50 protein-coding genes and 1 riboswitch (2 of these 51 cut by a window edge) are annotated in these 56895 nt (G+C 68.7%); of the genes, 28 read left to right on the forward strand and 22 right to left on the reverse strand.

Annotated elements, in window-relative coordinates:
- From ACFY6S_RS22155 to hisC, 3 genes are all read right to left on the reverse strand, one after another.
- Positions 1-304: the start of a cytochrome ubiquinol oxidase subunit I gene (locus ACFY6S_RS22155; RefSeq protein ID WP_388824155.1), read on the reverse strand. It extends 1205 nt beyond the left edge of the window; only the first 304 of its 1509 coding nucleotides appear in the window; the start codon lies at positions 302-304; its stop codon lies beyond the left edge, outside the window.
- A 216-nt stretch (positions 305-520) separates the two neighbouring features.
- Positions 521-1738, reverse strand: coding sequence for an IS110 family transposase (locus tag ACFY6S_RS22160; RefSeq protein ID WP_389462588.1), 1218 nt, complete (start codon positions 1736-1738; stop codon positions 521-523).
- 386 nt (positions 1739-2124) lie between these two features.
- Positions 2125-3204, reverse strand: a complete 1080-nt coding sequence (hisC, locus tag ACFY6S_RS22165; protein WP_388824159.1) for a histidinol-phosphate transaminase — start codon at positions 3202-3204, stop codon at positions 2125-2127.
- Positions 3205-3617: 413 nt separating this feature from the next.
- On the opposite strand from hisC, the gene ACFY6S_RS22170 reads away from it, so the two are divergent.
- From ACFY6S_RS22170 to ACFY6S_RS22180, 3 genes are all read left to right on the forward strand, one after another.
- A complete protein-coding gene (locus tag ACFY6S_RS22170; RefSeq protein WP_388824161.1) occupies positions 3618-4730 on the forward strand; it encodes a LacI family DNA-binding transcriptional regulator in 1113 nt (370 codons plus the stop codon).
- Positions 4731-5087: 357 nt separating this feature from the next.
- The gene (locus tag ACFY6S_RS22175) at positions 5088-6218 is read left to right on the forward strand and encodes a metallophosphoesterase (RefSeq protein WP_388824163.1); all 1131 of its coding nucleotides are present in this window, start codon (positions 5088-5090) and stop codon (positions 6216-6218) included.
- A gap of 146 nt (positions 6219-6364) precedes the next feature.
- Positions 6365-7198, forward strand: coding sequence for a hypothetical protein (locus ACFY6S_RS22180; RefSeq protein ID WP_388824165.1), 834 nt, complete (start codon positions 6365-6367; stop codon positions 7196-7198).
- A 42-nt stretch (positions 7199-7240) separates the two neighbouring features.
- Here ACFY6S_RS22180 and thiC read toward each other — a convergent pair whose 3' ends face one another.
- Positions 7241-9052 (reverse strand): phosphomethylpyrimidine synthase ThiC, encoded by a 1812-nt coding sequence (thiC, locus tag ACFY6S_RS22185; RefSeq protein WP_388824167.1) that lies wholly within the window; start codon positions 9050-9052, stop codon positions 7241-7243.
- Positions 9045-9189, reverse strand: a riboswitch (TPP riboswitch). Its footprint overlaps the gene before it by 8 nt.
- A 70-nt stretch (positions 9190-9259) precedes the next feature.
- Here thiC and ACFY6S_RS22190 point away from each other — a divergent pair.
- Positions 9260-10735, forward strand: coding sequence for a YibE/F family protein (locus tag ACFY6S_RS22190; RefSeq protein ID WP_388824169.1), 1476 nt, complete (start codon positions 9260-9262; stop codon positions 10733-10735).
- Between the two features lie 54 nt (positions 10736-10789).
- Here ACFY6S_RS22190 and ACFY6S_RS22195 read toward each other — a convergent pair whose 3' ends face one another.
- From ACFY6S_RS22195 to ACFY6S_RS22210, 4 genes are all read right to left on the reverse strand, one after another.
- Entirely contained in the window at positions 10790-11224 is a 435-nt protein-coding gene (locus ACFY6S_RS22195; RefSeq protein ID WP_388824171.1) for an SsgA family sporulation/cell division regulator, read from the reverse strand.
- A 102-nt stretch (positions 11225-11326) separates the two neighbouring features.
- Positions 11327-12097: an IclR family transcriptional regulator gene (locus ACFY6S_RS22200; RefSeq protein ID WP_388824173.1), complete on the reverse strand. Its 771-nt coding sequence runs from the start codon at positions 12095-12097 to the stop codon at positions 11327-11329.
- Between the two features lie 302 nt (positions 12098-12399).
- A complete protein-coding gene (locus ACFY6S_RS22205) occupies positions 12400-12621 on the reverse strand; it encodes a DUF5326 family protein (RefSeq protein WP_388824175.1) in 222 nt (73 codons plus the stop codon).
- Positions 12622-12762: 141 nt separating this feature from the next.
- A complete protein-coding gene (locus tag ACFY6S_RS22210; protein WP_388824177.1) occupies positions 12763-13080 on the reverse strand; it encodes a cupin domain-containing protein in 318 nt (105 codons plus the stop codon).
- 15 nt (positions 13081-13095) lie between these two features.
- Here ACFY6S_RS22210 and ACFY6S_RS22215 point away from each other — a divergent pair, with 15 nt between their 5' ends.
- From ACFY6S_RS22215 to ACFY6S_RS22235, 5 genes are all read left to right on the forward strand, one after another.
- On the forward strand, positions 13096-13476 hold the full coding sequence (locus ACFY6S_RS22215; RefSeq protein WP_388824179.1) for a phage holin family protein: 381 nt from the start codon (positions 13096-13098) through the stop codon (positions 13474-13476).
- Complete coding sequence (locus ACFY6S_RS22220; RefSeq protein WP_388824181.1) at positions 13469-14059, forward strand: low molecular weight protein-tyrosine-phosphatase; 591 nt, start codon at positions 13469-13471, stop codon at positions 14057-14059. Before ACFY6S_RS22215 ends, ACFY6S_RS22220 begins: the two co-directional genes overlap by 8 nt.
- Positions 14056-15189 carry a cystathionine gamma-lyase gene (locus ACFY6S_RS22225; RefSeq protein ID WP_388824183.1) on the forward strand — a complete coding sequence of 378 codons (1134 nt, stop codon included), beginning with the start codon at positions 14056-14058 and terminating at the stop codon, positions 15187-15189. The genes ACFY6S_RS22220 and ACFY6S_RS22225 overlap by 4 nt, the downstream gene beginning before the upstream one ends.
- A 240-nt stretch (positions 15190-15429) precedes the next feature.
- A complete protein-coding gene (locus ACFY6S_RS22230) occupies positions 15430-16323 on the forward strand; it encodes a LysR family transcriptional regulator (protein WP_388824185.1) in 894 nt (297 codons plus the stop codon).
- 51 nt (positions 16324-16374) lie between these two features.
- Positions 16375-16854 (forward strand): NUDIX domain-containing protein, encoded by a 480-nt coding sequence (locus tag ACFY6S_RS22235; RefSeq protein WP_388824187.1) that lies wholly within the window; start codon positions 16375-16377, stop codon positions 16852-16854.
- A gap of 101 nt (positions 16855-16955) precedes the next feature.
- Here the strand turns inward: ACFY6S_RS22235 and ACFY6S_RS22240 are convergent, their stop codons facing one another.
- Together ACFY6S_RS22240 and ACFY6S_RS22245 are read right to left on the reverse strand one after the other, a co-directional pair.
- The gene (locus ACFY6S_RS22240; protein ID WP_388824189.1) at positions 16956-18791 is read right to left on the reverse strand and encodes a globin domain-containing protein; all 1836 of its coding nucleotides are present in this window, start codon (positions 18789-18791) and stop codon (positions 16956-16958) included.
- A gap of 320 nt (positions 18792-19111) precedes the next feature.
- Positions 19112-19753, reverse strand: a complete 642-nt coding sequence (locus ACFY6S_RS22245; RefSeq protein WP_388824191.1) for an HAD family hydrolase — start codon at positions 19751-19753, stop codon at positions 19112-19114.
- A gap of 204 nt (positions 19754-19957) precedes the next feature.
- Here ACFY6S_RS22245 and ACFY6S_RS22250 point away from each other — a divergent pair, with 204 nt between their 5' ends.
- Positions 19958-20818 carry a GNAT family N-acetyltransferase gene (locus tag ACFY6S_RS22250; protein WP_388824193.1) on the forward strand — a complete coding sequence of 287 codons (861 nt, stop codon included), beginning with the start codon at positions 19958-19960 and terminating at the stop codon, positions 20816-20818.
- Between the two features lie 94 nt (positions 20819-20912).
- Positions 20913-21365 (forward strand): GNAT family N-acetyltransferase, encoded by a 453-nt coding sequence (locus tag ACFY6S_RS22255; protein WP_388824195.1) that lies wholly within the window; start codon positions 20913-20915, stop codon positions 21363-21365.
- 37 nt (positions 21366-21402) lie between these two features.
- Here ACFY6S_RS22255 and ACFY6S_RS22260 read toward each other — a convergent pair whose 3' ends face one another.
- Positions 21403-22785: a serine hydrolase domain-containing protein gene (locus ACFY6S_RS22260; protein WP_388824197.1), complete on the reverse strand. Its 1383-nt coding sequence runs from the start codon at positions 22783-22785 to the stop codon at positions 21403-21405.
- Between the two features lie 115 nt (positions 22786-22900).
- Positions 22901-23815 carry a helix-turn-helix transcriptional regulator gene (locus ACFY6S_RS22265; RefSeq protein ID WP_388824199.1) on the reverse strand — a complete coding sequence of 305 codons (915 nt, stop codon included), beginning with the start codon at positions 23813-23815 and terminating at the stop codon, positions 22901-22903.
- 138 nt (positions 23816-23953) lie between these two features.
- Between ACFY6S_RS22265 and ACFY6S_RS22270 the strand changes: the two genes are divergently transcribed.
- From ACFY6S_RS22270 to ACFY6S_RS22280, 3 genes are all read left to right on the forward strand, one after another.
- Positions 23954-24871, forward strand: coding sequence for an MBL fold metallo-hydrolase (locus ACFY6S_RS22270; protein WP_388824201.1), 918 nt, complete (start codon positions 23954-23956; stop codon positions 24869-24871).
- Between the two features lie 29 nt (positions 24872-24900).
- Entirely contained in the window at positions 24901-26343 is a 1443-nt protein-coding gene (locus ACFY6S_RS22275; protein WP_388824203.1) for a carboxylesterase/lipase family protein, read from the forward strand.
- A gap of 552 nt (positions 26344-26895) precedes the next feature.
- Positions 26896-27141 carry a hypothetical protein gene (locus ACFY6S_RS22280; RefSeq protein WP_388824205.1) on the forward strand — a complete coding sequence of 82 codons (246 nt, stop codon included), beginning with the start codon at positions 26896-26898 and terminating at the stop codon, positions 27139-27141.
- Positions 27142-27480: 339 nt separating this feature from the next.
- Here ACFY6S_RS22280 and dnaB read toward each other — a convergent pair whose 3' ends face one another.
- Entirely contained in the window at positions 27481-28941 is a 1461-nt protein-coding gene (gene dnaB / locus ACFY6S_RS22285) for a replicative DNA helicase (RefSeq protein ID WP_388824853.1), read from the reverse strand.
- A 440-nt stretch (positions 28942-29381) separates the two neighbouring features.
- Here dnaB and ACFY6S_RS22290 point away from each other — a divergent pair, with 440 nt between their 5' ends.
- On the forward strand, positions 29382-30719 hold the full coding sequence (locus ACFY6S_RS22290) for an MATE family efflux transporter (protein WP_388824207.1): 1338 nt from the start codon (positions 29382-29384) through the stop codon (positions 30717-30719).
- 165 nt (positions 30720-30884) lie between these two features.
- Here ACFY6S_RS22290 and rplI read toward each other — a convergent pair whose 3' ends face one another.
- From rplI to rpsF, 4 genes are all read right to left on the reverse strand, one after another.
- A complete protein-coding gene (gene rplI / locus ACFY6S_RS22295) occupies positions 30885-31331 on the reverse strand; it encodes a 50S ribosomal protein L9 (protein WP_384913386.1) in 447 nt (148 codons plus the stop codon).
- An 18-nt stretch (positions 31332-31349) separates the two neighbouring features.
- Positions 31350-31586 carry a 30S ribosomal protein S18 gene (gene rpsR, locus ACFY6S_RS22300; RefSeq protein WP_003967857.1) on the reverse strand — a complete coding sequence of 79 codons (237 nt, stop codon included), beginning with the start codon at positions 31584-31586 and terminating at the stop codon, positions 31350-31352.
- 45 nt (positions 31587-31631) lie between these two features.
- Entirely contained in the window at positions 31632-32225 is a 594-nt protein-coding gene (locus ACFY6S_RS22305; RefSeq protein WP_388824209.1) for a single-stranded DNA-binding protein, read from the reverse strand.
- Between the two features lie 74 nt (positions 32226-32299).
- Entirely contained in the window at positions 32300-32590 is a 291-nt protein-coding gene (gene rpsF / locus ACFY6S_RS22310) for a 30S ribosomal protein S6 (protein ID WP_006604399.1), read from the reverse strand.
- A gap of 278 nt (positions 32591-32868) precedes the next feature.
- On the opposite strand from rpsF, the gene ACFY6S_RS22315 reads away from it, so the two are divergent.
- The 3 genes from ACFY6S_RS22315 to ACFY6S_RS22325 all read left to right on the forward strand — a co-directional run bounded on the left by ACFY6S_RS22315 (position 32869) and on the right by ACFY6S_RS22325 (position 35732).
- Complete coding sequence (locus tag ACFY6S_RS22315) at positions 32869-33183, forward strand: hypothetical protein (RefSeq protein WP_388824211.1); 315 nt, start codon at positions 32869-32871, stop codon at positions 33181-33183.
- Positions 33184-33493: 310 nt separating this feature from the next.
- The gene (locus ACFY6S_RS22320) at positions 33494-34612 is read left to right on the forward strand and encodes a lipid II:glycine glycyltransferase FemX (protein ID WP_388824213.1); all 1119 of its coding nucleotides are present in this window, start codon (positions 33494-33496) and stop codon (positions 34610-34612) included.
- Positions 34613-34700: 88 nt separating this feature from the next.
- Positions 34701-35732 carry an alanine racemase gene (locus ACFY6S_RS22325; RefSeq protein WP_329066213.1) on the forward strand — a complete coding sequence of 344 codons (1032 nt, stop codon included), beginning with the start codon at positions 34701-34703 and terminating at the stop codon, positions 35730-35732.
- Between the two features lie 148 nt (positions 35733-35880).
- Here the strand turns inward: ACFY6S_RS22325 and ACFY6S_RS22330 are convergent, their stop codons facing one another.
- On the reverse strand, positions 35881-37371 hold the full coding sequence (locus ACFY6S_RS22330; RefSeq protein ID WP_388824215.1) for a glycosyltransferase family 87 protein: 1491 nt from the start codon (positions 37369-37371) through the stop codon (positions 35881-35883).
- A gap of 144 nt (positions 37372-37515) precedes the next feature.
- Entirely contained in the window at positions 37516-40146 is a 2631-nt protein-coding gene (locus tag ACFY6S_RS22335; protein WP_388824217.1) for a transglycosylase domain-containing protein, read from the reverse strand.
- A 368-nt stretch (positions 40147-40514) separates the two neighbouring features.
- On the opposite strand from ACFY6S_RS22335, the gene ACFY6S_RS22340 reads away from it, so the two are divergent.
- The 3 genes from ACFY6S_RS22340 (at position 40515) to ACFY6S_RS22350 (ending at position 43770) form a co-directional block, all read left to right on the forward strand.
- On the forward strand, positions 40515-41231 hold the full coding sequence (locus tag ACFY6S_RS22340; RefSeq protein WP_388824219.1) for a helix-turn-helix transcriptional regulator: 717 nt from the start codon (positions 40515-40517) through the stop codon (positions 41229-41231).
- A gap of 60 nt (positions 41232-41291) precedes the next feature.
- Positions 41292-42374 (forward strand): inositol-3-phosphate synthase, encoded by a 1083-nt coding sequence (locus ACFY6S_RS22345; RefSeq protein ID WP_388824221.1) that lies wholly within the window; start codon positions 41292-41294, stop codon positions 42372-42374.
- Between the two features lie 118 nt (positions 42375-42492).
- Positions 42493-43770 (forward strand): MFS transporter, encoded by a 1278-nt coding sequence (locus tag ACFY6S_RS22350; protein WP_388824223.1) that lies wholly within the window; start codon positions 42493-42495, stop codon positions 43768-43770.
- 63 nt (positions 43771-43833) lie between these two features.
- Here ACFY6S_RS22350 and ACFY6S_RS22355 read toward each other — a convergent pair whose 3' ends face one another.
- A complete protein-coding gene (locus ACFY6S_RS22355; RefSeq protein WP_388824225.1) occupies positions 43834-45300 on the reverse strand; it encodes a CCA tRNA nucleotidyltransferase in 1467 nt (488 codons plus the stop codon).
- Between the two features lie 211 nt (positions 45301-45511).
- Between ACFY6S_RS22355 and ACFY6S_RS22360 the strand changes: the two genes are divergently transcribed.
- The 7 genes from ACFY6S_RS22360 (at position 45512) to trxA (ending at position 55057) form a co-directional block, all read left to right on the forward strand.
- Positions 45512-47899, forward strand: a complete 2388-nt coding sequence (locus ACFY6S_RS22360) for a DUF6049 family protein (RefSeq protein ID WP_388824227.1) — start codon at positions 45512-45514, stop codon at positions 47897-47899.
- A 45-nt stretch (positions 47900-47944) separates the two neighbouring features.
- Positions 47945-50086: a murein biosynthesis integral membrane protein MurJ gene (gene murJ, locus ACFY6S_RS22365; protein ID WP_388824229.1), complete on the forward strand. Its 2142-nt coding sequence runs from the start codon at positions 47945-47947 to the stop codon at positions 50084-50086.
- A gap of 119 nt (positions 50087-50205) precedes the next feature.
- Entirely contained in the window at positions 50206-51915 is a 1710-nt protein-coding gene (locus ACFY6S_RS22370) for a protein kinase family protein (RefSeq protein WP_388824231.1), read from the forward strand.
- 24 nt (positions 51916-51939) lie between these two features.
- A complete protein-coding gene (gene sigM / locus ACFY6S_RS22375) occupies positions 51940-52644 on the forward strand; it encodes an RNA polymerase sigma factor SigM (protein ID WP_388824233.1) in 705 nt (234 codons plus the stop codon).
- The gene (locus tag ACFY6S_RS22380; protein WP_388824235.1) at positions 52641-53582 is read left to right on the forward strand and encodes a hypothetical protein; all 942 of its coding nucleotides are present in this window, start codon (positions 52641-52643) and stop codon (positions 53580-53582) included. The genes sigM and ACFY6S_RS22380 overlap by 4 nt, the downstream gene beginning before the upstream one ends.
- 120 nt (positions 53583-53702) lie before the next feature.
- The gene (trxB, locus tag ACFY6S_RS22385; protein ID WP_388824237.1) at positions 53703-54677 is read left to right on the forward strand and encodes a thioredoxin-disulfide reductase; all 975 of its coding nucleotides are present in this window, start codon (positions 53703-53705) and stop codon (positions 54675-54677) included.
- Between the two features lie 23 nt (positions 54678-54700).
- The gene (trxA, locus tag ACFY6S_RS22390) at positions 54701-55057 is read left to right on the forward strand and encodes a thioredoxin (RefSeq protein ID WP_388824856.1); all 357 of its coding nucleotides are present in this window, start codon (positions 54701-54703) and stop codon (positions 55055-55057) included.
- An 84-nt stretch (positions 55058-55141) separates the two neighbouring features.
- On the opposite strand, the gene ACFY6S_RS22395 is transcribed toward trxA, so the two are convergent.
- Together ACFY6S_RS22395 and ACFY6S_RS22400 are read right to left on the reverse strand one after the other, a co-directional pair.
- Positions 55142-55759, reverse strand: coding sequence for a GNAT family N-acetyltransferase (locus ACFY6S_RS22395; RefSeq protein WP_388824239.1), 618 nt, complete (start codon positions 55757-55759; stop codon positions 55142-55144).
- Between the two features lie 302 nt (positions 55760-56061).
- On the reverse strand, positions 56062-56895 hold the 3' portion of the coding sequence (locus tag ACFY6S_RS22400) for a ParB/RepB/Spo0J family partition protein (RefSeq protein WP_388824241.1). Its footprint extends 276 nt past the window's final position; the window shows 834 of its 1110 coding nt (coding positions 277-1110); its start codon lies off the right edge, out of view; the stop codon is at positions 56062-56064.

Below are 56895 nucleotides of genomic sequence, written 5' to 3' on the forward strand. Positions count from 1 at the left end.
CGAAGGCGAGCGGGGCACCGAAGATGTCACCGACGAACCGCGAGTAGTCGGACCAGTTCATCCCGAACTGGAACTCCTGGACGATGCCGGTGACGACACCCATCGCGATATTGATCAGAAAGAGCTTGCCCCAGAACTTGGTGGCCTTGAGGTACTTGGGGTTCTCCGTGCGCACCCAGGCGGTCTGCAGTCCCGCGGTGAGCGCGGCGAGGGAGATCGTCAGTGGAACGAAGAGGAAGTGGTAGACGGTGGTGATGCCGAACTGCCACCGCGCCAGGGTCTCCGGCGCCAGAGCGAGGTCCACGTCTTCTCTCCTTACATCACTTCGCCGTGGCCGGAGCGACGGCTTGCCCCTTTCGCCCTGGACGTAACGCCAGGAACGGGACACGCTTGTGAACGCGTTCACATTCACAAGCATTATGGCGCACACGCTTTCCGGATCTTCGCGTGGGGGGGGGTGCCTCTATGTCTTTCGTCAAGGCGCCCGAGTTCGGTGTGGGGTGGTTCGGGGTTGCTGGGGTTATGCGGCGAGTTCGACGTCCTTCGGTGTTCGGGGTTCGTAGAAGGTGCCGTCGCGGAGCATGGCGAACAGGACGCTGATGCGTTGGCGGGCGAGGCGGAGGAGGGCTTGGGTGTGGGTCTTGCCGCGGGCTCGCTGGCGGTCGTAGTAGGTGCGGGAGGCGGGGTCGGCGTTCATGCAGGCGAAGGCGGACAGGAACATTGCCCGTTTGAGCTGCCGGTTTCCGCCTCGGGGTGCGTGTTCGCCGTGGATCGAGGTCCCGGACGATCTCGTGGTGGGGGCGAGGCCGGCGTAGGAGGCGAGGTGGGCGGCGGTGGGGAAGCTGGTGCCGTCGCCGACGGTGACCAGCAGGACGGCGGCGGTCCTGATGCCGACGCCGGGCATCGACGTCAGGACCGGGGAAAGAGGGTGGGCCTCCAGCAGGGTGTTGATCTGGGTTTCCAGGGCCCGGCGCTGGGTGTGGACGTCAGCCAGGGAGGCGGCCAGAGAAGGGATGACGATGTCGAGGGTGCCGGTGCCCGGGACGACGACAGTCTGTTCGTCCAGTGCGTCGAAGACGTCGTCGATGAGCCGGGTGGCCATGCGTGGGGCTTTCGGGCGGATCAGTTCGACGAGTCTGCGGCGGCCGGCTTTGCGCAGGGCGGCCGGGGAGCCGTGGCGTTCCAGGAGCCAGGTGACGGCCTGGTGGTCCAGGCGCGGTCCGAGGACGCGTTCGAGGCTGGGGTGGAACTGGGTGAGCAGTCCGCGTATCCGGTTGCTGGTGCGGGTGGCCTCGGCGGCGAGGTCTTGGTCGAAGCCGACGAGCACGGTGAGCTCGGCGGTGATCTCGTCGGTCAGTTCCAGGGATCGCAGGGTGTGCGGCATGGTGCGGGCCGCGTCCGCGATCACGGCCGCGTCCTTCGCGTCGGTCTTGGCCTCGCCCGGGTAGTGGTCGGCGATCCGGCGCATCGCGAGTCCGGGCAGGTAGGCGACCTTGCAGGCCGCATCGCGGGCGACGGTCAGGGGCAGGGCGCCGATGGAGGCAGGCTGGTCCACGATCACCAGGACGGTGCCGAACTTCGCGGCCAGTTTGTCGAACACGGCCCGCAGCTTCGGCTCGCTGTTGGGCAGCTGCTTGTCGAAGACCTTCTTTCCGGCCAGGGTGAGCCCGTGGCCGTGATGGGTGCTCTTGCCGACGTCCAGGCCGAGGAACACGCCCACGTCTTCGGTGTCGAACATGCCGCCCTTCCAGGGGTGTTGACGGTGCCGGCCTCGGCGTCGGTGTCGTACTCGCGCATCCACGTTATGCAGACCTGCCATCCGCGAGCTGTCCGGCGTTGCGCCGGACCGGGTGGCGGCCGGACCTCTGATCAGCGTCTCCGACGGCACCTCCCGGACCCGGTGACACCACCCCCCAGGTCATCCGTTCGACAGGGGGACACAGTCATGCCGGGCCCGGAGGCCAGCGGCCCCATTGCAGGACCGCGAAAAACATAACGGGGTCCTCCTCCGGACATCAGCGACCTCTCGCCCCTCCCTCCGGCCGTCCAGGGGTACGGCCCGGAAAAGGTCCGGGGCAGCCCCCCGCAGGAGACCGCCCCGGACACCGCGCGCCGCCGCGCCCGCTACATCTCCTTGCGGAACGCCTCGGCCGCCCGGAGGAAGAGGTCATTGGCCTCGGTCTCGCCGATCGTCACCCGCACCCCCTCGCCCGCGAAGGGCCGTACGACCACACCCGCCGCCTCACAGGCGGCGGCGAAGTCGAGGGTGCGCTCGCCGAGCCGCAGCCACACGAAGTTGGCCTGCGTCTCGGGCACGGTCCAGCCCTGGCCGACGAGGCCCTCGTACACCCGCGCCCGCTCGCCCACCAGCGAGCCGACGCGTCCCAGCAGCTCGTCCTCGGCGCGCAGCGAGGCGATCGCCGCCTCCTGCGCGATCTGGCTCACCCCGAAGGGAACCGCGGTCTTGCGCAGCGCCGCCGCGACCGGCTCATGAGCGATCGCGAAGCCGATCCGCAGCCCGGCGAGACCGTACGCCTTGGAGAAGGTGCGCAGCACGGCCACATTCGGGCGGTCGCGGTAGATCTCGACACCGTCCGGCACCGCCGCGTCCCGGATGAACTCGCGGTACGCCTCGTCCAGCACCACCAGCACATCGCTCGGCACCCGGTCGAGGAATCGTTCCAGCTCAGCTCGGCGCACCACCGTGCCGGTCGGATTGTTGGGGTTGCAGACGAAGATCAGCCGGGTCCGCTCGGTGATCGCCCCGGCCATCGCGTCCAGGTCGTGCGTCTCGCGCTCCGTCAGCGGCACCTTGACCGAGGTGGCGCCCGAGATCTGCGTGATGATCGGGTACGCCTCGAAGGAGCGCCAGGGGTAGACGACCTCGTCGCCGGGGCCTGCCGTGGCCTGCAACAGCTGCTGGGCGACACCGACCGAGCCCGTCCCGGTGGCCAGGTGCGAGGCGGGCACCCCGAAGCGGTCGGCCAGCTCGTTGATCAGACCGGTACACGCCATGTCCGGGTAGCGGTTGAAGACCCCGGCGGCCGATACGGCCTGCTCCATCACCCCCGGCAACGGCGGATACGGGTTCTCGTTGGAGGACAGCTTGTACGCGAGGGGCCCGCCGGACGCGGCCGGCCTGCCCGGCTTGTACGTGGGAATGCCGTCCAGCTCGGCGCGCAGCTTGGGGCTCGTCTCGCTCACCGCAGGTCCTCCTCGGCCGTTCACGGATCCGTACACCTTCAATACTGCTCACCTTATGAGGATTCCCGGCCGCGGCGTATGGCCGGAGCGGAACGGGCCGGCCGAGGAGGAGGGGCCGGCAGGGACGATGCCGACGGAGAGGTCTTGCGGGAGGGGCGCGTTCGCCACCTCTGCGCACGCCCATGGCTCGCGCCGTGGCGCGCATCGCCCGTAGAGGTGAGTTGAGACCTCTTCGAAACATGGACCGTTCGATAGGTCCGGACCGCTCCTTACATAGGAGATCATGGAAGAACTCTTCAACCCCCTTCTCTTCCCAGCCAGTTCGAACCGTTAGACCTTGCAGAAACGTGACTGCTGCCGGGTGCATATGCGACCGGCCCTACCGCCCGCCCGAGCCCTACTATCGGCTCGCTATGACAGCAGCAGGGAAACACCAGGTGAGCCGGACGGACACGACGCGTCGGGGAAACCGGCAAAGCCGGGCGGGCATCAGGGACGTGGCCGCCGCAGCCGGTGTCTCCATCACGACTGTCTCGGACGCGCTCAACGGCAAGGGCCGCTTACCCGACGCCACGAGACGCCACGTCCGGGAGGTCGCCGAACGCCTCGGCTACCGGCCTTCCGCCGCGGCCCGAACCCTCCGTACCGGCAAGTCGGGCCTCATCGGCCTGACCGTGACCACGTACGGGGATGAACCTTTCACCTTCACCGAGTTCGCCTACTTCGCCGAGATGGCCAGGGCCGCGACCTCGGCCGCGCTCGCCCGCGGCTACGCCCTCGTCATCCTCCCCGCCACCTCCCGCCACGACGTCTGGGCCAACGTCGCCCTGGACGGCACCGTCGTCATCGACCCCTCCGACCACGATCCGGTGGTCGCCGAACTCGTCCGTCAAGGACTCCCCGTCGTCTCCGACGGCCGGCCCGCCGGCACCGTGCCCGTCACCGCCTGGGTCGACAACGACCACGAGGCGGCCGTCCTCGATCTGCTCGACCACCTCGCCGACGCGGGCGCCCGCCGGATCGGGCTGCTCACCGGCACCACCACGGACACCTACACCCGGCTCTCCACCACCGCCTATCTGCGCTGGTGCGAGCGCGTCGGCCAGGATCCGGTGTACGAGTCCTACCCGGCCCACGACCCCTGCGCGGGGGCGGTCGCCGCGGACCGGCTGCTGGCCCGTCCCGACCGCCCCGACGCCGTCTACGGGCTGTTCGACCCCAACGGCACCGATCTGCTCGCCGCCGCCCGGCGGTACGGCCTGCGCGTGCCCGAGGATCTGCTGCTGGTCTGCTGCAGCGAGTCCACCGTGTACGCCGCGACCGAGCCGCCCATCACCACGCTCTCGCTCAAACCGCGCCGTATCGGCACCGCGGTCGTCCAGCTCCTCATCGACGCCATCGAGGGCATCGACACCGGTCGGCCGGTCGAGCAGGTCATACCGACCGAACTGATCGTCCGGACCTCCTCGCAGCGGCGTCCGCCGCGCACCACCGTCAGCCCCCCGCGCTCCCCCGCGGGCGACTGACCGCGTACGGCCGGCGGCCCGGGGAACCCAGGGCCGCCGAGGAGCGCCGGGATGGCGCCGGGCCTCCGGTTACGACGTTCCGGTGTCCCGGCAACGGTCCCGGGCCCGACGGCCGTAGACTCCCGGGGTCGGCCGGAGGACCAGACCTTTCGCATTTGGGGCGATCGGCGCGAAAATCGTTGCCGATCCGGAGGTCCGACCGGATTCACCACCCCTGGTGCGTCCCACAGGACCAGCGGCATTCCTATGATGGGCGCACGACACCACGGACTTTCCCCTATCGTCGATGGGCTCATCCCCATCCCGACCGGGCGGGCCCTAGGGGTGTACGGCGGCGCGACGGTGGTGGAGGGGTCGATGACACAGGGGGCCGGCCAGGGACCCGTGGTGCGGACGGCGACGTTGCGCGACTTCCGCGTTCCGCCGTACGCGCAGATGCCCGTTCAGTCCGGAGAGCCGGCGCGGCCCGAACCGGCGCCGGGGCAGGCACCGTTCGACGCGGTGGTGACGGACGGCCCGTCCGGGCACCCCGGCAACGCGATCCCGGCCGACGAACTGCCGGAGGGCTACACGCCCACCGAACGCGACCTCCCGGTGATCAACCGGACGGACACCGTCCAGGTCCATGTGGACCCCGTCGACATCCCCGCGACCGACGCCCTCGGCCCGCTCTACGCCGTCGGTGACGTCCACGGCTACCTCGACGAACTGATCGCCGCCCTCGCCGGGCAGGGCCTCATCGACGCGGAGGGCCGCTGGGCGGCGGGCAATGCCCGCCTCTGGTTCCTCGGCGACTTCACCGACCGGGGCCCCGACGGCATCGGCGTCATCGACCTCGTCATGCGCCTCTCCGCCGAAGCCGCCGCCTCCGGTGGCTACTGCAAGGCCCTGATGGGCAATCACGAACTGCTCCTCATCGGCGCGAAGCGATTCGGCGACACTCCCGTCAACTCCGGCGCCGGCACCGCGACCTTCCAGGCCGCCTGGCTGCTCAACGGCGGCCAGCGGACCGACATGGAGCGTCTTCAGGACGTTCATCTGCAATGGATGTCACGGCTCGACGCGATCGTCGAACAGGACGGGCATCTGCTGATGCACTCCGACACGACGGCCTATCTCGACTACGGCTCCACGATCGACGACGTCAACGACACCGTGCACCAGATCCTGACCCGCAATGACGCGGACGAATGCTGGGATTTGTTCCGCAAGCTCACCAAACGCTTCGCGTTCCGTGACGAAGGCGGCGCCGAGGCCGTGCGCGAACTGCTCTCCCAGTACGGCGGACAGCGAATCGTCCACGGCCACAGCCCCATTCCCTATTTGCTCGGGGAAGTCGGCACCGAGGACGACACGGACGGCGAAGAGGACTCCGGCCCCGGAGTGGAAGGGCCGCACGTATATGCCGACGGACTCGCCATCGCCATGGACGGCGGCGTCACCATGGCCGGGAAACTGCTGGTGGAACAGCTTCCGCTGACCGGCTGAGGAAATGCCGGACCGGTGATTTCCGGAAACCCCCTGTCACCCCGCGCCAGAACAGCTCTACCATCGGCTTATCCGTAGCAGGCTCTCCTCCGTTCCGCCGGCTCTCCGTCCCGCACGGACGACCCGGCCCTACGGAGTATCGGGGGATGCACATGAACAGCGCTCCACACCTGCTGAGCGAGGATCGCGCGGATTTCGAGCGGATCCTCGGCGACGCACTGCGCACCGCGCACGAACGGCCCGATCTCGCCGAGATCGGCCGCCGGCTCAATGCAGAACAGCTGCGCACGATGGCACTGAAAGCCACGGCGCTGATCACCGCGTCCGCCGCGGCGGAGTACGAGCATTACGCGAAGGTCCGCGAGGACGCCCGCTCGCCGGCCCTCACCGCCTCCTCGATCCAGGATTCCGTCCTCGACGCGGGGGACGACGACGCACCGGGCTCGGGTGCCGGACTCGCGGCCGTCATCACCGTGCTGGTCCCGATTCTGGGCGGCACAGCCGCGTTGATCTTCCTGCTCGTCGGCTATCTGCTCAAGGCCCTCGACCCCGCACCCGCGTTCGCGACCAGCATGCTGGCCGTCGGCTGGTTCTTCGCGGCCGTCACCGTGCTCGGTGTGCTGGCCGCGGCGGTGGCGCTGCTGGTCACCGCCCTGCGCAACAGCGCGACCCAGCTCCCGGCCGAGGAGTCGCCGAGCGGAGAGCCGCCGGACGAGGTGGCCCGTGCCCGGGAAGCCTGGCGCCACGCCCTACTGGAGCGGGGCATCCTGCCCTTCCTGCGGACCGCGCTGGCGGACCCCAGCGCCGATCCGGCCGCACCGGGGCCGCCGCGCCGGATCAAGCACCTGCCCAAGATCGGCTACAGCCGTCCGGACTTCTCCAGCCCCGACGAGGGCGCGGCGGACGGCCGGCGTCCGACCTTCAGCAGTCCGGACTTCACGAGCCCGGACTTCGGCGGTCCTGACCACCGGCCGGAGTAGCTCCGACCGGCGCTCAGGACGCCCGTGCCGTCGTACGAACGCTCAGTCGGCCAGCGGCAGATAGACCCGGTTCCCGGACGCCGCGAACTCCCTGGACTTCTCGGCCATGCCCGCCTCGGCCTCGTCCGCGTCCATGGCCTCACCGTGCCGGCGCCTGATGTCCTGCGAGATCTTCATCGAGCAGAACTTCGGACCGCACATCGAGCAGAAGTGCGCCGTCTTCGCGGGTTCCGCCGGCAGGGTCTCGTCATGGAACTCCCGCGCCGTGTCCGGGTCGAGCGCCAGATTGAACTGGTCCTCCCAGCGGAATTCGAACCGGGCGTCGGAGAGAGCGTCGTCCCACTCCTGCGCCCCGGGATGCCCCTTGGCGAGATCCGCCGCGTGTGCCGCGATCTTGTACGTGATGACACCCGTCTTGACGTCATCGCGGTCCGGCAGGCCGAGGTGCTCCTTGGGGGTGACGTAGCAGAGCATCGCCGTGCCCCACCAGGCGATCATCGCCGCGCCGATCCCGGAGGTGATGTGGTCGTACGCCGGAGCCACATCGGTGGTCAGCGGGCCGAGCGTGTAGAACGGCGCCTCCTCGCAGATCTCCTGCTGGAGGTCGATGTTCTCCTTGATCTTGTGCATCGGGACATGGCCCGGCCCCTCGATCATCGTCTGAACGCCCAGCCGCTTGGCCGTCGTGTTCAGCTCCCCCAGCGTGCGCAACTCGGCGAACTGCGCCTCGTCGTTGGCGTCGGCGATGGAGCCCGGCCGCAGGCCGTCACCCAGGGAGTACGTCACGTCGTACGCGGCGAGGATCTCGCACAGCTCCTCGAAGTTCTCGTACAGGAACGACTCCTTGTGGTGCGCGAGGCACCACGCGGCCATGATGGAGCCGCCGCGCGAGACGATGCCGGTCTTGCGACGGGCCGTCAGCGGCACGTACCGCAGCAGTACCCCCGCGTGGACGGTCATGTAGTCGACGCCCTGCTCGGCCTGTTCGATCACCGTGTCCCGGTAGATGTCCCAGGTCAGCTCCTCGGCCTTGCCGTCGACCTTTTCGAGGGCCTGGTAGAGCGGGACGGTGCCGATGGGCACGGGGGAGTTGCGCAGCACCCACTCGCGGGTGGTGTGGATGTTGCGGCCGGTGGAGAGATCCATGACGGTGTCGGCTCCCCAGCGGGTCGCCCAGGTCATCTTCTCCACCTCCTCCTCGATGGAGGAGGTGACCGCGGAGTTGCCGATATTGGCGTTGACCTTCACCAGGAACCGCTTGCCGATGATCATCGGCTCGATCTCCGGGTGGTTGACGTTGGCGGGCAGTACGGCCCGGCCCGCGGCGATCTCCTCGCGTACGACCTCCGGGGAGACGTTCTCGCGGATCGCGACGTATTCCATCTCCGGGGTGACCTCCCCGGCACGGGCATACGCGAGTTGGGTGACCGCCCGGCCGGGGTGGCCGCGGCGCGGGCGGCGTGGCCGTCCGGGGAAGACCGCGTCGAGACCCCGTAGATCGGTCACTGCGCTCCGGAGCACTCCCCCGCGCGGCGAGGTGTGCTTGAGGCCGTCGTCCTCGGGGCGGACCGGCCGCCCGTCGTACTCCTCGGTGTCGCCGCGCGCGACGATCCAGTTCTCCCGCAGGGGCGCGAGGCCACGGCGTACGTCGGTTTCCACCGCGGGGTCGGTGTACGGCCCCGACGTGTCGTACAGCGTCACATCCTTGCCGTTGGTGAGGTGCACCTGCCGGACCGGCACCCGGAGATCGGGGCGTGAGCCCTCCACATATCCCTTGTGCCAGCCGATGGACTTCCCGGCCTCGTTCGGATTTCCCGAATCGGAGGCAGGCGTGCGTGCGTCCTGAACGGTCATGAGACCTACTCCCTACGCCGGCATTACCCGGTAACAGGTTCAGCGGTCGACGCAGCTCAGGCGGGTGGGGAAGAGTCCCGCACCACCTCGTTCAGCGCCCTCTCAGCCCGGTGCTCCGAGCTCCCGCGTGTGCAAAGGTGTCTCCACGCTAGCGCCATTTCGGGCGTGCTGAACAGAGGGCCCCCTCCTTCTTGCGATGATCTGGCGGTGACCTCACCCCAGCAGACTCACGAGCCGCACGGCCACTCGCACAGCCATGGGCCCGCCGCGCCGGTCTCGCTCCATCTCCGTAAGGTGATCGCGGCGGTCCTGATCCCCTTCGCGGCCGCGGTCGTCGTCGGGCTCGCCGTTCTCTGGCCGGGCGGCGCCCCCGCCCACGAGCGCACCGGTGTGGGCTTCGACCGGCAGACCGAGCAGGGACGCGTCGTACAGCTCGAACGGGTCGACTGCAAGGACGTGAACGCCTCGCAGGTCCCGGCGACCGGTGACACGTCCACGCCGCAGGGGCGCGAAGCGGTGCAGGAGGAGACCGGCACCTGCAAGAAGGCCACGATCGAAGTCACCAGCGGCAAGGAGAAGGGACACACGTTCGTCGAGATCGTCCAGCCGGACGCACCGCGGCAGTTTCACGTGAAACAGGGCGTGGTGGTGGCGTACGCGCCTGACGCTCCCCGCGATCTCCAGTACTCCGTGACCGATGTGGACCGCCAGTTCCCCATGGCCCTGCTCGCCGGCATCTTCGCCCTGGCGGTGGTCGTGGTGGGACGCATGCGCGGAGTCATGGCGCTGGTAGCGCTCGCCATCTCCTTCGCCATCCTGACGCTGTTCATCCTGCCCGCGATTCTCCAGGGCTCGAACCCGCTGATCGTGGCGGTCGTGGGGGCGAGCGCGATCATGCTGATCGCGCTCTACGCCTGCCACGGTCTGACGGCCCGTACCTCCGTCGCGGTACTCGGCACGTTGATCTCACTGCTGCTGATCGGGCTGCTGGGGTCGCTCTTCATCGGCTGGGCGAGCCTGACCGGCAACACGGACGACAACACCGGTCTGATCCACGGTCTCTACCCCGAGATCGACATGAGCGGTCTGCTGCTCGCGGGGGTCATCATCGGATCGCTGGGTGTGCTGGACGATGTGACGGTGACCCAGACTTCGGCGGTCTGGGAACTGCGTCAGGCGGACCCGACCATGGGACCGCGCGCCCTGTACCGCGCGGGCATCCGGATCGGCCGGGACCACATCGCCTCGGTGGTCAACACCCTCGTACTCGCCTACGCGGGCGCGGCGCTGCCGCTGCTGCTGCTCTTCTCGATCGCGCAGTCGAGCGTCGGCTCGGTCGCCAACAGCGAGTTGGTGGCGGAGGAGATCGTACGGACCCTGGTGGGCTCGATCGGGCTGGTCGCTTCCGTCCCGGTGACCACGGCGCTGGCGGCGCTGGTGGTGTCCGCCGACCGGCACACCCCGGGACAGGCGGACCCCGGCCCGGCCGGACCGGCAGCGGCGGGGCCGACAGGCCCCGGCGCGGGTGCGGAGGGCGCCGGCCCGACCGGGCCGGGTACGGGTCCCGCATCCGGTCTGCCGGGCCCCGCATCCGGAGGGCCCGGGGAGGCCCCGTCCGGGCCGCCTCCGGGTGCTCCGGCTCGCGGTCTGGGTGGCGGCCGGGGCCGCCGCCGCAAGAAGTAGCGCGGGCGGCGGAAATCACCCGGACGGCCCTGTTCGACCGGCACCTGCCCGGGCTCAGCCGGCGTTCTCCTCAGCGAGGATGCGCCCCAGGGCATCCTCCAAATTGCCCTCGAAGTCACTCAGAGTGCGCTCCTGACCGAGCGGGACCAGTCGGTCCGTACGGTCCAGGAAGGCCACCAGCGGGGCCGCGCTGACCCGGAAGAGCGCGTGATCCTCGCCCACCTGGAGCCGCATGTGCACATCGGAGAGATCGTCTGGTGTGGTCGGCGCGATGTGCACATCGCCGTCCCCACTGGGGGTGTTGATGCCGTCGAGCAGCAGTTCGCGACCGAACGTCCAGGTGACAGGGGCGTCGCCAGGCAGATGAAAGGTCATCCGCACCGCGTAGGGGTCCCTCACTTCGTAGTGAAGTTCCACCGGGATACGGAACGAGAGCTCCTCGGAGACGAGGAAGCTCATCAGGACCTCGGCCTGGACCGACTCGCGCATCGTGTACTCCGGAGTAGATGAAGCAGTGGCTGGGAATGATCCCCTTGGACCCTCTTGACGCCATGGTGCTGTAAGCGCTAGCAGATCACAAGGAGTAATTTTTCAGATACTGATAGAGAAGGCTAGCGAGGTCAGCAGCGCGCCGATCTCTCTGTGTAATCGTTCGATCGCCGGAAGCAGTCGCTCCTGCTCTTCAAACGGTATGGAAATGGCCACTGCGGCGGCGGTGCAACCCACAGTGACGGGCACGGCCGCGCAGACCGTGCCCAACGCGTACTCCTGCCGCTCCAGGACCGGTTCCATCCGCCCCAGCGAGCTCAGACGCTCCAGCAGTGCGCCGCTGTCCGGTACGGAGTGCGGCGTGAGCGGGCGGACGGGATGGCGGCAGAGATGATCGCGGCGCTCCGCGGGGGTGAGCTGGCTCAGCAGGCACTGCCCGATGGCGTGGGCGTGAGCCGTCTCGCGGAAATCCGCCCATTCGTCGATGGCGGGGGACGCGGCGCTGTCGGCGACGGCGACCAGATCGATCTCGCCCTCGTGGTAGATCGCGAAGTACACCGGGGCGCCGACTATGTCGCGCCAGTGACCGAGGGAATCGGCGATCCTGCTGCGCCGGTTCTGCAGCGCCTCGCTGCGCCCCAGCCGCTCCACCGCCTCGCCGAGAACGAAGACGCCCCGCTCGCGGCGGAGGTAGCCCTCGTAGGTCAGCGTGCGCAGCAGGTGATAGGCAGTGGGCAGCGGGAGTCCGGCCTCACGTGCCAGCTGTTTGGCGGTGGCTCCGTCCGGATGGGAGCCCGCTGATTCCAGTAGTCGTAACGCTCGCCGCACCGAGCCGATCAAAGTAGGGGTTGCGGTGGTAGTAGCTGTGGCCAAAGGTCACCCCCAGGCTGCTGACGAGCCAATGCCCGCCCGCGGGGGCCGCCCCCGCGCGCCCGCCGCACCCGGCAAGGAAACCGAGGGGCCAGGGACCACCGAAGGCGCCTGAAATCAGGCGGACCCGGGAATCCCTGAAACCCCGCCCGGAAAGATCGCACAAACCCATGTTCGGAGCGGTCGTCGTAGGGATTTCCCAGGGTGCGGCAGAGAATGGCCACTCTAGGGGCACGCCGGGGCCCAGGTTGGTTTCCCGTTCACCTTTCCCTCGCGCGGGCTAACCGTCATACGGGACGACAGCCCTACCAGTCGCCTCGCGTGGACGACGAGGACGACATGAACTTCCGTACGACGTAGATCAGTCCACCGACCAGCGCCACGAAGACCAGCACCTTGAAGAGCACCGAGATCACGAACGTGAGCAGGCTGACGATCAGCCCGCCGAACACGACGAGGGCGATCACCGGCACCGCGACCCACTTCACCCACCACGGCAACCCTGTGAATATCTCCCGAACCGCCATCGCCCCTACCTCGCTTCACCGAGTCGCACGAGAATCCGCTGTCATCGTCGATGCTAGAGCGCCCGAAGCGCCCACGGTGGCCCACGATCCCCCGCTCTCCCCTGATCCGACCCTGAGACATGCGTCAGGGTCGAAGCGCGGTCAGCCCTCGGGAGGGGAGAACACCACCATCACCCGCAGATCCTCCGAGATGTGATGGAACTTGTGCGCCGTCCCCGCCGGCACGTAGACCACGCTGCCCCGCGCCACCTGCGTCGTCTCCATCCCGACCGTGATCGCGGCCCGGCCGCTCACCACGAGGTACACCTCGTCCTGCGCGTGCGGCTGCTGCGGGTCGCTCGCCCCGGCGTCCAGCGCGTACAGCCCCACGGACATGTTGCGCTCGCGCACGAACTGCAGATACGCGCCGTCGTTGGCGGCACGCTCCGCCTCCAGCTCATCAAGTCGGAATGCCTTCATGCCACGATCAGACACATGAAGAATTTCCTCGTCAAGACACTCGCCAACGCCGCGGCCCTGGCCGTGGCGATCTGGCTCCTCCAGAACATCACCCTCTCCGGTGGCAGCACCGGCACGAAGGTCCTCACGCTGGTCCTCGTCGCCCTGCTCTTCGGCGTCGTCAACTTCGTCGTCAAGCCGGCGGTGAAGCTCCTCACGCTGCCCCTGTTCGTTCTCACCCTCGGGCTGTTCACCCTCGTGGTCAACGCCCTGATGCTGCTGCTGACCTCGTGGCTCGCGGACAAGCTGAGCCTGAGTTTCCATGTCGAGGGCTTCTGGACGGCGGTACTGGGCGGCTTGATCATCTCGATCGTCTCGTGGGCGTTGAACATCGTGCTCCCCGACGACAATGACTGACCGTCCCGCCGGCCACACCGGGAGCCGGGCCACCACGAGCCGCACCGCGTCCCGCCCGTACCGCGTCTGCTTTGTCTGCACCGGCAACATCTGCCGTTCCCCGATCGCCGAATCCGTGTTCCGCGCGCGCCTGACCGAAGCCGGGTTCGACAGCGCCGTGACGGTGGACAGCGCGGGCGTCGACGGCTGGCACGAAGGCGACGGGGCCGACCCGCGCGCCGTCGCCGTACTCGACGCCCACGGCTATCCCGTCGACCACACGGCCCGGAGGTTCCGCGCCGCGTGGTTCCCGCTGCTCGACCTCGTCATAGCCCTCGACGAGGGGCATCTGCGGGAGCTGCGCCGACTGGCGCCCACGCCCGCCGACGCCGCGAAAGTGCGGCTGCTGCGCTCGTACGATCCCACCGCGGGCCCGCCCGGCATCTCGTCGGACGATCCGGCAGCGGGAGCGGACGGCGCGCTCGACGTGCCCGATCCCTACTACGGCGACAGCGCCGGCTTCGAGGAATGCCTGCGGATGGTGGAAGAGGCGAGCGAGGGGCTGCTCACCGCCGTACGAGAAGCGATACAGGAGACGGAATGAACGACGAAAGAACCGTCGGGGACGGCACCCGCGCGGTACGGGCCGGGCTTCCCGACCCCGTGAAATACGAGCCGACCCTGCCGGGCCCGGTCTTCGCCGCCCACTTCCACCTGCCGGGCGAACCGACCGGACCGTACACCTACGGCAGGGACGAGAACCCGACCTGGACCCACCTGGAACGCGCCATCAGCGAATTGGAGGCACCGGGGGAGTCCGTCGAGACCGTCACCTTCGCCTCCGGGATGGCCGCGATCTCCGCAGTGCTCTTCTCGCAGCTCAAGGCCGGCGAAGCGGTCGTCCTGCCCGACGACGGCTACCAGGCGCTCCCCCTGCTGCGGGAACGTCTTGAGGCGTACGGCGTCGAGGTCCGGACCGCGCCGACCGGCGGCGACGCCCAGCTGGAGGCGCTGGCCGGGGCCCGGCTGCTGTGGATCGAGACACCCTCCAACCCCGGACTCGACGTCTGCGACGTACGGCGCCTGGTGCGCGAGGCGCATGCGGCGGGCGCCCTGGTGGCTGTCGACAACACCCTGGCGACCCCCCTCGGCCAGCGGCCGCTGGAGCTGGGCGCCGACTTCTCGGTGGCCAGCGACACCAAGGGCATGACGGGCCACGGGGACATCCTCCTCGGCCATGTGACCAGCGGCGATCCGCGACTCGCGGCGGACGTACGGCGCTGGCGGAAGGTCGTGGGAGCCATTCCGGGGCCGATGGAGGCATGGCTCGCGCACCGTTCGCTGGCCACCCTCCAGCTGCGCGTCGACCGGCAGTGCGCCACCGCCCTGGAGCTGGCGAAGGCGCTGGAAGGGCGGGACGAGGTGAGCGGGCTGCGCCACCCCGGGCTGCCCGGCGACCCGTCTCACCCGATCGCCTCGCGGCAGATGCGACGCTTCGGCTCCGTCGTGTCGTTCGTCCTGCCCGACCGGGCCCGCGCCGAGCGCTTCCTCGACGAACTGCGGCTGGTGGACGACGCGACGAGCTTCGGCGGCGTACGGTCCACCGCCGAACGGCGCGGCCGGTGGGGCGGCGACGCCGTACCGGAAGGCTTCATCCGCTTCTCCGTGGGAGCCGAGGATCCCGAGGACCTGATCGCGGATGTCCTGCGCGCCCTGGACGTGTCGGCCCGCTGAACCGGCCGCCGGCCACGATCACGCGTCAGCCGCGTCCGGCGTCCCGGAAGGCGGACGGTCCGAGCCTCCCCCCTCGTGGCTCGGACCGTCCCGGGTTCCACGCGCGGAGAACCACGTGCCCAAGGCTAGTTGACTCTGCGTCAGTGTCCAATCACAGTAGCGACAGGGAGCTATCGACTTATTTATAGTTGACGGTCCGAAGTGGCTGCGAGTGCGAGGTTCGAGACGGGAGAACGGAACTTGGACCTGGCACTGCTGCGCACCTTCGTCACCGTGCACCGCGCGGGATCCTTCACCCGGGCCGCCGCGCTGCTCGGCCTCTCCCAGCCCGCCGTGACCGGTCAGATCCGCACCCTGGAAAGGCAGCTGGGCCGCCCGCTCTTCCTGCGCCAGGCCCGGGGCGTGACCCCCACCACGATCGGCGACGAACTCGCCCACCGCGCCGCGCCTCATCTCGACGCGCTGGTCGAGATCGCCGAGACCGGGCTCGAAGAGGAATCCGGCGTACGGACCCTCCACCTGGCCGGACCACCGGAATTCACCTCCCTGCGCGTACTCCCCGCCCTCACCCCCCTCACCACCCAGGGCCTCGCCCTGCGCACGTCGTTCTTCGGCAACGCCGAGGAAACCCTCGAAGGGCTGGCCGCCGGGCATCATGATCTGGCCATTGCCACCGCCCGCCCCCGAGGCGGACTGCTCACCGCGACTCCGCTCTGCGACGAGGAACACGTTCTGATCGCGGCGCCCCGCTGGGCGGCCCGGCTGGGCCACACCGTGCTGCGCGAGGGACAGGTGGTCCTGGAGCAACTACCGGTGGTGGAGGTGCACGAATCCCTGCCCCTCGTCTCCCGGTACTGGGTCTCCGTCTTCGACTCCCGCCCGGCCGCCGCCGGCACGGTCATCGTCCCCGACCTGCGCGCCGTCCTCGAATGCGCGGCAGCCGGTGCCGGTCTCGCCGTACTGCCCCGCTACCTCTGCGAGGGAGCCCTGGAACGCGGGGAGGTGGTCGCGCTGCTCGACCCGCCGGTGCCCCCGCTGCGCACCTATTTCCTGGTCGTACGCACCGGCACCCTCGCCCTGCCACCGATCGCACGGGCGCACGAGTGGCTGCTGCGCGCGGCCGTCGACTGGTGACAGCGGGGCCGGAGGAGTTTCAGACACGGTGCCGCGGGCGAACCTTTTCCCATGACCGAACGGCCCGTGGTCAAGCGCACCGCACGCGCCATCCTGCTGGACGGCGCTGACCTGATCCTCATCAAACGCACCAAACCGGGCGTCGATCCTTACTGGATCACCCCCGGCGGCGGGGTCGAGAAGAGCGATGCCACCGTCGTCGACGCGCTCCACCGCGAAGTGGACGAGGAACTCGGCGCCAAGATCGTCGACGTGGTGCCCTGCTTCGTGGACACCGTCGAACACATCGCCGGTGGCGGGGTGACCGGCGTGAAGGTCCAGCACTTCTTCGTCTGCCGGCTGGAGTCCATGGACACCTCCCTGCGGCACGGCCCCGAGATCGACGAACCGAGCGGGCGGTACGAGATCGTCAGAGTTCCGTTCAGCCGGGTCGGCATCGCCGCGGTCCACCTCGTACCGCTGTCGCTGCGGCACTACCTGGACGGCAATATCGAGGGCGTGCGCGCGATGCACGCCCCCGACCTGGGCTGACGCCCGCACCGAACCGCCCGGACCCGCGGCGCGGCCGGCGCAGCGGAGGCACCCGGGCGGTCCCCGTCACCTGCTCGCCGCCGGGCTCGGTGCGGCGGGGCTCAGTTCGCTGCCGCCAGCAGTTCCTCCAGGGAGTCGTGCCGGATTCGCTCCGACGGGATCCCGGCCCCCCTGAGCGCGTCGAGGCCGCTGCGGATCAGCCCGGGAGGACCGGACAGGTAACCGTCGTACTCGTGCCAGGGGCCGTAATCGCGCACGGCCTCCGGGAGCCGCCCCGTGAGGCCCTGGCTCGGGCCTTCGGCCACCACGGGGCGCACGGCCAGCCACGGGTGCTCGCTCTGGAGACGCAGCATCGTCTCGATGTCGTACAGATCCTGACCGCTGCGCGCACCGTAGAAGACCTCGACCCTGCGCCGGTGCCCATGCTCGGCGACATCCTCGATGAGCGCCTTGATCGGTGCGATTCCGGTGCCTCCGCCCAGGCAGAGCAGACCGTTGTCGGTGCTGTGATCGACGGTCATGGAACCGACAGGGGCTCCCAGCCGCAGGACATCACCGGGTGCGGCCCGGTGGACCAGGGCGTTGGAGACCCAGCCGGCCGGCACCGCCTTGATGTGGAAGGACAACAGACCGTCGGGCCGGGGCGCCGAGGCGAAGGAGTAGTGCCGCCACACCCGGGGCCACCACGGCGTCTCCATGCTGGTGTACTGACCGGCACGGAACGGATAGGGCTGGTCGGGCCGGACCGTGACGACAGCGATGTCCGCGGTGCGACGCTCGTGCGAGACCACCTCGGCCTGCCACCAGGCCGGCGCGTGCTGCTCGTTCTCGGCGGCCGCGTCGATCATGATCTGCGAGATCGTGGTGTACGTCCTGACCCAGGCGTCCTCGGTCTCGTCGTCCCAGGTGCTGGCGGCGTAGCGGGACAGCGCGCCCATCAGCGCCTCGCCGACGGCCGGATAGTGCGTCGACCGGGTGCCGTACTTGCGGTGTCCTCGGCCCAGTTGGCGGAGATAGCCCGTCAGAACAGCCGGCGAGTCCATGTGCTCGGCGGCCGTGAGCAGCGCCTTGAGCAGCCGGTCGCGCTGGGCGTCCATGGCCACGGGGAACAGGGCCCGCAGGTCCGGGTGGCGGACGAACAGCAACGAGTAGAAGTAGGACGTCACCTGGTCGGAGACCGGGGCGATCTCGGCGAGCGTACGGCGCACGAGCACGGCGTCGGGCGAGGCGTACGGGTCGACCGCCGCGGCGGACTGCTGCCCGCCCGGCTCCTGCGCGGCCGGTTCCTGTGCTGCCGATTCCTCCGCGGCCCGCACTTCGGGGGGCAGCGCTGCCGGCACCGGTACCTCGGGCGGCAGGGATCCCGAGCCGCTGCCGCTCTCCGGCGCATCCGCGCCCCGCTCGGGCATGGCTGCGGGGGGCGGTGTGGGCTCCGGCTGTACAGGGTGGGGGCGTACGGCGTCGGGCTCCTGCTCCGGCAGCGCCGCGGGAGTGGGGTCGCCGGCCTGCGGGGCCGGTGTCTGTGCCTGTTCGGCGCCACCGTCCGCCGCTACGGCGGCCTCTTCGGGGATCTGGGGATGGGAAGCGGGTCCGTCCCCGTTCTGGCGCCCCTTGGGCCGCGGCTGGAAGGCATCCGGGACGTCGGTGGTCGGCGCGGGCGAGGGGGCGCCGTCCGTCCGGCCCTCGTGCCCCTCGGCGCCGTCACGCGGGGGCGGCGCGGAACGGGTGCCGCCGGAACCCACCGGGCGTATGGAGGCAAGTGAGCGGCTCGGGACGGGTATTCGTTCCCGTCCCGCCGCCTCAGCACCGCCTGCCGTCCCGGCATCCGGTCGGCCACCGCTGCCGGGGGCCTTGCGGGGAGCGAACCAGCCGGCTCCCGAGGTACCACCGTCTCCGGAAGTACCGCTGTCGGCCGACGTGGTAGTCGGAGCGTCCATGGTGTGTGCCTCGCCTCGAACATCTTTCAGTCGGTCTGCGCGCTCCCGCTGGACCGGAATACGCTGGTGTTTCCCCCGCTCTGACTAGGACTGCCGTCAGCTCATGTCAACCCCCGCCGTAGCCCATGTGCGGACACGGGCCGCCGCAATACGGCATTGCCCGCAGCGCCTGCCGTCGCAGCATGTCAGGCCGGACTGTCGCGAGGGACAAAAAGCGCGAAGTCCGGCCATGCGTACCGGATTTACCGTTAGGCTGCATTGCTCCCGTGTTCATCCGCCGGGCTCCGACCGCGTTTGCACAGCTCTGTGGGGCCAGGGTATTACTGCCCGAGGCATGCCAGCTCGTACGCCTCACGCAGATCGCCCCCCGAGTACGTGTATGTGGCGAGTCCCGCCAGATGGTGATCCGCATTCACCGCTACCGACCTGGGCACCACCGTGAAAATCTCCGCGTCCGACATCGAATCACCATAGGCAACACAGTCGTCCATGCTCACCCCGAACTCCGCACACAGCTGGTTCGCGATCTTCACCTTGGCGGCCGGGTTGAGAATGCCCGCCCGATCGATGGGTTCGGCAAAGGGCAGCACCGGCCAGCGCGAGCCGTGAGCGGCGTGTACGCCCCAGCCCAGCAGCCGCGAAACAAAGAAATCGGGCGAGAGGGAGATAACGGCACAGTAATCACCGCGTTCCCGAATCTCCGCCCACACCTCCCGGATGCCGGCCAGCCAGGGAGCCTCCTCGAAGGCCACCGCCACGTGTGCCGCGGTGAGTTCCGCCCACAGTTCCCGCACTCTGACCGCGAATTCGTCCGGCGCGAGTCCTCGCGTCAGAAACTCGCGCTCCAACTGGGCGATTTCCGTACTCAGCCCCAACTGACGGGAAATTTCCACAGCGGCAGCCGACCCTCGGATGAGCGTTCCATCGAGGTCGAAGAGATGAAGCTTGCGCGCGCTCGCCATGTGCACCGAGGTTAGTACCTGCGCCTGCCGCCGTCGCCCCACGTCCAACGACCGGGCAGCAGGCGCCGTGTTTCACGTGAAACATCCCGCTCGTCAGGCGGCGACGTGACCGGATATCAACTCCGTGACCCACCGGGAGCCCGTCCTGTCCACTTCCCGTAAAGCGGTGGACGAACGATCTCCCGTTCCGACAGCCTGGCCTCCATGCCGACATCGCTCTCCGCACTGCCCATTCGAGCCCTGACCATGGGCGACCTCATGTCCTGCGCGGACTTGGCCGAAGACCGCGGCTGGGCGCGCGAGGAACACAAATGGAGCCTTCTCCTGACCGCGGGCACGGGCTACGGCATCACCGATCCCGAAGATCCCGAGGGCAAGCGGCTGGCGGCCGCGGTCGTCACCACTCCCTACGGTTCCCAACTGACCGCTATCGGCCTGATGCTCGTCGCGCAGCGGCACGCCAGGAAGGGCCTCGGACGTCGGCTGATGAGCCACGTACTGCGCGAGGCGGCTCCGGCGCCTCTGGCGCTCTGGGCGACACCATACGGCCAGCCCCTCTATCAGCAGCTCGGTTTCATCGGCGTCGGCACGGTGGAGAAGCTGAGTGGGCACCTCTGCCCGCCCGTATCCGTCGCGAGCGTCACCACCCGCCCGGCGACCGCCGAAGACCTCCCGGCCATCATCCGGCTGGACACCGAGGCATCCGGAGTCGACCGCACCCCGCTGCTGACGCGACTCCCCGCCTTCGCGGACCGGCTCAGAGTCTCGGAAGAGGGGGCCATCCTTACCGGATACGCCGCGGCCTGGCCCACCCCCGAGGCGGATGTCATCGGCCCGCTGGTCGCGCAGGACACGGAGGTCGCGAAGGCGCTGGTCGCCTCACTGGCACGGCCGGACAGGCCGATACGCCTGCACCTCGACTCGCGCCACCAGGGACTGCTCGACTGGGGCAGGGAGCACGGCCTCGTCTCCGGCGCCCTGACCACCACCATGGTCCACGGACTTCCGGACCTGCCAGGTGACTGGAAGCGACGTTTCGCGCAACTGAGCCTGGCAACGGGCTGACCGCCCGACGAACCCGCGCCGAAGAGTCATGCCCGGTGGCGAACCCGCGAGCCGAACGGACGCTGCCCTCACGGCTCGACGTAGTCTGCGGTTCATGAGCGATCTGACGATACGACCAGCCGACCGTGACGACCTTCCCGCCATCGTGGCCATGCTCGCGGACGACCCCCTCGGCGCCCAACGCGAGTCACCGGACGACCTCACCCCGTACACCGCGGCATTCCAACGCATGTCCGACGACCCCAACCAACACCTCATGGTTGCCGTACGCGACGACCGGGTGGTCGGGACACTCCAACTCACGATCGTCCCGGGGCTGTCCCGGCGCGGCGCCACGCGCTCCATCATCGAAGCTGTCCGCGTTCATGCCGACGAGCGCGGCGGCGGGCTCGGCACCCGATTCATCGAGTGGGCGATCGATGAATCACGGCGCCAGGGGTGCCAACTGGTGCAGCTCACTTCCGACAGTGCCCGTACCGATGCCCATCGCTTCTACGAGCGGCTGGGATTCACCGCCTCCCACATCGGCTTCAAGATGAGTGTCTGACACCGGACCATGTTTCACGTGAAACGTCGACGCCGGCTCACTCCTCGGCACCCCGCCAACCGCCGTCGTCGACGCCGCCAGGAATCGCGTCACCCGGCTCGTACGGCTCACGGGTGAAGACGAACGAGCCGAGGTCGAGATGGCTCACCGACCCGTCCGACCGTCGCACCACACGCAGGGTCTCCCCCGCGTAGTAGGCGTCGAGCCCCGTCCAGGTTCCATCGGGCTGCGCGGCGAAGCGGGAACCGCGACCACCACCACGCTGGGGATACAGCTCCAGTCCTCGATCGGTCACCAGCTTCAGCCCGAAGACGCTCGTGCCCCAGTACCACAGCCCTGTCAGGGCCAGCAGTTCCTGGTCCACCTCGGACATCGGCGTCCATGGCCCGGGCATCCGAGGTTCCGCATCGGCCACAATGCCGACGAGGTCCGCGGCCACGGCACCGATCTGCGGCCCGGATGTCACATTGGCGAGCGCCACCGCCGCCACCCGGTCCTCCACACTCGCCCACAGACAGGCGACGAAGCCCGGCAGCGACCCCGTATGCCCGATCAGTGTCCGCCCGCCCCGATGGGCCAGTTGCACCCCGAGTCCGTAGGTGCCGTCCCATTCCCCGGCCCCGGCGGGCACGGACGGGGTACGCATCTCCTCCACAGAGGCAGCGCTCAGTACGCTGGGAGCCCCTTCGATGAGAAACATGGCGAGGCGGCAGAGATCAGCGGCGGTGGACCAGAGCTGACCCGCCGGGGCCATCAGCCCCAGGTCCTCCACCGGCTCAGGGAGCACGACATCGGCCCAGGGATGCACGGCCCACCCGCGCGCGTACGGAGCGACCGGCTGAGCGCCCGTACGGTCCATGGCCAACGGCCCCAGGACCTCGTGCCGCAAGGTCTCCTCCCAGGACGCTCCGCGAACCGCCTCCACCAAAGAGCCGAGCAACGTGTAACCCGTATTGGAATAGTGGTGACGCCGCCCCGCGGGGTGCAACATCGGCCGTTCGCCGAGAACATCCGCCAGCCCCGGACGGAGCACACCGGGTGTCCGCTCCCACCAGGGTGCCGGAGACTCGGCGCTCAGCCCCGCGCTGTGGCCGAGAAGCTGAGCGGCCGTGACCTCGCCGACGCCTGTGCCCGGAAGGTGCCTCTCCAGAGGGTCGTTGAGGTCGAGCAGCCCTTCGTCGCGCAGCCGGAACACCAGAACAGCGGTGAAGATCTTGGTGATCGAACCGATGCGGTACTGCGTCCCGGAATCCGGAGAACGCCCGTCCACCCCGCCCCGCGCCCCCGCCCACGCCATCTTCCCCTCACGCGCCACCGCCCCGACGAACGAGGGGGCCCGCCCCTCGGCCTGCGCACGCGCGATGCGGTGTGTCAGCGCCCGCTGAGTACCGGGCAGAAGGTCGTCCCAAGATGAGGTCATGCCTCACATCTACCGGTGAGGGACTCGTCAAGTCGACTCCATAACGACGCGTGCTGCGGGCAACCGGCCGCGGAGCGTGGGGGCCGGCTCACGCCGGGCGGCTTCACCGGGCTTCCTACAGCCGTCGGGGTGGCTTCTCGGGAACGGGAACGGAGACGCTGTTCGTGTGCGGCGACCGGCTGCCGCTCGCCTGTCGGAGGAGGGCGAGGGCCTCCTCGGAAGAGGAACCGAGGGAGGTTGTGCACACGATGAGCGCCTGTTCCGGTGAACGGGCGATCGACAGTGTCTGCTGTGTCACCGTCACCGTGCCGACGACGGGATGGCGCAGCTCGTAGGACGCCGCATCGCACGGCGCCACGCGATGGTCACCCCACAGCGCGACGAACTCCGGGCTTTTCATCGTCAGCTCGCCGATCAGTTCCGCGAGCAGCGGGTCCTCCGGGTGCCGGCCGACGGCGACGCGGAGGTTGCCGACCACCGCGCGCGCCTTGCGCTTCCAGTCCGCGTACAGCTCCTGGCAGTGCAGGTCCAGGAACAGCAGCCGGCTCATATTCGGACGCCGCGTCGGGTCATCCGGGCCGAAGAAGTCCAGATGGCCGGCGAGCAGGGCGTGCCCCAGGGTGTTCCAGGCCAGCACGTCCGTGCGGCGGCCGAGCACGATCGCCGGGACCCCGTCGACAGCGCGGAGGAGGTCGCGTGTTTCGTCGGCGAGTTCCTCGGGCCGCGGGCGGCGCACCCGCGGCGCGTGGCGGGCCGCGCCGGCGAGCCGGTCGAGGTGCTCGCGTTCGTGCTCGTCGAGCAGGAGAGCGCGGGCGATCGCGTCGAGCACCTCGGCCGAGGCCCCGCGGGACAGGCCCTGTTCCAGCCGTGCGTAGTACGAGACCCCGACGCCGGCCAACTGGGCCAGCTCCTCACGCCGGAGCCCGGCCACCCTTCTGCGGGGCCCGAGTTCACGCAGGCCGACATCCTCGGGTCGCAGCCGCGCTCGTCGGGCTCGGAGGAAGGCCCCGAGTGGGCCGGGTCCGTTCATCACGCCAGTATTCGGTGCGCGGCCCGGTCCCAGCCACACCCTGCGAGGGGTAGGACAAACCGGGAGTGGTTCGCGCTCGTCCGCGTGTCCAAGCTCGGTCTCATTCGGCCACGTACCCCAGACCCGAGGACGGACCACATGGAACAGAGCCCGGAGCAGATCGCCCTTGGCGATGTCACCGTCACCCGCATCAAAGAGTTCTACGGCTCGGTCCAGATGCCCCCGGACCACTTCTTCCCGGACAGCCCCCACGGCTCGTGGGACGAGCACCGCGACTGGCTGGCACCCGACTTCTGGAACCCGGCGACGGACGAGTGTCATACGGCGATCCAGTCCTGGCTGCTGCGCAGCGAGGGGCGCACGATCCTCGTCGACACCGGCGTGGGCAACCACAAGGACCGGCCCTACGCGCCGGTGTGGAGCCGACTGGACACGAACTACCTCGACCACCTCGCCGCCGCCGGAGTGCGGCCCGAGGACATCGACATCGTGGTCAACACCCATCTGCACATCGATCACGTCGGCTGGAACACCCGCCTCGACGGACGCACCTGGGTACCGACCTTCCCGAATGCCACGTACCTGATGACCCAGCGGGACTTCGACTTCTGGAACCCGGCCAACGGGAACAGGACCGTGCTCGGCCGGGGGAACCAGAACGTCTTCGAGGACAGCGTCACGCCGGTCCACCAGGCAGGACTCGCTCATCTGTGGGAGGGGACGTACCGGATCGACAGGAACCTGCGTCTCGATCTCGCTCCGGGGCACACTCCTGGCTCGTCCGTGCTCACCCTGGAATCCGGCGGCGAACAGGCCCTGTTCGTCGGGGACCTGGTGCACACCGCGCTACAGATCGCGGAGCCGGAGACCAATTCCTGCTTCTGCGAGGACCCGGCGGAGTCCCGCGCCACCCGGCACAAGCTGCTCGGCCGCGCCGCCGACAACAACGCGCTCGTCTTCCCGGCGCACTTCGGCGGCCAAGGCGCCGCGGAGGTCGCGCGCAGCGGCTCGAAGTTCGCGATCAAGGAGTGGGCGGGCTTCTCCCGCATCTCCTGACGTCCTCCTCCAGAAAGGAAACCTGTCCCGTGTTCCGACAGGCAGACCCGGTCGTCGTCGAAACCCCGGCGGGTGCCGTGCGCGGCCTCCGTGACGGATCCGGCGAGCGCTTCCGCGCCCTCCCCTACGCGGCGGCCCCGACCGGCGCCGGCCGTTTCGCCCCGCCCGCGCCGCATCCGGGCTGGTCCGGTGTCCGCGACGGCACGCGGCCCTCGCCCACGGCTCCCCAGCCTGCCCGTGACTTCGGCCGGCTCGACATGGCGCCCTACTTCGGGCCGGGCTGGGCGCCAGGGGAGGAGTACCTGACCGTCGATGTCCACACGCCTGCCGTCGACGGTGGCAGGCGTCCCGTCATGGTCTTCGTGCACGGCGGCGGGTTCGTCACCGGCTCGAACCGCGCCGCGCTCTACGACGGCGGCGCGTTCGCCCGCGACGGCGTCGTCCTCGTGACGGTGAACTACCGCCTCGGCATCCCCGGGTTCCTCGATCTGGCAGGTGCTCCGGCCAACCGCGGGCTGCTGGACGTACTCGCCGCGCTCGGCTGGGTGCGGGACACGATTGCGACGTTCGGCGGTGACCCCGAGAACGTCACGGTCTTCGGCCAGTCCGCGGGCGCCACGCTCGTCGGCGCGTTGCTCGCGACACCGGAGGCGGCTGGTCTGTTCCGGCGAGCGATCGTCCAGAGCGGCAGTGGCACCGGCGCGTTCACGCCGGAGCAAGCGCGCCGCGTCACCGCAGCGGCAGCCGCCGCCCTGGGCGTCGAGCCGACCGCCGAGGCGTTCGCCCCGGTCCCGGACGAGCGCTTCCTGGCGATCCTGCCCGCGCTTGCGGGCCTCGACCTCCGCACCAGGACCGCCATGGATCCGCTGGCCGGGCTCAGTCCGTTCAGCCTGGTCCTGCCGGTCCAGCCCGCCGACGGTCTCGCCGACGGCCCGGCCCGCGATGTCGACCTGCTCATCGGTACCAACACCCAGGAGGGACACCTCTACCTCGTACCGCAAGGCGCCCTGGAGTCCACCACGGAAGCTGACGTACTCGACCTCGCCGGCCGGGTGCACGCGGATCCGGAGACCGCCCTCGCCGCGCGCCGCGCGGCACGGCCGGACGAAACACCGGGCGAACTGCGCTCCGCCGTGCTCGGGCAGGCCCTGTTCGAGGCCGGTACGGTGCGCATGGCGCAGGCCCACGCTCGCATCTCGGGCGGCCGCACATACGTCTATTCGTTCGGGTACGGCTCGACGGCCCTGGAGGGGCGACTCGGCGCTGCCCACACCGTCGAACTGCCCTTCGTGTTCGACATCGCCGACAAACCCTGGCTCCACGGCGACAACCGCCTACTCGGCCCCGCCCCCGCCCCAGCAGGACTCGCGCCCCGGGTACACGGCGCCTGGGTCGCGTTCGCCGGCACGGGAAACCCTGGCTGGGCTCCGTACACCCCGCAACGTCTTGCGGTGGAGATCCTCGGCGCATGAGTGAACAGGCCGACCAGCGGCGCTACGACAGGGGCCGCTGGTCGGCCTCGTCGTCCGGCTAGTGGAGCGAGGACGCCTTCACGGCACGCACGTCGCTCTCGGCACAGGGTGGGCGGCTGACGCCGAGCCCGGCGACGACCTGCCTGCTCGCCCCCTCGCTCGCAGGTTCTCTGCTCGCTGTCAGGTGGCAGCCCCGTGAACTGCGGTTCTTCCGAGTGTCTCAGGTCGTGTCGCTGAGGTGCCGTCTCAGGAACGTGTCAGTTCGTCAGGAGGGTCGGGGCCGGGCCCGTGGGAGGGGTCGGACAATGCAAGAGCTCCAGCCGACTTGTGATGATCCCGTAACCGACGATCTTGAGCCCTTGAAGCACCATTCGGACGTGTGGTGGGGTGCAGGTGCCCGAAAAGCTCTTGGAGCGCGGCGCTTCGCTGCGGCCGGACACCACTCCCGTCGACCGCGGGGGGCCGCGCCAGCCGCGCTCCGCGAGCAGCGGACCCGTGCGCCGCAGCGGCGCACACACACCAAGGGACGTACGCACGTAAAGGAGAGAAGACATGCGCAAGTTCCAGCGCGCAGCAGTCGCCGCCACCGGCATCCTGGCCTTCTCCGGCCTGGCTGTCGGAGCCGCCCAGGCCGCCGACCTCCCCTATGTCGAAACGCCGGGCGACGCCGCGACGGACTGCTTCACCCAGGAGACCCAGCGGGAGATGGACCAGGGAGCGGGCCACCACGTCACGATCGTCCACTGCGAACGCGATCCCCAGAGCCCGGGCACCATGCTGGTCTTCTACCGAAGCTGAGTCACGAGGCGGGTCACGTCCGGCCCTCTCCACCGAGGCCCACGGTCTCCTTGGCAGCGCGCACCTCGGAGGAACCGGACGCCGCACCCGCATCGGACGCTCCGTCGATGTGACGGACGAAGGCGGCTCCTCCATCCCCGGCGGGGGCGGAGGGGCCGCTTTGGTGTTGCTCGGTGACGGCGATGATCGGATGGTGCGCGACAGCCACGGCACATACGTGGAGAGCCTGGACAGCGCGCTCCCCGACGCCACCGGCGCCGCGCCGGGCCTCAACGGGGGTCCCCGATCACACGGCGATGCCGCCGCAGATGCTGCGCGAGGCTGCGGTACAGCTGCCGCTCAGGTCTGCGCCATGTCCACGAAGCGGGAGTAGTGGCCCTGGAAGGCCACCGTGATCGTCGCGGTGGGGCCGTTACGGTGCTTGGCCACGATGAGGTCGGCTTCGCCGGCGCGGGGCGATTCCTTTTCGTAGGCGTCCTCGCGGTGGAGGAGGATCACCATATCGGCGTCCTGCTCGATGGAGCCCGATTCGCGGAGGTCGGAGACCATCGGCTTCTTGTCCGTGCGCTGCTCGGGGCCACGGTTCAGCTGGGACAGGGCGATGACGGGCAGTTCCAGCTCCTTGGCGAGGAGCTTCAGGTTTCGCGACATGTCAGAAACCTCCTGCTGGCGGTTCTCGGCGCGCTTCGACCCGCCGGACTGCATGAGCTGGAGGTAGTCGATGACCACGAGCTTGATGTCGTTCCGCTGCTTGAGGCGGCGGCACTTCGCACGGATCTCCATCATCGAGAGATTCGGGGAGTCGTCGATGTAGAGCGGCGCCTGCGAGACGTCGGGCATACGGCGGGCGAGCCTGGTCCAGTCCTCGTCCGTCATCGTGCCGGACCGCATGTGGTGCAGCGCCACCCGTGCCTCGGCGGAGAGGAGACGCATCGCGATCTCGTTGCGCCCCATTTCCAGGGAGAAGATCACGCTGGGCAGATTGTTCTTGATGGACGCGGCACGGGCGAAGTCGAGAGCGAGGGTCGACTTTCCCATCGCGGGCCGGGCCGCGATCACGATCATCTGACCGGGGTGGAGGCCGTTGGTGAGGGAGTCGAAGTCGGTGAACCCGGTCGGCACACCGGTCATCTCGCCGTTGCGCGAGCCGATGGCCTCGATCTCGTCGAGCGCGCCCTCCATGATGTCGCCGAGCGGGAGATAGTCCTCGCTGGTCCGCTGCTCGGTGACGGCGTAGATCTCGGCCTGGGCGGAGTTGACGATCTCGTCGACGTCTCCGTCGGCGGCGTATCCCATCTGTGTGATCTTGGTGCCGGCTTCCACGAGCCGGCGGAGCACCGCCCGCTCGTGGACGATCTCCGCGTAGTACGAGGCGTTGGCCGCGGTGGGGACCGACTGGACCAGGGTGTGGAGGTACGAGGCCCCGCCGACGCGGGTGATCTCGCCGCGCCTGGTCAGCTCGGCGGCGACCGTGATCGGGTCGGCCGGCTCCCCCTTGGCGTACAGGTCGAGGATCGCCTGGAAAACGGTCTCGTGCGCGGGACGGTAGAAGTCGTGGCCCTTGATGATCTCCACGACGTCGGCGATCGCGTCCTTGGACAGCAGCATGCCGCCGAGGACGGACTGTTCGGCGTCGAGGTCCTGCGGAGGCACCCGTTCGAAGCCGGCGGAGCCACCGTCCCACGGGCCGCTGTCGCTGCCCCGGTCGTGCTGCTCCCCGCGGCTCCGGCCCTCCCCACGGCGCTGCCGGGAGACAGGCAGACGGTCACCGGGACCGGCGTCGGTCCAGGGGTCGTCCAATGGCTCGGGAATGCTCACCGGCCACCTCCTCACGTCCGCTCAGCGGACCTCGCCGTGCCATTCTTTCTACGGCACGACACTGACAAAACGAGAGGTCTGACTCCGGTTCCGGCGCGTCGGACGCCGGTCCACGGTAGGCCCGTGAGCGACGTCAGCCAATCTTGTTATCCACAGGCCATGTGGACGAAGCCCGAGATGCTGTGGAGAACTCGGCCGAACCTGTGCACGGACCGGGGGACAGCACTGTGGACAAAGTCATATCGACCTCAACGCAACTACTCTGACCTGGGATTTTTTCATCCACCGGCTGTGGGGGAGAAAAACTTCCCCGGCTGGGCCAAGATCAGAACAAACGGTCCTCCACCCGACCTCCACAACACTGTGAAGTAAGGATCAGTAGCGCCTTGCGTCTCTTACCTGTGGAAGATTAGATTGAGTGCATGACACAGGCTCCCGCGCCATCCACGACGGGTCGGAGACGGCACGACCGCGAGATCATCGCGCTCGCCGTTCCCGCCTTCGGCGCGCTCGTCGCCGAGCCACTGTTCGTCATGGTCGACAGCGCGATTGTCGGCCATCTCGGCACCCCGCAACTCGCCGGACTGGGCATCGCCGCGGCTCTGCTGACCACCGCGGTGAGCATCTTCGTCTTCCTCGCCTATGCCACCACTGCGGCCGTCGCCCGCCGGGTCGGAGCGGGCGATCTGAAGGGCGCCATCCGCCAGGGAATGGACGGCATCTGGCTGGCCATGCTGCTCGGCGCCGGAGTCGTCGCGGTCACCCTCCCCACCGCTCCCTGGCTGATCGGACTGTTCGGAGCATCGGACACCGCCGCCCCGTACGCCATCACCTATCTGCGCATCTCCAGCCTCGGCATCCCCGCCATGCTGATCGTCCTCGCCGCCACCGGGGTGCTCCGAGGACTCCAGGACACCCGCACCCCGCTGTACGTCGCCGTCGGCGGGTTCGGTGCCAACGCGGTGCTCAATGTCGCTCTGGTCTACGGCGCGGGACTCGGTATCGCCGGCTCCGCCTGGGGCACGGTGATCGCGCAGTGGGCCATGGCTGCCGTATATCTCGTCGTGGTCGTACGAGGAGCGCGTCGACATGGCGCATCGCTTCGCCCGGACGCGGCGGGGATACGGGCGAGCGCCCAGGCCGGCGTACCGCTGCTCGTCCGTACGCTCTCGCTCCGGGCGGTTCTGATGATCGCCACCGCGGTCGCCGCCCGACTGGGGGACGCGAATATCGCCGCCCACCAGATCATCCTGTCGCTGTGGAGCCTGATGGCGTTCGCACTCGATGCCATCGCCATCGCGGGGCAGGCGATCATCGGCCGCTACCTCGGGGCCGGGGACACCCAGGGGGCTCGGGAGATCTGCCGCCGCATGGTCCAGTGGGGCATCGCTTCCGGGATACTGCTCGGCGCGCTGATCGTAGCGGCCCGCCCTCTGTTCATCCCGCTGTTCACGGGCGACCAGGTGGTACAGGACACCCTGCTGCCCGCCTTGCTGGTCGTGGCCGTCACCCAGCCGATCGCGGGGGTCGTCTTCGTACTGGACGGCGTACTGATGGGCGCGGGGGACGGCCCCTACCTCGCCCGAGCCATGCTGGTGACCTTGGCCGTGTTCGCTCCGGTCGCGCTGCTCGTCCCCCGGTTGGGCGGCGGGCTGACGGCACTCTGGTGGGCGATGGGCCTGATGATGGCGGTCCGCATGCTCACCCTCTGGCTACGCACCCGCTCGGGCCAGTGGCTGGTGACCGGTGCCACGCGCTGATCGGGCCCTGTTTCACGTGAAACAGCCCATCTCGCCCTGTTTCACGTGAAACAGGCACGCCCACACCCCACACGCTCCGGGCAGCTGCCGGGACCGCACAGCGAGAGGGCCCGTACCCCTGGGGGTACGGGCCCTCTCATGCTCTACCGAGATCGAGTACGACGCTTACGCGGCGACGACCTCGATGCCGAGCTTCGCGGCGACCTCGGGGTGCAGGCGCACCGACACCTGGTGCGAGCCCAGGGTCTTGATCGGCGAACCCAGCTCGATACGGCGCTTGTCGACCTCCGGACCACCGGCGGACTTGATCGCCGAAGCGAGGTCGGCCGGGGTGACGGAGCCGAAGAGGCGGCCGGCGTCGCCGGAGCGAACAGCCAGGCTCACCTTGACGCCCTCGAGGCGGGCCTTGATCTCGTTGGCCTGCTCGATGGTCGCGATCTCGTGGATCTTGCGGGCGCGGCGGATCTGCGCCACGTCCTTCTCGCCGCCCTTGGTCCAGCGGATCGCGAAACCGCGCGGGACCAGGTAGTTGCGAGCGTAGCCGTCCTTGACGTCCACGACGTCGCCGGCAGCACCGAGGCCAGAGACCTCGTGGGTGAGGATGATCTTCATTATTCGGTCACCCTTCCCTTATCGCGCGGTGGACGTGTAGGGCAGCAGCGCCATCTCACGGCTGTTCTTGACGGCCGTGGCGACGTCACGCTGGTGCTGAGTGCAGTTGCCGGTGACGCGGCGGGCACGGATCTTGCCACGGTCGGAAATGAACTTCCGCAGCATGTTCGTGTCCTTGTAGTCCACGTACTGGGTCTTGTCCTTGCAGAACGCGCAGACCTTCTTCTTAGGCTTGCGCACAGGCGGCTTCGCCATGGTGTTTCTCCTGTGTGATCAAGAAGTGGGGTGCGAGCCCGCCCTTTAGAAGGGAGGCTCGTCCGAGTAGCCGCCGCCGGAGCTTCCGCCCCAGCCGCCTCCATTGCCGCCACCCTGCGACGGCTGGCCGCCGCCGGCCGCCGGCGCGCCGGTGGCCCACGGGTCGTCGGCGGGAGCACCGCCGCCACCCTGCTGGCCGCCGCCACCGGAGCCGCCGCCCCAGTTGCCGCCGCCCTGCTGCTGGCCACCGCCGTAGCCGCCCTGGCCGCCACGACCGGTGGTCTTGGTGACCTTCGCCGTGGCGTTCTTGAGACTGGGGCCGACTTCCTCGACATCCAGCTCGTAGACCGTGCGCTTGACGCCCTCACGGTCCTCGTAGGACCGCTGCTTCAGCCGGCCCTGCACGACGACGCGCATGCCTCGCTGGAGCGACTCCGCGACGTTCTCCGCCGCCTGACGCCAGACCGAGCAGGTGAGGAAGAGGCCTTCGCCGTCCTTCCACTCATTGGTCTGCCTGTCGAAGATGCGGGGGGTGGACGCGACACGGAACTTCGCGACCGCCGCACCGGACGGGGTGAAGCGCAGCTCGGGGTCGTCGACGAGATTGCCGACGACCGTGATCACGGTCTCGCCTGCCATGGGTGAACCTCTCGGCGGGGATTGCTTCTGGCTGCTTGCTGCTACTCGAACCCGATGACCGCTGAGCTAGAAGCTCAGTGGGTCTCGGGGCGGAGGACCTTGGTCCGGAGGACCGACTCGTTCAGGTTCATCTGTCGGTCGAGCTCCTTGACGACCGCAGGCTCGGCCTGGAGGTCGATGACCGAGTAGATGCCCTCGGGCTTCTTCTTGATCTCGTAAGAGAGACGACGACGGCCCCAGGTGTCGACCTTCTCGACCTTTCCGTTGCCCTCACGGACGACGGAGAGGAAGTTCTCGATCAGCGGGGAGACAGCTCGCTCCTCGAGATCGGGGTCGAGGATGACCATCACCTCGTAGTGACGCATGTGGAACCCACCTCCTTTGGACTCAGCGGCCACGGTCGTTCCGTGGCAGGAGGGTCGTGATGCGTAGCAACGGTATCGGCGGCCACTGACAATCCGGCTCGACGTGCGAGGGATCGCTTTCTGGCCTGGGCAGACACCGGTGCAGACCGTACAGACTACCCGCACAACGGCTTCCGGTTGAAATCCGGTCGCCCTTGGCCGCAATCTGTACACATCGGGTGTGTGCGGCGCTACGAGGCGCCGCCTCCGGCAGGGCCACAGGGCTCAGGAGGTGCCACATGGCACAGGCAATGCGACCGAACTCCGCAACCTCTCTCTTCGCCACCGACGGGAAGCGTCATCCGCTCCAGGACACCCTGGTGGCGGTGACGCTGACGCTGGGCGTCCTCGCGTTCGTCTCGGCGTTCTTCCACGATCTGCACCTCCTCAGCTCCTGGGCGGGGCTGGTGGGCATCCTGACCGGCGCGTACAGCCAGTTCATCTCGGTGACGACCCGCGAAAGGTTCCTGACGGTCATCGGTCTGGGCGCCTCGGCGGTCGGCTTCTTCATCGGTATGGCCCATGGCGGGCTGTTCGGCGGGATCGTCGGCTAAGGGCTGTCCCGTCCTGCCTGGTGGATCAGCGCGCGGCGTCAGATGCGGTGCATCGCACGGCGGAGGAGCATCCGCGGACTGGATGTACGCGGATGTTCCGGCAACGCGGCGAGGTGCCGTAGCTGTCGTCGCGCGCCCGCCGGGCATGACGGGACAGCCCTTAGGGGCTGCGAAAGTCCCGCCGCCGGGGCGCGCGCCGGGCGCTCGGCCCCACAGCCAGACGGGGCGCTCCATCGGCGCACAGTAGGCTTCGGCGCGAGAGCCGGAGCCCCTGTATCCATGGGGACACACCTGCCGAGGAGCGCCCCGCATGAGCCTGACCCTGAGGACCATCAGCCGTGAGCAGCATCTGGCCTACATCCAGAGCCTGCCCGCGGCGAGTCACTGCCAGGTCCCGGCGTGGGCTGACGTCAAGACGGAGTGGCGCTCCGAGAACCTGGGCTGGTTCGACAAAAACGATCAGCTCGTCGGTGCCGGACTGGTGCTCTACCGTCAGCTGCCGAAGATCAAGCGTTACCTGGCCTATCTGCCCGAAGGCCCGGTGCTGAACTGGTACGCCCCCAATCTCGAAGAGTGGCTCCAGCCGATGCTGGCCCATCTCAAACACCAGGGCGCCTTTTCCGTGAAGATGGGGCCGCCGGTCGTCATCCGGCGCTGGAATTCCACGGCGATCAAGTCGGGTATTCAGGATCCGGACGTCAAGCGGCTGCGCGATGTCGAGGCGTCGCACATCGAGCCGCGGGCCTTCGAGGTGTCCGACCGGCTGCGCAAAATGGGCTGGCAGCAGGGTGAGGACGGCGGCGCCGGATTCGGTGACGTCCAGCCCCGCTACGTCTTCCAGGTTCCGCTGGCCAACCGCTCGCTGGACGATGTCCTGAAGGGCTTCAATCAGCTGTGGCGGCGCAATATCAAGAAGGCCGAGAAGGCCGGCGTCGACGTTGTCCAGGGCAGTTACGAGGACCTGGGCGAATGGCAGCGTCTGTACGAGATCACGGCCGAGCGGGATCATTTCCGGCCGCGCCCGCTGTCGTACTTCCAGCGCATGTGGTCCGTCCTGAACACCGAGGACCCCAACCGTATGCGCCTCTACTTCGCCCGTCACGAGGGTGAGAACGTGGCGGCGGCGACGATGCTGATCGTCGGTGGTCATGTCTGGTATTCGTACGGCGCCTCGGCTAATCACAAGCGCGAGGTACGGCCGTCGAACGCGATGCAGTGGCGGATGCTGCGTGACGCCTATGCCATGGGTGCGACGGTCTACGACCTGCGCGGCATCTCCGATTCGCTCGACGAGACCGATCACCTTTTCGGCCTGATCCAGTTCAAGGTGGGCACCGGCGGGGAGGCCGTCGAATACATCGGCGAATGGGACTTCCCGCTCAACAAGCTGCTCCACAAGGCATTGGACATGTATATGTCGCGCCGCTGACCGCGGATTCAATGCTCACGGCCGTCCAGGCCCTCCAGAACATCCACATTCTTCTTCACCGCAGCCGAGAGAAAGGTCCCGGACCGGCATGGCGCTCTCCCTCTACGTCGACACCGCGCGCTGGCGGGCGCACCAGAAGTCGGTCATCGAGCAGTTTCCGGGGCTCGTACCGGTCTGCAAGGGCAATGGCTACGGCTTCAGCCATGAGCGGCTCGCCGACGAGACCAATCGCTTCGGGTCCGACACACTCGCCGTGGGAACCATTTACGAGGCGGCCCGGATAAAGGACTGGTTCAGCGGCGATCTGCTCGTCCTCACTCCTTTCCGGCGGGGCGAGGAGCCGGTGCCGCTGCCGGATCGCGTCGTGCGTTCCGTCTCGTCCGTCGACGGGGTGTTCGCCCTGGTCGGTGCCCGGGTGGTCATCGAGTGCATGAGCTCGATGAAGAGGCACGGGGTGAAGGAGGAGGAGCTGGGCCAGCTGCACGCGGCCATAGAGGACGTGCGCCTGGAGGGTTTCGCCCTGCACCTTCCGCTCGACCGCACGGACGGCTCGGACGCGGTCGAGGAGGTCATCGCCTGGATGGACCGGCTGCGGGCGGCGCGGCTTCCGCTGCACACCATGTTCGTCAGCCATCTGGGCGCGTCGGAGCTGGCGCGGCTGCAGCAGCAGTTCCCGCAGACCCGCTTCCGCGCCCGTATCGGCACGCGGCTGTGGCTCGGTGACCACGACGCGACCGAGTACCGGGGTTCGGTGCTGGACGTCACGCGGGTCGCCAAGGGGGACCGGTTCGGCTACCGGCAGCAGAAGGCGGCTTCGGACGGCTGGCTGGTGGTCGTGGCCGGTGGCACGTCGCACGGGGTGGGTCTGGAGGCTCCGAAGGCGCTGCACGGTGTGATGCCCCGTGCGAAGGGGGTCGCCCGGGCGGGTCTGGCGACGGTCAACCGGAATCTCTCGCCGTTCGTGTGGGACGGCAAACAGCGCTGGTTCGCGGAGCCGCCGCACATGCAGGTGTCGATCCTGTTCGTGCCTTCGGACGCGCAGGAGCCCCGGGTCGGTGACGAGCTGGTGGCGCATCTGCGCCACACGACGACGCAGTTCGACCGGATCGTCGACCGCTGATCCCGCTGGTCCGGCTCACCCCGCCGAACGCGAAGGCCCCTCGACCGCCTGGACGGTCGAGGGGCCTTCGGCTGTTCCGGAGCACCGATGAACGGCCACCGGGCCGGGTAGGGCTCGTACAAGCCGTATCCGGCCCTGCCCGGCCCGTTCAGGCGGCTCCCGGCGGCCGTACTCCCCATTCGACGCGAGCCCCCTCGACCAGCCGCGCCTCATGCTGGGTCGGGCGGACCGACCGGCCCAGTACGAATCTGTCCTCGGCACCGTCGAGGACGCCGCCGGACGGGTCGTCCGAGCCGTCCGCGCGTACGCCGTCCCTTTCGGGCATCAGGATGTCCCGTACGACCAGGGCGCAGAGGTAGAGCGTGCCCGCGAGGTGCAGGGCGATGGCGAGCTGGTAGCCCTCGGTGGGCAGTCCTTTGTGGGCGTCGCCGCTGGTCGTGTAGGCGAGGTACATCCAGATGCCGAGGAAGTACATGACCTCGCACGCCTGCCAGACGAGGAAGTCGCGCCAGCGTGGCCGGGCCAGGGCGGCCAGCGGGATCAGCCACAGTACGTACTGCGGTGAGTAGACCTTGTTGGTGAGGATGAAGGCGGCCACGACCAGGAAGGCCAGCTGCGCGAAGCGCGGGCGGCGGGGCGCCGTGAGGGTGAGCGCGAGGATACCGGCGCAGGCCAGGACCATCAGCAGCGTCGCGTAGGTGTTGACGCTCTCGACGTCGATGGACTTGCCCGAGCGCTGGGTGATGATCAGCCAGAAGGAGCCGAAGTCGACCTGTCGCTCCTGGCTGAAGGTGTAGAACTTCTTCCATCCCTCGGGCGCGAGCACCATGACCGGCAGGTTCACCGCGAGCCAGGCGCCGGCGGTCGCGAGGACGGCCGTGGCGAACTCGCGGAACTTCCCGGCCCGCCAGCACAGGACGAGCAGCGGTCCCAGCAGGAGTACGGGGTAGAGCTTCGCGGCGGTCGCGAGGCCGATGAGAATACCGAAGGCGAGGGCCCGCCCCCGGGACCACATCAGCATCGCGGCGGCGGTGAGGGCCACGGCCAGCAGGTCCCAGTTGATGGTGGCGGTGAGCGCGAAGGCGGGGGCGAGGGCCACCAACAGGCCGTCCCAGGGGCGGCGCCGGTGGGTGCGGGTGACACAGACCGCGATGATCACAGCGCAGATCATCAGCATGCCCGCGTTGACCATCCAGTACATCTGCTCGCGGTACTGGATCGCTCCGCCCGGGGTGAGCCAGGAGGCGACCTCCATGAAGAGTCCCGTCAGCACCGGGTACTCCAGGTACTGCATGTCGCCGCTGAGCCGGTCGAAGTACGGGACCAGGTTGTCCGCGAAGCCGCGTCCGAGGAAGAGGTGCGGGATGTCCGAGTAGCAGGCGTGGGTGTACTGCGAGCTGGCGCCCCGGAACCACGCCCAGTTGTAGCAGGGCATCTTCTGCACCATGCCGAGGGCGAACATCCCGATGGCCACCAGTGCGACGACCCGTACGGGGGCCAGCCTGCTGCCGCCGAACCACGCCCGGTGTCCGGCGGGACCGCCGATCAGTTCACTGCCGGCGGCGGCCACCTCGTCCCGCTGCGTGGGCGGTACGTCGGGCCGGTCCTGGTGCACGGTTCTCTCTTCTGCGCTCGGCATGCCGCCCATCCTGCCGTACGCCTCTGTGGACGGGGCGAGGGCCGCCGCACCGGACGTACATGGTGTCTGTACGTGTCGGGTGCGACGGCCCTCGTGCGGGTTCCGCGCGGCCGGGGAGCGGGTCCGCCGGCCGGAAGGGGGGCGCTAGCCTCTCGTGCCTCCGAAGATGCCGCCGCCGCCTCCGCCGCCTCCGCTGTCGGTGTTGCCCTCTTCCTCGGACTCGGTGTCGGAGGGGGTCGGGTCTCCGGTCTCTCCGCCGTTCTCGTTGCCCTGGTCGGTTCCGGCGGTGTCGTCGCAGCCGAACAGCTTCGTGCAGGTCTCGGACGGCGTGTCCGAAGGAGTGTCGGACGGCGTGTCCGAAGGAGTGTCGGACGGCGTGTCGGACGGCGTGTCCGAAGGCGTGCTCGACGGCGTATCGGAGGGAGTCGGGGTCGGGCTGGGGGCACCGCCGCCGTAAACCGCCTCGCCGATGGGTTCGGGCTTGGGGAAGCTCAGGGCCTTCTCACCCTCGAGCGCATCCCTCATGTAGGCCTGCCAGATCTCGGCGGGGAACGAGGCGCCGTGGATCTTCGCCTGTCCGCCGGTGCCGAACATCTCCTCGAACGAACGGTTCTTGTTGGTCTCGTCGTCGTCCAGGCGGTACATGTCGATGGCGGTCGACAGCTGCGGGGTGTACCCCACGAACCAGGCCGACTTGTTGCCGTCCGTCGTACCGGTCTTGCCCGCGACCTCGCGCCCCTCCAGCCTGGCGCTCTTGCCGGTGCCCTTCTCCACGACCGTCTTCAGTACGTCGGTGACGTTGTCGGCGACCTGCGCGGGGAAGGCCGACGACTCCTTGCCCTCGTGCTCGTAGATGGACTTGCCGCGCTTGAGCACCTTGGTGACGGAGTACGGGTCGTTCTGCTTGCCGCTGGCCGCGAAGGTGGCGTAGGAGCTTGCCATACGGATGGCGCTGGGGGAGGAGATACCGATCGAGAACGACGGGACGTTCGACTTGGAGAGCGTGTCGTCGTCGAGCAGACCCGCGCGGATGGCGGTCTCCCTCACCGTGGGGATACCGACGTCCATACCCAGCTGGACGAAGGGGGAGTTGGCGGATTCACGCATGGCCTCACGCAGATTGATGGGGCCGTACGGCGTGTCACCGTCGTTGCGCTGGAGCCACTCCTTGCCCTTCTCGTTGGTCCAGACCGAGCCGTCGTATTCCTTGATCTTCAGCTTGTTGGCGCCGTTGTAGAGGCTCTTGTCGGGCGACACCGGCGTCCGCTGCTCGTCCGTCTGGTCGGGTCCGAGCGCGGGGTCACGCTTGCCGTGCTGCATCGCCGCGGCCAGTACGAACGGCTTGAAGGTCGAGCCGACCTGGGCACCGGTCCGGTCGGCGTTGTTGGTGTAGTGCTTGGTGGCGCTCTCGCCGCCGTAGATGGCGACGATCTTGCCGTCCGCCGGGTCGACGGAAGCGCCCCCGAACTGGACGTGTGTGTCGGTGTCCGGACGCTTCTCCGGGTCGATGTTGGCCTTCTTGACCTTGGTTACGGCCTTCTCCAGCTGGTTGACCTTCTTCTTGTTGAAGGTCGTGTGGATCTCGAAGCCGCCCTTGGAGAGGTCCTCGACGGTGACGCCGCTCTTGTTGTTGTTGACGAAGTTCGCCTTGGCGAGGTCGACCAGGTAGCCGATCTGTCCGCCGAGGTCATCGCTCTTCTTGAACGACTTCGGCATCGGGAACTCGGTGTACTTGGCCCGCTCGGCCGCGTCGAGATGCTTGTCCTTCACCATCTCGTCGAGGATCCATGCCCAGCGCTTCGTGGCGCGCTCGGTGTTGTCCTTGGGCGTGGCGGCCGGGTTGTACTCGACGTTGCCGGCCGGGTCGTAGAGGGTGGCGCCCTTGAGGAGCGTGGCGAGGAAGGCGCATTCGCTGGGGTTCAGCTTCACGGCGTCCTTGCCGTAGTACGTACGGGCGGCGGCCTGGATCCCCCAGGCGCCGCGACCGTAGTACGAGGTGTTCAGGTACCCCTCCATGATCTCGGGCTTGTCCATCTCGGCGCCGACCTTCATGGAGATGAACAGCTCTTTGAACTTGCGGTCCAGGGTCTGGCTCTGGTCGCCCAGCCGCGCGTTCTTCACGTACTGCTGGGTGATGGTGGAGCCGCCCTGGGTGTTGCCGCCCTTGGCCATGTTGTAGAGCGCCCGGCCCATGCCCATGAAGTCGACGCCGGGGTCGCTGCGGAAGGACTTGTTCTCCGCGGAGATGACCGCGTTCTGCATCGCCTCGGGGATCTGGCCGATCCCGATGTTCTGGCGGTTGGCCGTGCCACCGGTCGCGGCCATCTGCGAGCCGTCGTCCCAGTAGTAGACGTTGTTCTCGGCCTTCGACGCCACATTCTGGTCGGGTACCTCGACCAAGGCGTAGGACACGGTGCCCGCGAGGAGTATGGAGCCGACGAACACCACGCCCAGTCCGGTGGTCTGCTTCCACGAGGGCATCCACCGCTGCCAGCCGTCCTTGTTGTGGCGCGGGTAGTCGATCAGCCGCTTCTTGCCCGGCTCACCACGGCCGGAGCCGTCACCGCCACCGCGCCGGCCACCGCGCTGCGCGGCGCGTCTGGCCTCGGCGCGGCTGCTGAAGGCACGCTCCTCCCCGTCGGGGGACCCGGAGGGTGAGGCGGTGGTTTCCCGCGACGGGCCGGCACGGCGGCCTGATGACTGCTGGGCCGCACGCCTGGCCGCGGCTCGACCGCCGCCCTGTGGCTGCGGCGGCTTGCGACGGTGCTCGCTCATCGAACGACTACTCCTCGGGCAGGCGCTTACGCCTGGAAGCGGCAGTTGAGTTCCGGTCCCCCGAAATGAACACGGACCGACCGGGCATCGGGCTCATCCGAGATGCACGCGGTGAGCCGAGTTTCTCGACGCCGAAGGGCGTCATTCGGTTCCCGGTGGTCTGCATGCCGCACACACTACGCACGGTCAAACCCCTCCGAGGACTGAAGTTCACCCTAAATCAGGCAAGTTGCTTCATGAGAATTCCTGATGTGACGCCGTTCACCTTGAGCCCCCTTGTCCCCACCGTCACTCCGTTCTATCGTCGGGATGTATCGAGTCGATACATCAGCGCGGCATAAGCGTCCCGGAGAGCAGAGGAGGCGAGGGTGAGCAGACGCTCGGGCATCCTTGAGTTCGCCGTCCTCGGACTGCTTCGCGAGTCCCCCATGCACGGCTATGAGCTGCGCAAACGGCTCAATACGTCGCTGGGGATCTTCCGGGCCTTCAGTTACGGGACGCTGTATCCATGCCTCAAGACGCTGGTGGCCAGCGGCTGGTTGATCGAGGAGCCGGGCAGCGCTCCGGAGGACGCGCTCGCCGCCTCGCTCGCCGGCCGCCGGGCCAAGATCGTCTACCGGTTGACCGCGGACGGTAAGGAGCACTTCGAGGAGCTCCTGTCGCACACCGGGCCCGATGCCTGGGAGGACGAGCACTTCGCTGCTCGGTTCGCCTTCTTCGGGCAGACGGAGCGCGAGGTACGGATGCGGGTGCTGGAGGGGCGCCGCAGCCGGCTGGAGGAGCGCCTGGAGAAGATGCGCGCCTCCCTGGCCCGTACGCGCGAGCGTCTCGACGACTACACGCTTGAGCTTCAGCGCCACGGCATGGAGTCCGTGGAGCGCGAAGTGCGCTGGCTGAACGAACTCATCGAAAGCGAGCGGGCGGGGCGGGATCAGAGACGGTCCGGCCTCGGCGACCCCGCAGTACAAGAAGGCGCATCCGAAGAAACGGACGGCCTGCCCCGGCACCGGGACGCCGCGTCTTCCGGGGGCACGCCCCCGGGACGTCCCGGACCGCCGGATCCGTCCGCGGACACCGCCGAGTGAGGCCACTGCACTCCGCAGGGCCTCGTCACGACCACTGACATCACACAGGGAGCAACCGGAATGGGTTCCGTACGCGTAGCCATCGTCGGCGTGGGCAACTGCGCCGCCTCACTGGTGCAGGGCGTCGAGTACTACAAGGACGCCGACCCGGCGGGCAAGGTACCGGGTCTGATGCACGTCACGTTCGGCGATTACCACGTGCGGGACATCGAGTTCGTGGCCGCCTTCGATGTGGACGCGAAGAAGGTCGGCCTCGACCTCGCGGACGCCATCGGTGCCAGCGAGAACAACACCATCAAGATCTCCGACGTGCCGTCCACGGGCGTCACCGTGCAGCGCGGCCACACCCTCGACGGTCTGGGCAAGTACTACCGCCAGACCATCGAGGAGGCTTCCGAGGCGCCGGTGGACATCGTCCAGGCCCTCAAGGACAGCAAGGCCGATGTCCTGGTCTGCTACCTGCCGGTGGGCTCGGACTCCGCCGCGAAGTACTACGCGCAGTGCGCCATCGACGCGAAGGTCGCCTTCGTCAACGCGCTGCCGGTCTTCATCGCCGGTACGAAGGAGTGGGCGGACAAGTTCACCGAGGCCGGCGTCCCGATCGTCGGCGACGACATCAAGTCCCAGGTCGGTGCCACGATCACGCACCGCGTCATGGCGAAGCTCTTCGAGGACCGCGGCGTCATCCTGGACCGCACGATGCAGCTGAACGTCGGCGGCAACATGGACTTCAAGAACATGCTTGAGCGTGAGCGCCTGGAGTCCAAGAAGATCTCCAAGACGCAGGCCGTCACCTCCCAGATCCCCGACCGCGACCTGGGCGCCGACAACGTGCACATCGGTCCTTCCGACTACGTCGCCTGGCTCGACGACCGCAAGTGGGCCTACGTCCGCCTTGAGGGACGTGCCTTCGGTGATGTTCCGCTGAACCTGGAGTACAAGCTCGAGGTCTGGGACTCCCCGAACTCCGCCGGTGTCATCATCGACGCCGTGCGCGCCGCGAAGATCGCCAAGGACCGCGGCATCGGTGGCCCGATCCTCTCCGCGTCCTCCTACTTCATGAAGTCCCCGCCGGTGCAGTACTTCGACGACGAGGCCCGCGAGAACGTGGAGAAGTTCATCGCCGGCGAGGTCGAGCGCTAAAGCCGCCTCTCCGCATCACGTCGGGCCCATGCGCCCATGAATACGAGAAGGGTCACCGGTCAGTTGTCCGGTGACCCTTCTCGCATGCCCGGCCGACGCGTATGTGACGCTGGCCCACATGCCTGTCGCACGTGATCTGCGCGTCCTCCTGCGCCTCGGCGACTTCCGGCGGCTGCTGGCGGTCCGCCTGCTCTCCCAGGGCGCCGACGGCGTCTTCCAGGTCGCGCTCGCCACGTATGTCGTCTTCTCTCCCGAGAAGCAGACGTCGCCTGCCGCGATCGCCTCAGCGATGGCGGTGCTGCTGCTGCCGTATTCGCTGGTCGGGCCGTTCGCCGGGGTGTTGCTCGACCGCTGGCGGCGCCGGCAGGTGTTCCTCTTCGGCAACCTGCTGCGCGCCTTCCTGGCGAGTTGCACGGCACTGCTCATCGTGGCGGAAGTCCCTGACTGGATCTTCTATGCCTCGGCGCTCTCCGTGACCGCGGTCAACAGGTTCGTGCTCGCCGGCCTCTCGGCCGCGCTGCCTCGCGTGGTCGACGAGGACCGTCTCGTGCTCGCGAACTCGCTCTCCCCGACCGCCGGCACGCTCGCCGCGACCGCGGGCGGCGGGCTGGCCTTTGCCGTGCGGCTGACCGTCGGGGACTCCGATGGAGCGGTGATGCTGCTCGGCGCCCTTCTCTATCTCTGCGCGGCGCTCGCTTCCCTGCTGCTCGGACGCGAACTGCTCGGCCCTGAGCCGTCACTGCTCCAGACCCGGCTGAGCACCGCGCTGGCGTCCACGGCACGGGGACTCACGGACGGCGTGCGCCATCTCGCGGAACGCCGAGCGGCGGCGGGCGCTCTGGCCGCGATGACGGTGATGCGCTTCTGCTACGGAGCGCTGACGGTGATGGTGCTGATGCTCTGCAGGTACGCGTGGACGGAGCGGGAGGCGGACGGGCTGGCGCTGCTGGGGCTCGCCCTCGGCATTTCCGGGGCGGGGTTCTTCGCCGCAGCGGTCCTGACCCCGTGGGCGGTGGGCCGGTTCGGCTCCTACGGGTGGATGGCTCTGTGCGCGGGAGCGGCGGCCGTCCTTGAACCTGCCCTTGGGCTCCCCTTCACTCCCGTGCCCCTCCTGATCGCCGCGTTCGTCCTCGGCTTGATCACTCAGGGCGCGAAGATCGCCACGGACACCGTGGTGCAGACAACCGTGGACGACGCCTACCGCGGCCGGGTCTTCTCCCTTTATGACGTGTTGTTCAATGTCGCCTTCGTCGGCGCCGCCGCGGTGGCCGCGCTGATGCTGCCCCCGGACGGCCGGTCCGTCGCGCTGGTGGTGACGGTCGCCGTTCTCTACGCGGCGGTCGCCCTGACCCTGACCTTTCGGGGCCGCATACCGAGGGGGCGTCGTTTCACGTGAAACGACGCCCCCGGAGAACGGAGAGCGGGGCATGTTTCACGTGAAACATGCCCCGCTCTGCATTCACTGCCGCGCGGCCCACCACTCCTTGAGGGCGGTGACGGCCTCGTCATGTTCCATGGGCCCGTTCTCCAACCGCAGCTCCAGGAGGAACGTGTAAGCCGCGCCGATCTCCCGACCGGGGCCAATGCCCAGAATCTCCATGATCTGGTTGCCGTCCAGATCGGGCCGGATGGAGTCCAGCTCCTCCTGCTCCTGGAGCTGGGCGATCCGCTCCTCCAGACCGTCATAGGCCCGGGACAGAGCCATGGCCTTGCGCTTGTTGCGCGTCGTGCAGTCGGAGCGGGTCAGCTTGTGGAGCCTTCCCAGCAAGGGGCCCGCGTCACGGACATAGCGACGCACCGCCGAGTCGGTCCACTCTCCCGTGCCGTAGCCGTGGAAGCGCAGATGCAGCTCCACCAGCCGCGAGACATCCTTCACCAGGTCATTGGAGTACTTCAGCGCCGTCATGCGCTTCTTGGTCATCTTCGCGCCCACCACCTCGTGGTGGTGGAAAGAGACCCGGCCGTCCTTCTCGAAGCGCCGCGTCCGGGGCTTGCCGATGTCATGGAACAGAGCGGCCAGCCGCAGCACCAGGTCGGGGCCGTCCTCTTCCAGATCGATCGCCTGTTCCAGCACGATCAGCGAGTGGTCGTACACATCCTTGTGCCGGTGGTGCTCGTCGCTCTCCAACCGGAGCGCGGGCAACTCGGGCAGCACGTGCTCGGCGAGCCCGGTGTCGACGAGGAGCGCCAGCCCCTTGCGGGGATGCGCGGAGAGGATCAGCTTGTTCAGCTCGTCGCGCACCCGCTCGGCGGAGACGATCTCGATACGGGCGGCCATGTCCTTCATGGCCGCGACCACCTCGGGCGCCACATCGAAGTCCAGCTGGGCGGCGAAGCGCGCGGCCCGGAGCATGCGCAGCGGATCGTCGGAGAAGGACTCCTCCGGAGTGCCGGGCGTGCGCAGTACGCGCGCCGCGAGGTCCTCGAGTCCGCCGTGCGGATCGATGAACTCCTTCTGGGGCAACGCCACGGCCATCGCGTTCACGGTGAAGTCCCGACGCACGAGGTCTTCCTCGATGGAGTCGCCGTAGGACACCTCGGGTTTGCGTGAGGCCCGGTCGTACGCCTCCGAGCGGTAGGTCGTCACCTCGACCTGGAACCGCTGATCGGTGTCGCCGACGCGGGCGTCTTTCTGACAGCCGACCGTGCCGAAGGCGATACCGATCTCCCAGACCGCGTCCGCCCAGGGCCGGACGATCTTCAGGACGTCCTCCGGCCGGGCATCGGTCGTGAAGTCCAGATCATTGCCGAGCCGGCCGAGAAGGGCGTCCCTGACCGAACCACCGACCAGGGCGAGAGTGAATCCGGCCTCCTGGAATCGGCGCGCGAGATCGTCGGCGACCGGGGACACCCGCAGCAGTTCACTGACCGCGCGGTGCTGCACCTGGCTGAGGGCTCTGGGATTGTCTTCATTGGCGTTCGGCACAACAGAAAAGGTTACGTGCCACAGCCTGTGAGGGCGTCCCTGTTTCGGCTCCCCCGGCTCCGATGCGTGGGTTTTCTGTGACGCATGAGATTCTTCCGATCATGTGGGGCAGTCACCAGCACTTCGCCACAGCGCACATCGTTACCATGCGTGGACGCATTGACGGACAACCACCAACGGCAGCAGACGATGACGAGGGACGGGCGAGCGCGTGGCCGAGGCGGCAGACTTCCAGGGGATGGGCCCTTCTCCTGCCCGCCGGTGGCTGCGGCGCACAGCCTCCGTGATCATGGGGGTCCCCCTCCTGGCGAGCTTGCTGGCGGGCACGGCTGCCCCGACGGCGCAGGCAGCACCGAGGGCCACCGGCTCCCGTACGGTCGATGTGGCGCTGGACACATTGGCGCCCAGCGCGCCGGTGAAGGGCGACACCCTCACGGTCTCCGGAACGGTGACCAACAAGGGCAAGACCACGATCACCGACGCCCAGGTGGATCTGCGCGTGGGGCCGCGGCTCGCCGGCCGGACGGCCATCGATGACGCCGCCGCCCGCTCGGGCAGCAGCCCCTCGGGCGATGTGGCACCGGTGGGGGGGAAGTACAAGGTCGCGTTCCCGAAGCTCGCGGCCGGTATCTCGCAGGACTTCGCTCTCTCCGTCCCCGTCGACAAGCTCGGGCTCGACGAGAACGGCGTCTACCAGCTGGGCGTCTCGGTGACCGGCAGGACCGCCGCGACCCCGTACGACCAGGTGCTGGGCATCCAGCGCACCTTCCTCCCCTGGCAGCCCGACACCACGGACCAGAAGACGCAGCTGACGGTCCTGTGGCCGCTGATCTCGTCGGCGCATCTGTCCGCCGAGACGGGCTCGGACGATCAGCAGACGCCAGTCTTCGAGAGCGACGACCTGGCGGAGGAGCTGGCACCCGGCGGACGGCTGGAACAGATGGTCTCCCTCGGCAGCCAACTGCCCGTGACCTGGGTCATCGACCCCGATCTGATCGCCACCGCCGACGCCATGACCCGGAACTACAGCGTCAGGGACGGGGACTCGGTCGTCCCGGGCAAGAACCAGGCGGTCGCCACCCAGTGGCTCAACACGCTGGAGAAGGCGGTGAAGGGAAGCAAGGTCATCGCCCTGCCGTTCGCCGACCCCGACCTGGCGTCGCTGGCACATCGCGGCAAGGACGTCTCCGGAGCGCTCAGCCATCTTCAGCCCGCGACGGACGTGGCCGGCAAGACCGTGGAGACGATCCTCCACGTGCAGCCGTCCGTGGACTTCGCCTGGCCGGTGGACGGCGCGATCGACCCCTCGATCGTCGATGTGGCCACCTCGGCGGGGGCCCACAAGGTCATCACCCGGAGCGACAGTCTCCAGGACAACCTGTCGTACACCCCGAACGCCGCGCGGCCCATCGGCGGCGGAACGACAGCGGTGGTCGCGGACACCCGGCTCTCCACGGCGTTCCAGAGCGATATGACGGCGGCCGGCAACTCCACTCTGGCCGTGCAGAAATTCCTCGCGCAGTCGCTGGCCGTCACTCTTCAGGACCCCGACGACCAGCGCAGCATCGTCGTCGCCCCGCAGCGGATGCCGACGGTCACCCAGGCTCAGTCCATGGCGCGTGCGCTGCGTGAGCTGGACAGCGAGCGCTGGACGCAGCCGGCCGATCTGATCGCCGCGGCGGCGGTACAGCCCGACGCCGATGCCACCACGAAGGTGCCGAGCACCTCGCGGTACCCGAGCAAGCTGCGCGCTCAGGAACTGCCGACCGAGGCGTTCCAGTCCATCAAGGAGACCGAGGAGCGGCTCGACAACTTCAAGGCCATCCTCAGCTCACCGGACCGCGTGGCCGCTCCCTTCGGCAACGCGGTGAGCCGGGCGATGTCGACGTCCTGGCGCGGTTCCCCGGCCGAGGCGGCGCAGTACCGCGACAGCGTCGACGACTATCTGGTGGGCCTCACCAGCGAGGTACAGCTCATCCCGAAGTCCGTCCTCACGCTGTCCGGACGCAGCGCGACCATCCCGGTGACCGTGCAGAACAAGCTGCTGCAGGGCGTCCAGGATCTGGTGCTGCGGCTCAAGTCCGACAACCCGACCCGGCTCAAGCTCGATGACGATCAGGCGGTCGCGGAGCGGCCCATCAGGATCGACGGTGGGCACAGCCAGTCGGTGAAGTTCACCGGCGCGGGCAACGCCAACGGTCCGGTCCAGGTGACCGCCCAGCTCTACACGGTGGACGGCACACCGTACGGAGGCCCCATGACCTTCCAGGTCAAGGTCTCGGAGATCACCCCCACCGTCATGCTCGTCATCGCCGGCGGCGTGCTGCTGCTGGTGCTGGCCGGTGTGAAGATGTACAGCCAGCGCAAGCGGGCAGTGGCCCGCAAGGCGGCCGCGACGTCCCCGGGCGACGCGGACGGCGGCGCCCCCGGCGCGGAGGCCGACGACTCCTCCGACGAGCAGAACCCGCACGACACCGAGGACACGACCGACGCGGCGGCCTCCGAAGGCACGGATCCCGGGCAGCCGAGTGACCCGACACCGGACACCGGACCGGAAAGCGCTGACGCGTCGGGCACGGGTGAGAAAGTGGACCGTTGAGCGATGTCGTGGCCGGCCGGCCGGGGACGATGAGGTGGGGTAACCATGAACGCGCCGTACGACGGTGACCGTGGGCAGGGCGCGGGCGGCGATCCCGCAGGACAGGTCCCGCCCTCTCCGCCGCCTGCCCAGGACCCCTACGTCCAGGACGCCTACCAGCAGGACCCCTACTGGGCACAGGACCTCTCCGCCCAGGACCCGGTGACCGAGGCGCTGTACGACCGCGCCTCCCACCCGCCGCCGCCTCCCGGCACGTACCGGGAGACCCAGGAGCTGTATCAGCAGCCTCCGGCGCAGCAGTACGCTCCCGACCCCCGCATCTGGGCCCAGACACCGCCGCCGGAGCCTTCCGGGCCGTCCCGTCATCTCCCGTACGGGGACGACGCGCGGACGACCCAGTTCACCGGCGTCGACGACCTTGTCTCGCGCGCCGGGGACGAGAGCCCCCCGGCGGACGCGTTCGCGAATCTCTACCGCGATCAGCAGGGCACCGGGCAGGTCCTGACCGCGCCGGAACCCGAGGCGCTGCCCGCTCCGCCCCCGGCCAAGAAGTCCGGTGGCAAGGCGGCGGGACTGCTGAAGTCGAGTGCGGTGATGGCCGCGGGCACACTGGTGTCCCGGCTCACCGGCTTCGTACGCAGTCTGGTGATCACCGCCGCCCTCGGTGCGGCGCTGCTCGGTGACTCCTACACCGTGGCCTACACCCTGCCGACGATGATCTACATCCTCACCGTCGGCGGTGGCCTCAACTCCGTCTTCGTCCCGCAGCTCGTGCGAGCGATGAAGAACGACGACGACGGTGGCGTGGCCTATGCCAACCGGCTGCTGACCCTCGTCATGGTCGCGCTCGGCGCGATCGTGGCCGCCGCCGTGTTCGGCGCACCGCTACTGGTCCGTCTGATGTCGGACACGATCGCCAGTGACCCGGCCTCCAACAACGTCGCGGTCACCTTCGCCCGCTACTGCCTGCCCACGATCTTCTTCATGGGCGTGCACGTGGTGATGGGGCAGATCCTCAACGCGCGCGGGAAGTTCGGCGCGATGATGTGGACTCCGGTCCTGAACAACATCGTCATGATCGCCACGTTCGGTCTCTTCATCTGGGTGTACGGCACCGCCGCCGACTCCAGCATGACCGTCCGGACCATTCCGCCGGACGGCGTGCGGCTGCTGGGCATCGGTACGCTGCTCGGCCTCGTCGTCCAGGCTCTCGCGATGATCCCGTATCTGACGGAGACCGGGTTCCGGTTCCGGCCCCGGTTCGACTGGAAGGGCCACGGCCTCGGCAAGACGGTCAAGCTGGCCAAGTGGACCGTCCTGTTCGTCCTCGCCAACCAGGCCGGCGTGCTGGTGGTCACCCAGCTCGCCACCGCGGCCGGCGAAGCCTCCGGCAAGACCGGTACCGGCATCCTGGCCTACAGCAACGCGCAGCTGATCTGGGGCATGCCGCAGGCCATCATCACCGTCTCGGTCATGGCGGCGCTGCTTCCCCGGATCTCCCGGGCCGCCCACGACGGCGACCCGGGCGCGGTGCGGGACGACATCTCCCAAGGGCTGCGCAACTCGGCCGTCGCGATCGTCCCGATCGCCTTCGCGTTCCTCGCGCTCGGTGTTCCGCTGTCCATCCTGATGTTCTCGTCCAGCGGCATGGAATCGGCGCGGTCCATGGGCTTCATCCTCATGGCGTTCGCCCTCGGGCTCATTCCGTACTCCGTGCAGTACGTCGTGCTCCGTGGCTTCTACGCCTACGAGGACACCCGGACCCCCTTCTACAACACGGTCATCGTCGCCGCGGTCAACGCCGCGGCTTCCGCCCTCTGCTACGTGGTGCTGCCGTCCCGCTGGGCCGTGGTGGGCATGGCCGCCTCGTACGGGCTGGCCTACGCGGTCGGCGTCGGCGTCGCCTGGCGGCGGCTGAAGAACCGGCTGGGCGGCGATCTGGACGGCGGCCGGGTCCTGCGCACCTACGCGAGGCTCTGTCTGGCGGCCGTGCCCGGCGCCCTCGCGGCGGGCGGGGTGGCCTACGCGGTCCTGGGCACCCTCGGCAGCAGCGCCGTCAGCTCGGTGGTGGCGCTGATCGCCGGTGGCGTCGTCCTGCTCGCCGTCTTCTTCGTCGCGGCGAAGAAGATGCGGATCGAGGAGATGAACGCCATGGTCGGCATGGTGCGCGGCCGGCTCGGACGCTGAGCCGCGGCGGCCGAACACAACCATCGTCGGCCACCGCGTGTCGTGCATAGCGTCCGACTGTGGGCACAATTGGCTTGGCTGTTGGATGGGGCGCAATGGATGGGGAGGCAGGAGCGACGGTGGCGGAACGTAGCACGGCTGCCGTCGACGTGGCCGGCAACAGCGGTGACGAACCGCTGACCGCCAAGGCGGACAAGGCCACGGCCGACGGGTCGGCGGAATCCCAGGACACGGCGGAGGAGTCCGCACCGGACACGGAGCGCGAGTCGAGGAGCGGCGGGGCCGGCGTGACCACGCCCGACCTCCACAGCGGCCACAAGCTCGCCAGACGTTACCGCCTGGAGGAGTGCGTCACCCGTCTGGACGGTTTCAGCAGCTGGCGTGCGGTCGACGAGAAACTGCGCCGTGCGGTCGGTGTGCATCTGCTGCCCGCCGACCATCCACGGGCACGTTCCGTGCTGGCCGCCGCCCGCTCGTCGGCTCTCCTCGGCGATCCGCGCTTCGTGCAGGTCCTGGACGCCGTCGAGGAGAACGACCTCGTCTACGTCGTCCACGAGTGGCTTCCGGACGCGACCGAACTCACCGCTCTCCTCGCCGCCGGGCCGTTGGAGGCCCACGACGCCTATCAGCTGGTCAGCCAGGTCTCCCAAGCCATGGCCGCCGCCCACCGGGAGGGGCTCGCGCATCTGCGGCTGACTCCGGGAGCGGTCCTGCGCACCTCCACCGGCCAGTACCGGATCCGCGGCCTCGCGGTGAACGCCGCACTGCGCGGCATCCGCGCCGAACGGCCGCAGCGTACGGACACCGAAGCCATCGGTGCGCTTCTCTATGCCGCGCTCACCCAGCGCTGGCCGTACGAAACGGATGCCTACGGGCTCTCCGGTCTGCCCAAGGGTGTCGGTCTGATCGCTCCCGACCAGGTCCGTGCCGGTGTCCACCGCGGTCTCTCCGAGCTGGCCATGCGCGCTCTGGTCAACGACGGCGCCACCGCCTCCCGCCAGGAACCACCGTGCACCACTCCGGACGAGCTGGCGGCAGCCGTCGCGGAGATGCCTCGTATCCGGCCTCCCGAGCCCGTCTTCGCGGCACCGCCCGAGTATCAGCGCACCACATACCAGCAGGGCACCTACGGACGGACGCAGCAGGGCCTCGGCGCACCCACGGTCCCCGTGGTGACGCCGCCGCCACCGCTCCAGAGCCGCACCGGCAAGGCCCTGAAGTGGACTGTCGCGGCCCTGCTCATCGCGGCCCTGGGACTCGGCAGCTGGCAGGTCGCCGACCGGCTTCTGGAGGGACGCCAGGAGCCGGAGACCACTCCGACCCAGACGACCACGGGGGACGGGGACAAGGCGGTCCAGCCCGTCAAGGCGCTCAAGATCGCCGCGGCGACCGAATTCATGCCCGGTGGATACGGCATAAAGCCCGAGCTCGCGCCGAACACCGTCGATGGCGCGTCCGACACCTCCTGGATCACGGACCAGTACTACGACTTCCCCAACTTCGGCAATCTGCCGAAGTACAGCGACGGCAGCGGAATCATCGTCGACCTCGGCAGCGTGCAGCGTGTCTCCGTCGTCGACATCGACATGTACCGCAGCGGTCAGACGGCGGAAGTCCTCGCCGCGGGCAAGGACGCGTCGAACCCCACGAGTCTCTCCGACTTCTCTCAGCGCCTCACCAAGCTGGAAAAGGTGGAAGGCACTCTCAAGAGCACCCTCGACAAGCCGGTACGGACCCGGTACGTATTGGTCCACATCACCGAGGTGCCCACCGACGGAAGCAGCAACCGCTTCAGGGGCGGGGTCTCGGAGATCAAGCTCAAGGGCTGACCGGACCGGGGGAGGGGCTCACCGTTGGACGATGTCGCACTCGGCGACAGCAGCGACCACGATCTGCTGAGCGCTCACGTCCAAGGTCATCCGCACGCCTTCGGCGAGCTGGTACGGCGCCACCGCGACCGCCTCTGGGCGGTCGCCCTGCGGACGCTGGGCGACCGGGAGGAAGCCGCGGACGCCGTGCAGGACGCCCTCGTCTCCGCCTTCCGGGCTGCCCACACCTTCCGCGGCCAGTCCGCCGTGACGACCTGGCTGCACCGCATCACCGTCAACGCCTGCCTCGACCGGGCCCGTAAGGCAGCCTCCCGCAAGACCTCCCCGGTGGACGACACCGAGCGGTTGGAACAGCTTCTTGAGCCCCACGAGTCGGCGGAGGCTCCCGCCGAGCGCGGGGATCTGCACCGCGAGCTACTGGCCGCACTGGCCAAGCTCCCCGCCGACCAGCGGGCGGCGCTCGTCCTCGTCGACATGCAGGGCTACCCCGTCGCGGAGGCCGCGGCCGTACTGGGAATACCCACCGGTACGGTGAAGAGTCGCTGCGCACGCGGCCGGGCCAGACTCCTGCCGATGCTCACACATCTGCGTACGGACATCGGGGATATCAGCAGTTCGGGCAGGGGAAGGAACCGGACGCCGGGGGCGTCCGTCCCACCGGCATCGGAGCCAGTGGATTCAGGGTCGAGTGATCCTGCCGGCGTGAAGGGCGGAGGTGGGCGCACGTGACATCGACAACCGACACGACTGAGCACCCGGATGTCTCGGAGATCTCCGCGTTCACGGAAGGGCTGGTCCCGTCTTCCCGGGCGACTGATCTGCGGCTTCACCTCGACAGCTGCGACCTCTGTGCCGATGTCCGCGAATCCCTGGAAGAGATCAGGGGCCTGCTGGGAACCCTGCCGGGGCCGGCACGGATGCCCGCCGATGTCGCCGGGCGTATCGACGCCGCTCTGGCGGCCGAGGCGCTGCTCGACGCGACAGCTCCCCCTCTCTCCACCGCCGAGACCGACCCCTCCCCCGATGTTTCACGTGAAACATCGCTCGCGTCGCGGAACGCGGAAGGGGCGGCATCCCCCGCATCGGAGGGGGTGCGATCCGATCGGCCGGGAGGCCGATCAAGGGCTACCACCGGACCGGGGCGCGGTGGGAAGAAGCGTCGCCGCCGTACCGCTGTGCTGAGCGCCGCCCTCGGGACAGCCGTGGTGGGCATCAGCGTCTTGATCTTCCAGTCCCTCCGGCCGACAGAGAATGACCCCGTGCCGAGCCAGGCCGACTCGTCGGTCGGCTCCTCGACCCAGAAGAGGGCCGACGAGTTCTCGGCGACCGGTCTGCAGAGCCGGGTCGACACGCTGCTGGCCTCCGCTCCCGCGTCCGCGGAATCCGAGCACCGCAGCTCGACCCAGGACCTGGAGGCCACGGATACACCCAGGCTCCACCTCCAGCCGGCGGCCCCGGCCTGTGTTCAGCGGGGCACGGGCCGTGCCGAATCCGCCCTCGCGGCGGAACGGGGCAGCTACCAGGGCAGCCCTGCCTACCTCATCGTCCTGCCCCAGCCCGGGGACAGCACTCGGGTCCAGGCGTACGTGATCGATGCGACCTGCGTGGAGACGGCTCCCCAAGCCAAGGGAAAAGTCCTGCTGACGGAGTCCTACCCGCGCCGCTGACGACACCCCCCGCGTGGGCCGGACAACCTCGGGAATGCAAGACCCGTAGGATCCGTTGGATGGGGTGAAAGTCGTTGATCCGGCCCCAGTAGGCAGTCTGCAGAGACGAGGAAGAAACCCGTGAGCGACGTCCGTAATGTGATCATCATCGGCTCCGGGCCCGCCGGCTACACGGCCGCGCTGTACACCGCGCGCGCTTCGCTGAAGCCGCTGGTCTTCGAGGGCGCCGTCACCGCCGGTGGCGCTCTGATGAACACCACCGATGTGGAGAACTTCCCGGGCTTCCGCGACGGCATCATGGGCCCGGATCTGATGGACAACATGCGGGCACAGGCCGAGCGCTTCGGCGCCGAGCTGGTTCCGGACGATGTCGTCTCGGTCGACCTCACCGGAGAGATCAAGACGGTCACGGACACGGCGGGAACCGTCCACCGTGCCAAGGCCGTGATCGTGACGACCGGCTCCCAGCACCGCAAGCTCGGACTGCCGAACGAGGATGCCCTCTCCGGCCGCGGGGTCTCCTGGTGTGCCACCTGTGACGGCTTCTTCTTCAAGGACCAGGACATCGCCGTGGTCGGCGGCGGCGACACCGCGATGGAGGAAGCCACCTTCCTTTCGCGCTTCGCCAAGTCCGTCACCATCGTCCACCGCAGGGACACGCTGCGCGCCTCCAAGGCCATGCAGGACCGTGCCTTCGCCGACCCCAAGATCAAGTTCGCTTGGGACAGCGATGTCGCGGAGATCCACGGCGAGCAGAAGCTCTCCGGTCTGACCCTGCGCAACACCAAGACCGGTGAGACCTCCTCCCTGGCCGTGACCGGCCTGTTCATCGCTGTCGGTCATGACCCGCGGACCGAGCTGTTCAAGGGACAGCTCGACCTGGACAGCGAGGGATACCTCACCGTCGACGCCCCCTCGACCCGGACGAACCAGTCGGGTGTCTTCGGAGCCGGCGATGTCGTGGACCACACCTACCGTCAGGCGATCACCGCCGCGGGCACCGGATGCTCGGCGGCCCTGGATGCCGAGCGGTTCCTCGCCGCGCTCACCGACAGCGAGAACGCGGCCGAGCCCGAGAAGACCGCCACCGTCTGATCAGCAAGTCCCCACCCCACGAACTGAAGGAGGCCGCCGTGGCCCTGAAGCAGGTAACCGACGACTCATTCGACGCTGACGTACTCAAGAGCGACAAGCCCGTCCTGGTGGACTTCTGGGCCGCCTGGTGCGGGCCCTGCCGGCAGATCGCGCCGTCGCTGGAGGCCATCGCGGCCGAGCACGGTGACAAGATCGAGATCGTCAAGCTCAACATCGACGAGAACCCCGGCATCGCGGCCAAGTACGGCGTGATGTCCATCCCGACGCTGAACGTCTACCAGAACGGCGAGGTCGCCAAGACCATCGTCGGCGCCAAGCCCAAGGCCGCGCTCCTGCGCGACCTGGACGACTTCATCGGTGAGGGTGCGGTCAAGGGCTGACCCTCGATGTTTCACGTGAAACGGGTCCGCTCCCCTACCCGGGGAGCGGACCCGTTTCACGTGCCGCGCTGAGTGCTACGAGCGTCACAGCGGACGCGGCACCGGCTCCTTTTTCACCGCCCCCAGGAGACGATCCAGGGCCAGTTCCACGTCTTCCTTCCAGGAAACCGTGGTCCGCAGCTCCAGTCGCAGCCGTGGGTATCTCGGGTGCGGTCGTACCGTCTTGAAGCCCACCGCCCGTAGATGGTCGGCGGGGAGGACACAGGACGGCTCTCGCCACCGCGCGTCCCCGAACGCCTCTACGGCCTTGAATTCCCGGCGCAGCAGGTCCTTGGCCACGGTCTGCACCATGACGCGGCCGAGGCCCTGACCCTGATAGCCGGGCATGATCCAGGCCGTCATCAACTGAACCGCGTCCGGGGAGACGGGGCTGGTGGGAAACGCCATGGCTCTCGGCACATAGGCCGGCGGAGCGTAGAGGACGAAGCCGACCGGCACGTCGTCGACGTAGGCCACCCGCCCGCAGGATCCCCACTCCAGCAGGACCGCCGAGATCCACGCCTCCTTCTGGGCCGCTGCGCTGCCGGTTCTTACCGCGGCTTCCCCGCTGACCGGATCAAGCTCCCAGAAGACACACGCATGGCAGCGCTCGGGGAGGTCCGCAAGGTTGTCCAGCGTGAGCGGTACGAGCCGACGCCCCATGGAGGCTGTTCCTCACTTCCCTCACCGGCCGCGGCACGGGCGGCGGTCAGCGCTCTGCGTTCCCGAAGCAGACTGCCCACAAAGCCACCGAGCAGGCCAAGTCCCAGTCCGGCTGTCACCAGTTGGCTGCGGCTCACCGATCGCATGGCCTTTCGGCTCCTTCAGAGAGGGATCGGGGTGGTTGCGCCGTACCAGATCGCATCGTATCCAGCACGGGCCAGGTGGCATACCGAGAGACAGCAAAGGGCGGGCCGCGTTCCGGTCAGTGTGGAACACAGCCCGCCCAGGGCGGTGAGAGAGCGTCAGCTCTCGTCGTCTTCCGCCGAATCCTCGCTGAGACTCTTCTCGAGGACGCGTCCCTCGCCCGGGGCGAGGGTGCCGAGAATGCGGTCCAGATCGTCTATCGAGGCGAACTCGACAACGATCTTCCCCTTCTTCTGCCCCAGGTCGACCTTCACCCGGGTCTCGAAGCGGTCCGAGAGGCGCGATGCCAGATCGCCCAGCGCCGGCGACAGCCGCGTGCCCGCGCGGGGCCCCTTGGACTTGGGCGCGGCCTCGGGGCGAGACCCCATCAAGGTCACGATCTCCTCGACGGCCCGCACCGAGAGCCCCTCGGCCACGATGCGATGTGCCAGCCGGTCCTGCTCCTCGGAACCCTCCACCGAGAGCAGCGCCCGTGCATGACCGGCGGAGAGCACTCCGGCGGCCACTCGGCGCTGGACAGCGGGAGAAAGCCGCAGCAACCGCAGGGTGTTGGAGACCTGCGGACGCGAGCGTCCGATCCGGTCGGCCAGCTGGTCATGCGTGCAGTTGAAGTCCCTGAGCAACTGGTCGTAGGCCGCGGCCTCTTCCAGCGGATTCAGCTGAGCACGGTGCAGGTTCTCCAGCAACGCGTCGAGCAGCAGCTTCTCGTCGTCCGTGGCACGGACGATTGCCGGAATACGGTCCAGCCCGGCTTCCCTGCACGCCCTCCAGCGCCGCTCGCCCATGATCAGCTCGTAGCGCTCCGACGCCACCTGCCGTACGACCACGGGCTGGAGAAGCCCCACTTCCTTGATGGAAGTGATCAGTTCGGCGAGCGCGTCCTCGTCGAACACCTCCCGGGGCTGCCTCGGGTTGGGTGTGATCGCATCGAT

Origin of the sequence: Streptomyces sp. NPDC012835, assembly GCF_042900885.1 — a bacterium.
In the GTDB taxonomy this organism is placed as follows: Bacteria; Actinomycetota; Actinomycetes; order Streptomycetales; family Streptomycetaceae; genus Streptomyces.

Bases quoted from the DNA above. Each gene is read 5' to 3' on its own strand.
- rpsF (WP_006604399.1), bottom strand. From the start codon at position 32,590: ATGCGTCACTACGAGGTGATGGTCATCCTCGACCCCGATCTCGAGGAG.
- ACFY6S_RS22395 (WP_388824239.1), bottom strand. From the start codon at position 55,759: ATGGGGCGTCGGCTCGTACCGCTCACGCTGGACAACCTTGCGGACCTC.
- ACFY6S_RS22210 (WP_388824177.1), bottom strand. From the start codon at position 13,080: ATGAAGGCATTCCGACTTGATGAGCTGGAGGCGGAGCGTGCCGCCAAC.
- ACFY6S_RS22325 (WP_329066213.1), top strand. From the start codon at position 34,701: ATGGCGCTCTCCCTCTACGTCGACACCGCGCGCTGGCGGGCGCACCAG.
- ACFY6S_RS22345 (WP_388824221.1), top strand. From the start codon at position 41,292: ATGGGTTCCGTACGCGTAGCCATCGTCGGCGTGGGCAACTGCGCCGCC.
- ACFY6S_RS22265 (WP_388824199.1), bottom strand. From the start codon at position 23,815: ATGAACGGACCCGGCCCACTCGGGGCCTTCCTCCGAGCCCGACGAGCG.
- ACFY6S_RS22180 (WP_388824165.1), top strand. From the start codon at position 6,365: ATGCACATGAACAGCGCTCCACACCTGCTGAGCGAGGATCGCGCGGAT.
- ACFY6S_RS22330 (WP_388824215.1), bottom strand. From the start codon at position 37,371: ATGCCGAGCGCAGAAGAGAGAACCGTGCACCAGGACCGGCCCGACGTA.
- ACFY6S_RS22205 (WP_388824175.1), bottom strand. From the start codon at position 12,621: ATGGCGGTTCGGGAGATATTCACAGGGTTGCCGTGGTGGGTGAAGTGG.
- ACFY6S_RS22220 (WP_388824181.1), top strand. From the start codon at position 13,469: ATGACTGACCGTCCCGCCGGCCACACCGGGAGCCGGGCCACCACGAGC.
- ACFY6S_RS22195 (WP_388824171.1), bottom strand. From the start codon at position 11,224: ATGCGCGAGTCGGTCCAGGCCGAGGTCCTGATGAGCTTCCTCGTCTCC.
- ACFY6S_RS22250 (WP_388824193.1), top strand. From the start codon at position 19,958: ATGCCGACATCGCTCTCCGCACTGCCCATTCGAGCCCTGACCATGGGC.
- thiC (WP_388824167.1), bottom strand. From the start codon at position 9,052: ATGACCGTTCAGGACGCACGCACGCCTGCCTCCGATTCGGGAAATCCG.
- ACFY6S_RS22175 (WP_388824163.1), top strand. From the start codon at position 5,088: ATGACACAGGGGGCCGGCCAGGGACCCGTGGTGCGGACGGCGACGTTG.
- rplI (WP_384913386.1), bottom strand. From the start codon at position 31,331: ATGAAGATCATCCTCACCCACGAGGTCTCTGGCCTCGGTGCTGCCGGC.
- ACFY6S_RS22215 (WP_388824179.1), top strand. From the start codon at position 13,096: ATGAAGAATTTCCTCGTCAAGACACTCGCCAACGCCGCGGCCCTGGCC.
- ACFY6S_RS22305 (WP_388824209.1), bottom strand. From the start codon at position 32,225: ATGGCAGGCGAGACCGTGATCACGGTCGTCGGCAATCTCGTCGACGAC.
- ACFY6S_RS22290 (WP_388824207.1), top strand. From the start codon at position 29,382: ATGACACAGGCTCCCGCGCCATCCACGACGGGTCGGAGACGGCACGAC.
- ACFY6S_RS22255 (WP_388824195.1), top strand. From the start codon at position 20,913: ATGAGCGATCTGACGATACGACCAGCCGACCGTGACGACCTTCCCGCC.
- ACFY6S_RS22280 (WP_388824205.1), top strand. From the start codon at position 26,896: ATGCGCAAGTTCCAGCGCGCAGCAGTCGCCGCCACCGGCATCCTGGCC.
- murJ (WP_388824229.1), top strand. From the start codon at position 47,945: ATGAACGCGCCGTACGACGGTGACCGTGGGCAGGGCGCGGGCGGCGAT.
- ACFY6S_RS22315 (WP_388824211.1), top strand. From the start codon at position 32,869: ATGGCACAGGCAATGCGACCGAACTCCGCAACCTCTCTCTTCGCCACC.
- ACFY6S_RS22350 (WP_388824223.1), top strand. From the start codon at position 42,493: ATGCCTGTCGCACGTGATCTGCGCGTCCTCCTGCGCCTCGGCGACTTC.
- ACFY6S_RS22260 (WP_388824197.1), bottom strand. From the start codon at position 22,785: ATGACCTCATCTTGGGACGACCTTCTGCCCGGTACTCAGCGGGCGCTG.
- ACFY6S_RS22235 (WP_388824187.1), top strand. From the start codon at position 16,375: ATGACCGAACGGCCCGTGGTCAAGCGCACCGCACGCGCCATCCTGCTG.
- ACFY6S_RS22245 (WP_388824191.1), bottom strand. From the start codon at position 19,753: ATGGCGAGCGCGCGCAAGCTTCATCTCTTCGACCTCGATGGAACGCTC.
- ACFY6S_RS22320 (WP_388824213.1), top strand. From the start codon at position 33,494: ATGAGCCTGACCCTGAGGACCATCAGCCGTGAGCAGCATCTGGCCTAC.
- ACFY6S_RS22160 (WP_389462588.1), bottom strand. From the start codon at position 1,738: ATGTTCGACACCGAAGACGTGGGCGTGTTCCTCGGCCTGGACGTCGGC.
- ACFY6S_RS22170 (WP_388824161.1), top strand. From the start codon at position 3,618: ATGACAGCAGCAGGGAAACACCAGGTGAGCCGGACGGACACGACGCGT.
- ACFY6S_RS22225 (WP_388824183.1), top strand. From the start codon at position 14,056: ATGAACGACGAAAGAACCGTCGGGGACGGCACCCGCGCGGTACGGGCC.
- rpsR (WP_003967857.1), bottom strand. From the start codon at position 31,586: ATGGCGAAGCCGCCTGTGCGCAAGCCTAAGAAGAAGGTCTGCGCGTTC.
- ACFY6S_RS22240 (WP_388824189.1), bottom strand. From the start codon at position 18,791: ATGGACGCTCCGACTACCACGTCGGCCGACAGCGGTACTTCCGGAGAC.
- ACFY6S_RS22335 (WP_388824217.1), bottom strand. From the start codon at position 40,146: ATGAGCGAGCACCGTCGCAAGCCGCCGCAGCCACAGGGCGGCGGTCGA.
- ACFY6S_RS22270 (WP_388824201.1), top strand. From the start codon at position 23,954: ATGGAACAGAGCCCGGAGCAGATCGCCCTTGGCGATGTCACCGTCACC.